Origin of the sequence: Rhizobium album (genome assembly GCF_003122325.1) — a bacterium.
GTDB lineage: Bacteria > Pseudomonadota > Alphaproteobacteria > Rhizobiales > Rhizobiaceae > Metarhizobium > Metarhizobium album.
The window spans coordinates 1-57,671 of sequence record NZ_QFBC01000023.1 but is presented as its reverse complement, the minus strand read 5'-3'; the positions used below and the strand labels follow the sequence as shown (position 1 = coordinate 57,671).

Genomic DNA, 57,671 nt, shown 5'->3' with positions numbered 1-57,671 from the left:
AGCGCACCTTCCTGCCTCTTGCTGCAAAAGACACGAGCGGACAGACATTTAACACCGTCACCGCGGGGATGACGCCCGGCCAGAAGGCTGAAGTGCAATCCGCATGGAATTTAATGCGCACCGCGCAGCAGGTGGCCGCGCATGAGCGCACGACCGAGGCGTTGAAACAGGCAGAAGCCCTGCGCCAGACGAAGAGCCAGGGGCTCTCCCTGAAATGACGGCGCAAGTCTCTGCACGTCGGATGGGAGGTGCGCAACGATCGAATGCTGTCGCTCTCTTGTTGGTGGCGGCATTCATCGTTGGGGGCAGCGTTGCTGCGGCCATCATCGGCGGCTACCGCATCAACCTGACTCCGAGCGAACCCCTCGGCCTCTGGCGTATCGTCGCGCTCGATCGTTCGGCATCGGCGGGCGACCTCGTCTTCATTTGCCCTCCGCAAATGCCTGTCATGCGCGAGGCGCGAGAGCGTGGCTATCTCCGATCGGGAACCTGCCCGAGCGCGGTCGCGCCGCTCATCAAGACGGTCATCGCCGTCGCCGGGCAACAAGTCGAAATCGGCGCTGGCGTAACGATCGACGGGCGCCGGGTCGCATTTTCCGCTCTGGCTGAGCGGGACGGCAAGGGTCGGCCGATGAAGCCTTATCGCGGCGGCATCGTGCCGGAGGAGAGTGTCTTTCTCCACTCACCGTTCCGGGGCTCCTATGACTCCCGCTATTTCGGCCCCCTGCCCGCATCCGGCATTCTCGGCCTGGCACAACAGGTGCTCACCTATGCGCCGTGAGCAGCTCCAGCCAACCGCATTGATTGCTGTTTCAATCGTCGCCGGGACGGTGGGATGGAGTGGCCATGTCCTTCTCCTTCCGCTCGCGTTCGCGTTTCCGGTTCTCTGGGCGCTTGCGCGAACGAGAGCGATGTCCGCGTTTGTCTCGACCGGCTATTTCCTGGCCGCATCCCGGGGATTGCCGCAGGGCGTTGCCAACTTCTATTCCTCGGACCTCTGGCCTGGATTATTGCTCTTGCTCTGTGCGTCCGCCGGCTTCGTCATCGTGCACACCGTCCTCTGGACGAAGAGGAAGGGTGCTCGTCCGTGTCGCTATCTTCTGGCAGCGGGTCTGATGGCCATTCCGCCATTCGGCATCACCGGCTGGGCGCATCCGATCACCGCCGCTGGCGTACTGTTTCCAGGGTGGGGATGGTGGGGGCTGGTTGCCGCGACAGCCGGCCTAATAGGCCTCGTAACCCGCATGTGGCCAGCTGTCGCGATTGTCCTGGCAGGCTTTTGGATCTGCTCCGCCGCAACCTGGGACGACCCGAACCTACCGGAATCCTGGCAAGGGGTCGATCTCGAAATGGGAGCATCGCTGGGCCGCGACGCCAGCATTGAGCGCCACCGTGATTTGATTGTCACGGTGAAGGATCGGGCATCCGGCGGCGCCCGCACCATTGTTCTTCCCGAGAGCGCGCTGGGTTTCTGGACACCAACCGTCGAGCGGCTCTGGGTGCGAGCACTACAGGGAACTGACACCACCGTCATCGCCGGTGCTGCGGACGTCGATGCAGGCGGATACGATAATGTGCTCATCGCCATCTCGGGCGCCGGCGCCCAAATCGTCTACCGCGAGCGGATGCCGGTCCCAGGTTCGATGTGGCAGCCGTGGCGCTCCGTGCTAGGGGCAAGCGGCGGGGCGCGGGCGCACTTCTTCGAAAACCCGGTCGCAGCCGTTGCCGACAGCCGGATCGCGCCGCTGATCTGCTACGAGCAGCTCATCGTCTGGCCCGTTCTCCAATCCATGCTCCACGATCCGGACGTCATCGTCGCCGTCGGCAACGGCTGGTGGACCAAAGGGACATCCATCGTCGCCATCCAGCGCGTCAGCGTTGAAGCCTGGGCGCGCCTGTTCGCCAAATCCCTCGTCCTTTCCTTCAACACCTGAATGCCAAGGAGCCCCTCATGCTCGACGCTGCCCTGATCCAACAATGCGCGGCCCCCTCGCTGAAACCGGCGATCGTCGAGCAGTTCGTGTCCGCCGCGGGCGCGAACGATCCGCTTGCCGTCACGGTCAAATCCGGTGGCCGATTGATACTCATCCCGAAAGCGACGACGCCGGACGAGGCGATGGCGATCGTCCGGCAATATGTCGGCCACGCCGTGGTTCGCGTCGGCCTGACACAGTTTCCGGCGGGTGTCGGCATCAAGGATGCGTCCGAACTGAAGCCCGATCTGGTCGATGCTTGCGAAAACCTCCGCAAGGGGACGGCCATGTTTGCCAAGGTGCTGAGGATTGTTGCCAAGTGGTACGGCAATCCGAAGGGCGACGACGTCTTTCCGCAGATTTTCGAGGACGCCCTCTACACCTGGAAGACCGGTGAGTTCGAGGGCGTGAGCGTCTTCCAGTCGGACGATCCCGGACAAAGCGTCACTATCGACGGTACGTTGCGTGCCAGCCAGGACAAGGCCACCGTCGACGTACCGCCTACGGATACAGACGCTGAAAGCATCGAGAAAGGCGAAAGCGTCGGATCAGCGGAGATGCGGATCGACCTGTCGAGGATTGGGAGCAAATGATGCCAAATGAAGGCCGCTACGCCTCCGGAAGCGAATAGCGCGTGAGAACAGCATCCTCGCCATCGAGGGTCACTTCGATGACTTCGTTGACCATGTCCTGCGTGTCCGCCAGATCCTGTAATATGAGGGCAAACAATTCCCGTTGCAGAACAGGCAGCACCTGCGGGACGATAATCACCAGTCCCGCATGCAGCTCTTCTTTGGCATAGAGCTTCCGGAAGTCGCGGGCGTTGTTCGTCACGAAAGTGAAATCTTCCTCGATGATCCGAGGCATCAGGTCCCAATCGGTCTCGCCGCTCAGTCCCAGCCAATTCACATGGAAACAATCGTGGCCGCGCTCTCGAGCCACGGCCACGAGAGACGTGTGAAGGCATTCATCGATGAGAAACTTCACGAGGTCGAGCCAGACGTCTTGGGGACGTTCTCGTTCCGAAGGACCAGGCGCTTCACGGATTTCACCTTCAGGCCCTGCTCCGAAAGCTTCCGCGGACGTCCTCTGGCGGGATGGGCCGCAACCCAGATCTCGGCAAGTTCCACCATGCGCTCGGTGAGCGAAGGATAGCCCTCAACGATTTCCGCTGTATTTGCGCCTTGGGTCTTCATCGCGGCAATCGTTCGCACGGGAACACGGGTTCGCTTGAAAACCGGCTCGCCACCCACGATCCCTTTCACGCTTTCAATCATTCGTTCGGCTTCTCGAAGCGCCTCGGCCCGCGCGGCCAGTTGCTCCCGTGCCCGCGCGACGTCGATAATGAGATAGTCGTCTGCTCTCACGGTTTCGGCATCGGGGTTCTGGTCGATCGTATCGAACAAGCGTTTGCGGCGCTCGGCAGACAAGATCGATCCGACGCCATACCAGAGCTTCAACCGAAGCAGATCCTCATCGGTGAGCGCTCGACCCCTGCTACCAACGAGATGAGTCTCGATGATGCGCTTGTCGATCGCATTGTGGACCGATTTCACAGCGATCTCGCTGACAGCCGCCGCCTCGGCGGGCGTGTAGGCGTGTGACGTACTGGCCATAATCATTCTCCTTGTGGAGAATATATAATGCGGCCCGCCGCTCGTGTAAAGGCTTGACCCCTGTTGGATCTCAGTGGTCGAGCTGTCCCAACTAGTCGATGCGCATTGGCTTCGAAGCGGAATCCGCCTCCGAACACTAAAATCCAGTCGGGCGCGATTGCAGATCAGTTCGATTTGGTCACAAGCACGGCGGGTTCGACGCCCAGTGCTTCTGAAATCTGGCCAAGAACCGTGAGGGTTGCAGACATCTCTGCGCGTTCGATGGCACCGATATGGCGTGCGCTCAGGCCCGTGCGGTGCGCAAGTTCCTCCTGCGTCAGTTTCTTGCCATGACGTATTCGACGCAAGTTGGCCGCCATGACCTCGTTGAGATCCATGACGTCAGCCGAACCTGAATCGGAACTATTGTTCTAGGAACTATAGTTCCGATTCGACGTGGCCTATGATATTGGGCGGCAAGCGATCTTCGACTGACTCGCAATGTTGATCGTATGATAGGGTGTAACGCGGGCCGCGCAGTGCAGCACCAAAGCATCGTTTCAAGTGGTGAAGGAATGAGTTTCGAGGAAAAGCGGATGAACGATGCAGAGACCTCTGAGACCGAAAGAAGCGAGCGGAATCCGCGGTTCTGTTCGATGCCGAAGGAAGCGTTGGAGGAATTGGCGGTGTCGGCGATACACGAACACCGCAGGCTGCTCGCCGCGGACGAGGCGGTCTACGAGGAGTGGATTCGTGCGAGCGGCGATCCTTCGGTTTCCAGCGACGTGTTAGCAAACCTGCAGGACGAATACATTGCCCGTCAGAAGAAATCCGAAGCGCAGCAGGAAGAGCTGTCGCAGGTCATCGACGCCCTTGGCTACATTCCCGACGTCCCGCCGGACGATCCTAATTAGAGCATAGCAACCCACGATCTTTCGCGATTCCAACAAGCTGCGGCACTGATTCAGCGCCCAATTTGGCGCGTGCTTTATCAAGGTAGTGCTGCACTGTCCTAGAATTGATGCCAGTCACAGCGGCGGTTTCGAGTGTGTTTTTTCCTTTCATCGCCCATGTCAAGCACAACATCTCGCGTGGCGACAGCACCTGCTTTGGATTGATGGCGACTTTGGCGGCAATCATCTTCAATCGATAATGGACCATCATTACCAATTGGACTGCTCTCCTCGAGTCGAAAGCGGCCGGGACGTCCACTTCCCTTTTGGAGGATGCAAAGGTCAGCAACATCGACGCACCGTAACCACCTTCCACAGGGATTGTCATGCCGCAGCGGATCCCGTGGTCGATCGCCTCGTCGCGAAACTTTCTGAGCGGTGAAGAACCGCGGCCCGGCCAATCCTCCGCGGTCCAGAAGAAAACCTCCCGTTTGCGCTTCGCTTCCGTCACCACGGGATCAATGCTGGAATAGTCAGCCGAGAGGTACAGACCCTCCCATGGCTTGGGATAGGAGTTGAATGTCCTGATCTGGGCGCCTTCTTTTTCGAGATAGGCAAACCGTTCGTATCCGCAGGAATGCGTGAACTGCCTGAGGGCTCCCTTGATCATGGCCTCGTCTTGCGCGACTTCCAGCATATCAACGAGCGAGCGAAATTCTCCGTCCACGTACGCTTCTCCTATCCTATGTTCTTGACCCGTAAAGCGGTCCTTTATTTGCCAGCCGAGACGCTGGATGATGGGCATCGTAGTTCGGCAACGAGGGGGCCTGTTGATGGCCAGCTGACGATAGCCACGCAACCGACGGTGATGAGTCGATGCAACGCAATCCCTCTTGCCGTGTACGTTAGCACTACCCATAAAGGGAAAGGTTTCAAGGCTCTCGGCCTCAAAAAGATGACAAATCAAGAAAAGTTTTTGCGGGGCAAGGAACCATTCGCAATGGAAACCGTGCTCTGGCGCGAGCGCTATTTACTGAATGAACGCGATGTAATGCCCGGCCCGTTTGCACACGCAAGGCCCAAATCAAACACCAGCGCTTTTTAAAGCGCAAGATTACTTGGCGTCGATACGTACCCGCTCAGATCTGACGGCTTTGATGATGCGCCAGTTAATTCCCGGTTCGCGTAGCATCTGGATATCATCCATGTCGTCGAAATCCGAAAGCCGGGTGTAAAACGCCTTTCGAAGGCGCGAAATAAACTGCTTCGGCAAAGCGGTGTTTTCGAGAAGGTCCGGGTCGTCATCGGGAAAATCGCCAAAATCCATTTCTGTCATCGCCTATCCTTTTCTGGCGTTGAGTAGGATCATCCGGCACCATTTCTTCAGCCAGCGCAACTCGCAGATTTGCATCCCCTGCGGACTTGGCGTCTCCTTTAGTTTATGCGGTAAGCCGACGGAAAAATTATGTCCTGGTCGACGAGCACATTGAACTTGTAGCCGGGCCGGATCTGGATCGTCGGCTGCACATTCAGGTTCTTCGAGATTGTCTGCTCGGCGACGCGGCCGAAGCTTTCCGCAAAATTCCGCCTGGCTGCATCCGACGCCGTGTCTTGCGTCGCCAGCGTCGAACTCTCCGGCATCGACATGTCGATTCCGGTTCCGATCAGCGCGACGAGTGCTGCCGAACCCCAGGTGCGCCAGAGATGGCGATCGACCTTGTCCTTGAAGCCGCCATAGCCTTCGGCATCCGTTCCGGCCATGCCGCCGATCTGCAGGGTCGATCCATTCGGAAAGATGAGGTCCGTCCAGACGACGAGGACCCGCTCCTGGCCGAACGACACCTTGGAATCGTAGCGGCCAAACAGCTTTGCGCCCTGCGGAATAAGCAGCCGATAGCCGGTCGCGCTGTCATAGACGTTCTGGCTGACCTGGGCGCTGATGCGTCCAGGAAGGTCGGAATTGAGACCGGTGATCAATGTGGCGGGAATAACCGAGCCGCGTTTCAGCTCGTAAGGCGAAAACTGGGGTGCGACCTTGTTCGGCAGATAGCCGAGGTCCTTGATGTCCTGGTTGAAGAAATCCTCCTTCGAGGTCTGGGTATTCGGATCGACGTTCTGGCCCATCAGGCCTGATTTCATGGCAGCGGCGTAGAGGTCCGAGGCATTGTTGGCTGTTGCAGTCGCCGTCTGCCGGCCCATGTCTGCGGAATTGTTGGCAGCCTTCTCGACGTCGGAAATATCCACCTTCAATGGCGAGTCCAAAGCCGTTGCCCGCGCCTGCAGCCGGGCCATGCGCTGGCGCTGCGCCTCGCGGATATATTGCTCATCCTGCTCACGCTTCAGACGGGCTCTCCATTCCTCTTCGGATTCGAGCTTCGGGCGTCGTTGTTCTCTTTCCGTCGGCCGGCGGTCGACAACAGGTGTTTCCTTCTCAACCTTCTGCTCGACGGTCGGCGTCGGTTGGAACACCTCGCGGTCCACCGGCTCGCCGATGATGCCGTCGGTGACGCCGCGCTTGAGTTGGTCTCCGAAGTTCGTTGCCGGCGTATTCGAGGCGCTGTCGATATCGTTGTTGCGATTAAAGGGGAGCCCTCGCCACGACAGGCCGATCACGACCACGCCGACGAACAGTGCGATGATGACGATGGCGATGATGATCGGCAGCCGATTGAGGCGGCGCATGCTTTTCTGATCGTCAGCCTGATTGGAGGCGCCGAGCTGGAGCGATTGGACCATTCTCACCTCCCCTCAGTTGCGCTGCATGATGGAGAGCGGGCTTGCCGGCGTGGCGCCGTCCGCCGTCGCGGTGTACGCCCGGCCGAGGGCAATAGACGGCGTCGAGAGCCGCGCAAGCAACTGACCGTCGACGCCATCGACCGAATAGGCGAGCTCGACTGGTTTGACATCCTTGGCAACCTTGCCGTCGGTGATGACCGTGTAGCCCCATCCTTTCAGCGCCGCCTCGAGCGCCGCCGCGAAATCTGACGTGTCCTTTTCCATTTTGAGCGTCGTCGTGCCTGCCGGACCGATCTGCTCGGCAAGCCGGCTCGCCATGTCGCCGGCGATGGCGCTTGCGGCGGGGCCGGTGACGGCAACCGGGGTTGAACTGGTGGTCAATCCATCCTCGGCTGTCTGGCAGCCTGAAAGCAGGGAGGCGGTGATGATCATGACGAGAAGCTTGCGCATGGTTCAGCCTCCCCGCCGGATGGTGATTTTCTGCTGGCGCCAGCCGACGCCGGAGACGAGGATCGCCTTGTCGACCGCGTAGTCGACGATCATCATGTCGTTCTTCATCCGGTAATTGACGATGCGGTTCTGGCCGCCAGAGACGACGAAGAGCACCGGTGCATCCTGGCTCGAGACTGATTTCGAGAATTGAATGTAGGTTTTCAGGCCATCCGAATAGACACGTTTCGGCTTCCATGACGCTCTTCCGCTTACCGAGTAGGAGAAGTTCAGTTTGTCGGGCGCCGTGCCGGGTATCCCGCCGGACTCTAGCCGGGAATTGATATCGGCGAGCTTGGTCGAGACGTCCTCGGGGTATTCGAACCCGACGCGGGCCATATACTGGCTTGGATGGGACTTGAGCTGGATGTGATAGGTACGCCGCGACGTCGTGACGACCATCGAGGTGACAAGGCCCGGCTCAGACGGTTTGACGATCAGATGGATTGCCTGCCCGCCCGTCGCGCCGGAGGTTGCGGGCTCGACCTTCCAGCGCACGGTATCGCCGACCAGAACATCGCGCACGATCTCGCCGCCCTGGAGCTCGATATCGCAGACCTGTAGCGGTGAGCAGACGACCGACGGCTGAGTCTCGCCGAAGAGGAAAATGACCTTGCCATCAGGACCGGTTGTCACCAGCCCCGGCGTACCGCGCCACTTCCGGGAAATGTTCGTACCCTTCACCTCGTTGTAAGTCATGCTCTGCGCCTGGGCCGCGCTCGCAAAGGCGAGCCCGGCCAGGCAGCCGGCGGCTGCGATCAATCCTGTTCTGTGCATTGAGAAATTCCCTGCCCTTAAAGCTGTGCCGTCCAGTCAAAATCCCGGACATAGAGGCCGATCGGATTGAGGCGGATGGTGGCCTCGTCCTGCGGCGCGGTGAGCGTAACCGTTGCGATCCCGCGGAACCGGCGCGTGCCGGTTTCCTTGCCCTTCCGGTCCCTTTCGTATTCGGTCCAGTCGATCTGATAGGTCTGGTTCGACAGCGCCACGATGTTGTTCACCTCGATGGCGACAGTCGACGATTTCGCCTTCTCGAATGGTGAATTGCCGCGGAACCAGGCGTTGATCTTCTCGGTCGATGGATCAGACGTCCTAAGGAGTGCGTAGGTTCGATCGATATATTGTTTCTGCACCACGGCATCCGGTGTGATCGAACGGAAGCTCGTGACGAAATTACCGAGCGTGGCGCGCACCACCCGAACGTCGGCATATTCGATCTGTTGAGGGTAACCGGCGGTCACTGCGGTCCCCAGTTTGTCGACCTCGACGATGTAAGGAACCAGTCTCACTTGGGTGCTCAGGTACATCGCGTACCCGAAGCCGATTACGGCCATAGTCAGGCCGAGGATACCGACGATCCGCCATGCGGCGGCCGACTGCACATAGGAACCGTATCGCTCGCTCCATTCCTGGCGTGCGGCAAGATATGGGTTTTCGGGGGCGCGGTTCGCTGCCATCGATCGATCACTTTCTGATTTGGGTTAGTCTTTGCGTTCGGGAGGCGGTTTTGGTCCGCTGTGCCCGCTGCGCGCCTGATCGAGCTTGGAATTGGCGAGACCCAGGATAGACCCGGCATAGGCGCCGGGAGAGCCAATGGCCTTCTCCTTGGCAGCCGAGCCCGCCGCTTTTCCTGCCGAGCCGATCCCTGCACCGAAACCTCGAAGCGTGGCGCCGGCGACGGATGACCCCGCGGCCCGCGCGGTTTGAGCCGCCGCAAATCCCGCACCGGCAGCGCCAGCCGCGAGGAACCCTGCTCCTGTCGCAAATGATGCGGCCTGACCACTGTGCCGGATCGCCTCCATCCCGCCCGAGACGGACGCGCCCTGAACGACACCCTGCATGATGTTCGGCACGTAGATAGCGACAATGAAGACGACGACCGCGATACCGGCGATCGCGAGTGCCGTCTGGAATTGGTCCCCGATGTCAGGTTCGTTTGCCAATCCAATCAGCACTTCCGATCCGATACGGGAAATCATGACAAGTGCCATGAGCTTCATGCCGACCGAGAATGCGTAGACCAGATATCGGACCGCAAAGTCCTTCGTATAGGACGAGCCGCCAAGCCCCAACATGATCATACCGGCAAGCAGTCCGATATACATTTCCACCATGACAGACACGAAAATCGCGGCGACGAGCGAGAACGAGATGACTACGACGACCATGGCAAAAGCAGCCGAGATCGCCAGCGCATTGTCCTCGAATAGACCGAACTGAATCTTCTCCGACATCTTCGTTGCAACCGCGAGCCCGGCATTGAAGACGTCGGCTGGCGACGCAGTGCCGCCTCCGGCGCCAATCTGGAATAGGCTGTCGACCACCGCCTTGGCGAAGGTGGGGCCCTGTGCCAACACGAAAGCGAAGAAGCCGACGAACATGATCCGCCGGACAAGCTCGGCGAACCAGCTGTCGAGCGATGCGGCTTGGATGGCGAGCCAGACTGCGGCCAGGCCAATCTCGATCGTTGCCAGGATCCAGAACAGCGACTTTGCCGCATCCATGACGGTCGTTTCCCAACCCTTTGCGGCCGTTGTGATCTGGCTTTGCAACGAGGTCAGCACCGAACCTTCCTGCGCGAGTGCTGGCTGCGCCGCCAGCACGCAGACGGTGGTGAGCAGCATGACCGATCGAAGCCGCTGAAGAGATATCGCTGTCATGCCCCTACCACTCGACTTTCATCTTTTCGCCGCCAGAGGTCGGATACTCCTTCGATGAGCCGAAGAACTTTTCACGGCGCTCCTGCGCAGCCTGCTTTTCGGAGATGAAGAACCAGATGCCGGCGCTTCCGGCTGCCAGTAAGATCGCGATAGCGACGAGGATCAGTTTTGTTCTCACCATTCCACCTTCATCTTTTCGCCGCCGGATGTGGAAGGTGCGGTCCCACTGAAGAATTTCTCGCGCCGAGTCTGGGCAAGATCCTTGTCGGTTTGCTCGGTCTGAAGCCAGGTTCCCATCATTGTCATCTGTTGGGAGACAAGGCCGCGAAGCTTCTGCATCTGAGCGACCTGTTGCGCGGCGATCTCATGACCAACTTGCAATGCCTTCATCTGCCCGTCGGCGGTCTCGGACATCGACCGCAACGAGGACATCGTGCCTTCCTCGCTATCGAATTGCTCGGCCGTTAGGCTCGCCGCCTTCAGGGTGCTGGCGATCGTGTCCCGGTTGGTGTCCGACCACGTCTGGTAGGTCGACGAAAAACTAGTCGCGTCCGGCAGGTTGGTCTTGAGGCTTGAGTAGCTTTGGAAGCGTTGCTGCAGCACGTCATCGGCATTGCCCATCGAAAACGAGATGCTCTGGCCCTGATCGATGATGCTGCGGAGCTGATTGAGATCGCTTTCGACCTGCCCCCACATATGTGACGGAAGCGTTGCGGTGTTCTGCAGCAGGTTCTGGTAGATATTGAGCTGCGTTTCGATCTGTTGCGCGAGCTGGCTGATCTGGGTGAGTTGGTTCTGGATTTGCTCGCCGGATTGGCCAACAAGCGATACGAGCTCGCCATTGTTGAGGACCTGCGTCCATTCTGTCGCCGCCCCGGTGGCCGTGCCGGCGTCCGCGGGCATGACAGCGCCGATCGTCAATACGACCGCCGCCATACCAGCGACCAATCTATTCGAAGTTGAGCAGCGATGCGGCATCGTGAACTCCTCTCGTTTGAAGCCAGTGGATCGGCCAGTCGCGGCCGTGTTCGGAACTGAGCGTGCGGATGCGCTTCAAGTCTTCCTTGCCGGATGCGCCGACGAAGCTCAGCGCCACGGGCCCGAGCGCCATATCGAACAAGCGTCGGCCTTCAGGCGTGACGGCGTAGTATTCGCGCTTGGGGATCGCGTTCGAAACGATCTCGATCTGTCGTTCGTTGAAGCCGATCCGTTCGTAGAACTCGCGGGTCCCAGGCTCCCGGGCAGCACCATTCGGCAAGCAGATTTTGGTCGGGCAAGATTCCTTCAGCACGTCAATGATCCCGGAGCGCTCGGCGTCCGAGATCGATTGCGTGGCAAGCACGACGGCGCAGTTGGCCTTGCGCAGCACCTTCAGCCATTCGCGGATCTTGCTGCGAAACACTGGATGGCCCAGCATCAACCAGGCTTCGTCGAGGACGATCAGGCTCGGTGAGCCATCAAGCCTCTTCTCGATCCGCCTGAACAGATAGGTCAGCACGGGCACGAGATTGCGCTCGCCCATGTTCATAAGGTGCTCGATCTCGAAGGTCTGGAGCGCACCGAGTGAAAGGCCGTCCTGTTCCGCGTCGAGAAGCTGACCCATCGGGCCGTCGACCGTGTAGTGATGAAGCGCGTCCTTGATCTCGCGCATTTGCACGCCACTGACGAAGTCCGACAGCGACCGTCCGGCAGCGCTGGCCATCAATCCGATCTGGCGCGAGATCGCGTTGCGATGATCGGGGGTGATGGCAACGCCTTGCAGGGCGACCAGCATTTCGATCCATTCCGTTGCCCATGCGCGATCTGCATCGCTCGTGAGGTCCGATAGCGGGCAGAAGGCCAGCACCCTTGCCTCGTCTTGAGCGTCGCCACCGATCTCGTAGTGATCGCCGCCGCCGGCGAGCGTCAGGGGAAGGAGCGAGTTCCCCTTGTCGAAGGCGAAGATCTGGGCGCGTTCGTAGCGCCGGAATTGCGCTGCGATCAATGCCAATAGCGTCGACTTGCCCGAGCCGGTCGGCCCGAAGATCAGGGTGTGACCGACGTCATCGACATGGAGATTGAGCCGGAATGGCGTCGAGCCGCTCGCCACCTGCATCAGTGGTGGCGAGTTCGGCGGGTAGAACGGGCAAGGCGCCGCCGGTCTGCCGGACCAGACCGAGTTGAGCGGCATCAAATCCGCGAGATTGCTCGTGTTGATCAGCGGTTCGCGGATGTTGCAGTACCAATTTCCGGGCAGGCTGCCGAGAAAGGCGTCGGTGGCGTTGAGGGTTTCGATCCGCGCGCCGAAACCCTCCGCCTGGATCAGCCGACGAATTGCTTCCGCCTTTTCCTGCAGTGCTTCGCGGTCGTGATCGAAGAGAACAATGACGGGCGTGTAGTAGCCGTAGGCGACAAGCTGCGACGACGCTTGCGCAATGGCGTCCTCGGTCTCGGCCACCATGGTCATGGCATCCTGATCCACCGAACGGCTTTGCGTCTGAAAGAGCTGATCGAAGAACGGCCGTACCTTCTGCTGCCACTTCTTGCGGGTGCGTTCCAGTTTCTGCCGTGCCTCTTCCGCATCGAGAAAGATGAAGCGCGATGACCAGCGATAGGTGAGCGGCATCAGGTCCAGGCTGTTGAGAATCCCCGGCCAGCTCTCCGCTGGCAGGCCGTCGATTGCCACAACTGCGAGAAAGCGATTTTCGACCTTTGGCGTCAGGCCATGTTCGAGCTCGGCCGTCGCAATCCAGTCGAGATACATTGGGGCATCCGGCAACCGGATCGGATGGTTTTCGCCGGTGACGCAGAAGCGAACGAATTGCAGCAGCTCGTCATAGCGCGCGAGCCGCTCCCCTCCCCTCTCACCGACCTCGCGTGTTTCCATGCGCCGGATCGACAGAGTGTTGGCAAAATACTGCTCGATCTCGCGAATGGCGTTCTTGAAGATGAAGAGGACCGTGTCGGCATAGGTCTTCTTGCGGCTGTCCTCGTCCGAATAGATGTATTTGCTGAGCGCTGTCTTCTTGGACTCGAGCGGCCGATAGGTCAGGACGAGCGCGTGCTTACTTTCGAAATGCCCCTGCTCGCGCGCGAAATGCGCCCGCCGTTCGGCGTCGATAGCGCGGGTGACCGCATCGGGAAAGTGGCAGCGATCATCCGACGGATAGTCGAATGTCGGGATGCGAACGGCTTCGACCTGGATCATCCATCCGCTTCCGAGCCGCGACAGGATCGTATTGATCTGCCGCGAGAGCTCGTTGCGCTCAAGGTCGGTGGCGCTTTCGGAGTCCGGCCCGGCAAAATACCAGCCGGCCATCAGGCTCCCGTCTTTCAATAGAAGAACGCCATTGTCGACGAGGCCGGCATAGGGGACGAGATCCGCAAAGGAAGGGCCGGTGGCCCGGAAACGTTTGAGAGCAACCATGCCTGCCCCTCAATACCGGCGCCAGGGCGAGGAAGTCGCCTTGTAGTAATGTTTGTAGGAGATATGGCGGATATAGACCTGCCGCATCAGGGGATCCGCCTTTGCCATCATTCTCAGGAGCCCGACGATGACGATCCAGACGGCAACACCGAAGAGCGCGGAATAGATCGTGAGAACGACGAAGATGAGGATGACTGCAGCAAGACCGGTGATCAGCACCAGTTCCCGGTCCGCGCCCATAAGGAGGTTCGGACGCGATAGCGCTCGATGGATGCGGTTGCGTCGAAGCCCGGATAGGGACTCAGCCATGAGCCCCCTCCCCTTCTCCGCTTTGATGGATGGAGGTGGTCTGCTCGTTGGGTAGTCCGATCGAGGAACCGGTTGCGCCGAAAAGACCGACGATATTGGTCGCGCCAAGCAGGATGCCGGCGACGAGCACGATATACATCAGCCGCCGCGCGAAATCGTTCAGCTCACCACCGAATATCAGCATGCCGCCGGCGATCGCGACTGCCGCAAGTGCGATGGCGCCGGCGACCGGCCCCGTGATCGACTCCTGAATTTGCTGCAGCGGTCCTTCCCAGGGAAGACTCCCGCCGGAACTGGCGAGCGCCGGCGCGACCGAGGCAAAGAAGATGGGCGCCACAAGGAGCGTAACGGCGACGAGTGCGTTTCTACGCGACATGGCGCGCCTCCTGTTCTTCCGTAAGCTGGTCGGATTCGATTTCGTATTGGCCGCCCGCAAAGCGCTCGACCTGGATGACGTCGCGCACGCGCCGCCCGCGCGGCGTCCGCTCGATCGAGACGACGAGATCGACCGCTTCTCCGATTACCTCGTGCATCGGCTGTTGGCTGGCTTCGGCGGTCAGTTGCTCGAGGCGGCGAAGCGCAGACATGGCCGTGTTGGAGTGGATAGTGGCGACGCCACCCGGATGGCCGGTGTTCCAAGCCTTGAGCAATGTAAGGGCAGCGCCGTCGCGGACCTCGCCGACGACAATCCGGTCCGGCCGCAGCCGCATCGTGCTCTTCAACAGGCGCGCCATGTCGACGGTATCGCTGGTGTGGAGAAGAACGGCGTTATCGGCCGCGCACTGAATCTCGGCGGTATCTTCCAGGATGACGAGGCGGTCTTCCGGCGCAGACTTGACGATTTCATCGATGACGGCATTTGCGAGCGTCGTCTTGCCCGACCCGGTGCCCCCGGAGATGATGATGTTGAGCCGGGACGAAACCGCGCTGCGTATGGTCGAGGCCTGGTGTTCGGTCATCACGCCGGAGCGCACATAGTCATCGAGTGGGATCAGACGCGAGGCACGACGGCGTATCGTGAAGGCCGCTTTGGCGACGACTGGAGGCAACAATCCTTCGAAACGGTGTCCGCCGATCGGCAACTCCCCGGAGATGATCGGCTGTGCAGTGTCGACCTCGGATTGGAGCGCATGCGCCACCGTTCCGATCACCATTTCCGCGGCTGCGGAGGACATTTCGCCCGCCGGCGCCACGCCGTGGCCGAGCCGTTCGATGAAAAGCTTTCCGTCCGGATTGAGCATGATTTCGACGACCGTTGAGTCGTCCAGGGCGACGCACAGCTGGTCGCCTAGCGCTTCCTGGAGTTTGCGGACAAGTCGAGGATGAGAGCGAAGCTGGTTCACGGCGTTTCTTCCTTACGCTGCTTGGCTGACGGTGCTGAGTTCGGAACGGTAGTTGGTTGGCCGGAGCCGCAGGAATGTCTCGGTATTCGCGGGCAGGATCCCGGCTACCGCCACGGTCACGCCGATCTTCTTTGGTTCTGCCAAGCGCTGCAGAGGCCAGCCGACACGCGCGAGGATCCGTTCGAAGCGCAGGTCAGTGACGGTGACGATTTCGGTGGTGCCGTTCACCAGGCACCACTCGATGATGCCCGCCAACATGGTCAGCGTTGCCTCGTGCACCGAGCCGTGTCCCCTGCCCTCCCCGAGCATCGTGTCGACGCAGAAGCGGGAACTCTCGATCATCGCGGAGTGCGCGTTCAGGCGGCCATTCGGAAGCAGCGAGTCAAAGACGTCGGCCACCATTGTCGGGCCAATGGCCGAAAGCAGCCTTGCGCATCCTGCCACTTGGCCGCTGTCGGAAATCGCGAGGATGTAGGTCGGCATAAGAGCGTCAAAGGCGTCCGCCTCTTGACCGTCGACAACGTTGACTTCCCAGCCCAGGCGCTCGGAGAAAACGCGTGCTCGTAGCTGATGGTGGCGGTGGAGAAGCTGAGCTTCGTGGACATTTCGCGGTGTGGAAATCGCGAGAACCTGCATGAATTTCTCCGTCGTCGTTGATCGGCGGGAAATCAGCACAGATGAGAATCGGACGGTAGTTGTAGGATCCTACAAATCCGAGTCGGCGTGAGTCGCAGCGTTCAGGAGCTTCGAGGTCGGCCGAGCCCCGGTTAGCAACAACTTTGGTATGTAGGATTCGCCCTAGAACGGACGCTGAACAACATAGGCCTATGGATGCAACTAACTAACCGGATTCGTTGAAAGGTTTGGCCAGAACGTAGGGCTCTCCCTTATAGCGATTCGCTCTTCGTTAAGTGTTTGTTAACCTTAAATCTCTTGCCAAGCACGCTGGAATCGGTTGTTCTAAACACGCTTAATTGCTGTGTTTACGAAAATTACCGTGTGTACGAGAGGATGTCGTGGAGAATCCCGTCCAGCTTCAGAAGGCTATCCATAAACTGATCGCCGCCCACGCGCGAGATCTCTCGGGTGCGTTACACGAGCATCGTGTGAAGCTTTATCCGCCTGAAGCTCGGAAAACACTGCGGTCGTTTTCCTCGACTGAGGCGGCGAAGCTAATTGGCGTAAACGACGGCTATCTCCGTCATCTCTCGCTCGAAGGCAAAGGACCGCAGCCACAAATAGGCAATAACAACCGCCGTTCTTACTCCGTTGAAACCATCCAGGCTCTTCGCGAGTATCTTGACGAAAACGGAAAGGGCGACCGGCGCTATTCCCCACGGCGAACGGGACGGGAGCATCTGCAGGTCATAACAGCTGTCAATTTTAAAGGCGGATCCGGGAAGACGACGACCGCAGCCCACCTCGCACAATACCTTGCGCTCAACGGCTACCGGGTTCTGGCCATCGACCTCGACCCCCAGGCCAGTATGTCGGCTCTTCATGGCTTCCAGCCAGAGTTCGATGTCGGAGATAACGAAACGCTCTATGGAGCCGTCAGATATGATAGCGAGCGTCGATCGCTGAAGGAGGTCATCAAAAAGACCTATTTCACCAACCTCGACCTCGTGCCTGGCAATCTGGAGCTCATGGAATTTGAGCACGATACCGCTAAAGTTCTCGGGTCCAACGATCGGAAAAACATCTTCTTCACCCGCATGGACGATGCTATCTCGTCTGTGGCCGACGACTATGACGTCGTTGTGGTGGATTGCCCGCCGCAGCTAGGCTTCCTCACGATTTCGGCCCTATGCGCTGCGACTGCCGTTCTTGTGACGGTCCACCCACAGATGCTGGACGTCATGTCGATGTGCCAGTTCCTGCTCATGACCTCCGAACTTCTAAGCGTCGTCGCAGATGCTGGCGGCAGCATGAACTATGACTGGATGCGTTATCTCGTGACCCGCTATGAGCCCGGCGATGGCCCGCAGAACCAGATGGTTTCGTTCATGCGGACTATGTTTGGCGATCACGTTCTCAATCACCCCATGCTCAAGAGCACGGCGATCTCCGACGCGGGCATCACGAAGCAAACCCTCTACGAGGTCAGCCGCGATCAGTTCACGAGGGCGACGTACGATCGGGCGATGGAATCGCTCGATAGTGTGAACAAAGAAATCCAGCAGTTGATCCAAACATCGTGGGGCCGAAAGTGATGTCGACGGTAACCCCCGTTTGCTGCCGCATTGTTGAAAAGTTGCCAGCCGGAAACTTTGGCCTCAAAGGCCTGAATAAGCTTGCGGGTTTCGTTTTTTCAACCGCGAAAAAGGGAGCAGAAAATGGCTAGAAAACACCTTCTCTCCGACCTTGCCGGCCCGAAATCCCATGCCGGGAGTGCTGAGGATGTCTCGGCTCAGGAAAGCATGACACCACAATACGCCCCGCGCGGTGCTATTGGTGCCGTTTCGCGCTCGATCGAGCTGTTGAAGTCTCAATCGCTGATCGAACTTGATCCGGATCGTATCGACGCGCCGGCCGTCACGGATCGCCTCGATGAGGATGGAGAACAGTTCGAGGAGTTTGCCCGAAACATCCGGGAGAATGGGCAACAGGTCCCTATCCTCGTTCGACCCCATCCAACAATCGAAGGGCGCTACCAAATCGCCTATGGACGCCGGCGTCTTCGCGCGGTCAAGGCGGCAGGGCTCCAGATCAAAGCGGCCGTCAGGACACTGACCGACGATGAGCTCGTATTGGCTCAGGGGCAGGAGAATAGTGCCCGCCAAGATCTGTCGTTCATCGAACGTGCGCTCTATGCAGCGGAACTCGAGGCGAACGGGTTCCAGCGGTCGGTCATCATGGGCGCCCTCGCGGTCGATAAGAGCAATCTATCCCGCTTGATCCAGGCAGCTACGCAGCTGCCAGCCGATGTCATTCGCGGCATCGGCGCTGCCCCTAAGACGGGACGGGATCGTTGGGGTGAACTGGCGACGCGGTTAGGCTCGGACGGCGCGGTCGATAAGGCGCGAGAGGTCTTGTCCGACGGTGCGGTGAAAGCCCTCCCCTCGGACGAGCGCTTTGCTCGTGTTTTCGAGGCCGCGGCGCCAAAGAAGGTGAAGAAGAACAAGGTTCAGGCGGAGGTTTGGCAAGCCGAGGATGGCGTCAAGGCCGCGCGTTTTCGCCAGGACAAGCGCACACTGACATTGATGATCGACAACAAGGCGGCCCCGGAATTCGGGGACTACCTGATGTCGGTGCTCCCTGAAATCTACGCGTCGTTCAAGAAAACGAAGCAGTAGGTCGGGCGAAACGAGGAAAGGATCAATAGAGCAAAGAAAAAGCCCTCCGAAACGGTGTTCCAGAAGGCCTCTCTCAGTTTGGTCGCTTAGAGAATCGCACTTCCCGGAATCACAGTCAAGAGTCAACGCCACACTGGCGTAGCCTTTTCTTTGCCTTGTGAAAGGTGAAGGACATGGAAACGGGATATATCACGACGCCCTTCGGGCGGCGGCCGATGACGCTCGCTCTGATAAAGCGTCAGGTGAAGACCGAGCAGGCCGTAACAATCCGCTCGGTAGATAAGTGGCGTGTGTTTCGTGACATAGGTGACGCCCGCTCGCGCCTTGGTCTGCAAGATCGAGCTTTGGCCGTCTTGAATGCTCTATTGTCATTCTTCCCTGCTGCAGAACTCGACGGCGAGAAGAACTTGATTGTTTTTCCGTCGAACGCCCAGCTTTCGGCGCGAGCAAATGGAATTGCTGGAACTACTTTGCGCAAATGCCTTGGCGCCCTTGTAGAGGCCGGTGTCATCATCAGGAAGGATAGCCCCAACGGGAAGCGCTATGCTCGAAAGGGCGACGAGGGCAACATCGAGGATGCATATGGATTCAGTCTCGCGCCGCTGCTTGCGCGCGCAAGCGAGTTCGCGGCTCTCGCCCAGGACGTAGCCGCCGAACAGCGCCGCTTCCGTGTCATGAAGGACCGCCTCACGATCGTCCGACGCGACGTCCGTAAGCTGATCACGGTAGGGATGGAAGAAAACCTGCCAGGTGATTGGGCCGCGGCAGAAGCATGTTTCGTCGAGATCGTGGGGAGATTCGCACGCCGCCCGACACTGCGGGACTTGATGACAAGCCTCGACGAGATGAGCCTACTGCACGAGGAAGTCACCAGAATGTTGGAAACGCAGGAAGAAATCACAAAAAGCGATGGCAATGACATCGCATACGGATGCCACATACAGAATTCAAATACCGAATCTCATAATGAATTTGAACCTCGCTTCGAAAAGAAGCAGGGCGAGAAGCCTGAGCCAAACAAACTAGCAGGGCGGAAAGACGAACCCGAAGTGTTCCCGCTATCGATGGTGCTGCGCGCTTGCCCGGAGATTGTGCCCTATGGGCCGGGTGGATCAATCGTAAGCTGGCGTGACATGATGTCGGCCGCCGTGACGGTTCGGTCCATGCTTGGTGTTAGCCCGTCGGCTTACGAGGAAGCATGCGAAGTCATGGGGCAGATGGGGTCGGCAATCGCAATTGCCTGCATTTTGGAGCGAACGGGCCATATCAACTCGGCCGGCGGATATCTCCGTGATTTGACAGCAAAGGCCCGGCGCGGCGAGTTTTCACTCGCACCTATGCTTTTCGCCGCCCTACGAGCCAGCGGTATGCCGTCACGCGTTTCGGCGTGACGGATCTTCGCGATTATGTGACTAACCGGCTGAAATATATGGTTAAAGTGAATTTTTTCGCAGAAGTTTCCGGCTGGCAACTTTTGAAGCGTGCTAATCTATTTGCCTTTCGGCCTCGTGTGAACTTGCGCGCCCTCGAGCAGCTTTCCGGTCGAAATATCGATCCGTTGGAAAAGGTGGTCGCGCCATTCGATGGTGCTATTCGAAATTGGCGCGTGGACGGGAAGGCCGTTCAAAAAAGCTTTGCTATCGCGCAAGATGCCAAACGTCTTCGCCACCCCCCTCGGGTAGAAGCCGGCCAACTGTGCGGCGCCGCCGGAAAGGCTGTCAGTGCCGCTTGAGATGGCGTCGCAGAACGACGAGAATATCTCCCTGCTATATGTGGCAGCCCAGAGACGTTCATGTGTCTTGGCTGCCGGCACACCCGAGCCAATACGCTCGATAATGCCAGTGCTAGTCGGTATCTCCAGAACGCGGTCGGTCCAAGCCTTTCCGGCTGCCGCATATTCGAGGCACCAGGCATGGACTGTTGCCCTGGGCTCGCCATCCCATCGGCTGAGGTGCAATATGTGGAAATCTCTGTCATCAGTATGATGGCGATGAGCATAGGAGTCCTTGAGAGATCTTTTGATGATCTCGTGGCGCTCCCAAGGAGTTGCGTCCGAATTGAACATGGTGTTCGCGTCGAACGCTTCGATGAGTTGGCTAAGCGCAAGCGCCGGGAAAACGACGTCGCCCGCGTAGCCTAGAATGTCGGGATAGGTCTTGCTTGCGAAAATCTTCCGGCCTGCGTCCCAGCGCTTCACACCTTGGCTGTCCCAGGTAATTCTGCTGTCGCTTGCCATATATGCTGCGGCAAACTTGTTATCGAAAGCGATCCAGGCGATCAGTGTGGTCACACGAAAACCATTCGGTTGTGCGGAGCAGCGACAATTGAATGCAGCAGTGCCCTGCATCGGGAAGGGGACCCAGCCGTGCCAGCCCGGCAAGCCGGGCCGGCACAGGTCACTACGACCGTCACGCCCCGCAGATGGTGGAGCGCCTGGGAGTTGCCTCGAGGTCGCCTTGGCTATAGCAGAGCGAACAGTTTCGGGAAAGTAAGCTGTTCCCCAGTCTCAACCGAAATCCTTATTGAGTTTTTAGGCGGAGACACCACGGTGCCCAAAGTCCGGCATGCTATGTGCATCGTCCATTGCTTGAGCATCCGCCGAACGCTGGGACCCAACCGAAAAGCTGCGCCGCGGCGATACGAGACCTTACCGCGAGGATCGATGCGTTGGAGCGTAGAATCTCCCTGGCCAGATGACCTTCCTGCCGTCAGGCTATAGCAGCTGCGCCGCTCGACCACTTCGACGTGTTTCGCTGTTGTAATAGCTTGACGCCTGCTGGACCGATCGATGCCGTGACTGTTCCATGGCTTCGGGAAGTGGAATACCTCTGTTTGCGGCCTCGGTCAGATAGCCTGACCGCAGCCCATGCGCGGAAAACTCCCCGGGCTCCAATCCGGCCATCTCCGCCCGCTGCTTGACGATCGCATTGACCGCTCCCGGCTCCAGCGCCCGCTTCGACACATTGCCCCAGCGATCGACCTTGCGAAACACGCTGCCACTTTCGATCTTCGCCGCGTCGATCCAGGCATTGAGCGCCTCGACAGGCCGACCGTTGAGATAGACGACTTCGTTCTGGTCGGCGCCAGATGTTTTGGTGCGGCCAAGATGAATGGCGCGAGAGGGGAGGGGAGGGCTGCCGTCGGTCTCGATCGGTGACTCGACGGTAATCTGTTCCACACGCAGTCCGGCAATCTCACTGCGCCGGCGGCCGCCCGAGGCAAAAGCGACCATCAGGATCGCCCGGTCTCGAATATCGCGCAGGCTGCGGGTGCTGCAGGTCGCCAGCATTTGAGCCAACACGTCGCCGGTCACCGCTTTGGCGCTCTTCCGCTTTCGTGGCCGCGGCGTGGCCCGGACGGCGAGGCGAATAGCGGACTTGAGGGCCGGGGAGGCGAAGGCGCCGGCGAGTCCTCGCCATTTCGTCAGCGTCGACCAGGATGCCAGCCGTCGGCGCACGGTGTCCGGCGCATGCGGCCCGGCGGTGCGCAAAAATCCCTGATCGCGGAGGTTTTGCGAAACGGCTTCCGGCATGCCGTGATCGGGATCGACGGCGCGCTTTTGCGGATCCCACAGGTGGTGGGCAACGAATTTCAAAAGCATCGCTTCTGGCGCAGGCCAGGGCAGCGACTTTCCGGTGGCGGCGAGAGACCAGGCCTGCAGGTAAGCAAGATCTGACGTCAGGGCGCGAAGCGTGTTTTCGCCCATGCCCTCGTTGACCAGATGCTTCAGGGTTTGGATATCCTGGTCGGTCAGCAGCTCGGCCAGTTCGTCACGCCGCTCCATCGGAAGGACGGCGGCAATCGTGTCGAGTTCTTCGGCGCGACGGTCGACCGGTGACTTTTGGCTTGAAGATGGCAAGCGTGGCTCCAAAAGGGTGCTTCGAGGCGGCGCTACGGCCGTCCATCGGCACGACTTTTTCTGATTTGCGGGCAGAAATCAATAAGCCTCGATAAGGGATACTTATCGGAGGTTAAAGCCTCTACTGGCAGTCATACCATGTGACGAACGTCAACATTCAGATAGAGTTCTTTTAACAAATCATTTACCATGATTTCAATGCGTTACGATCTGGCCAAGTTACCCATCCAGACCCTGCTGCGGCCGATATCGGACGCAGGCATCGCATTGGCGCGTCTCGACGAGCGCATCGCCCGTTCGCCGGTCGGAGAGGGGTGGGTAGAGAGGATGCATTTCGCCGACGCCTGTGCCTCACTCTGGATCGACGGCGAACTGGTGCATCTCGAGGACCTTGTTCTGCACGACGCTACGCGTGACATTCGCACTCCCACCCACGAGCTCACCATCGCCCGCGACGTGCTCCGGACCCGCCGTCGGATCGCCGCTCAGCCGCCCGGGTGGGCGCTGTCGGCCGAGGGTATTCGGACGTTGCGGAAAGCCGGGGAGATCACGTCGACCGGCGCGCGCGAGACCGAGACTGCCGGCGTCATCAGACCAGCGACCCTGATTGGTCGCGAGGGGGAGGGGGACGATAACGGCGACGCCAAAGATATCCCCGGTGTCGATTATACAGCCATCGATGCGCTGCTGGCCCGATCCGAGGCAGCAATCGAGCAAGCTAGGAGGCCCGGCCGTGCTCCGGCCGATCCGCTGATCTATGATCTCGACTGGGACGAGGACGAGAGGCTCGAGGAATGGTGCAGCGTTTTGCGCCAGGCCCAAAACCTGCCGGCAATGCTGCAGGCGATTGTCGCCCTTGATGCCTGGAACGAGATAGCAGTCCTTCAGCATGCGCCCTGGCTCGGGCGGCTGCTAGCCGCCTCGCTTCTGCGCGCCGGTGGTGTCACCACCGGCGGACATCTCGCGTCGATCAATCTGGGACTAAAAGCCATCCCCGTCGATCGGCGCCGGCATCGTGATCGGGAGACGCGGTTGCTGGTCATTGCGAGGGCGTTGACGATTGCCGCCGAGACGGGGCTGAAGGAGCATGACCGATTGGTGCTGGCGCGGCAGATGATGATGCGCAAATTGGAGGGGCGGCGGACGTCGTCCAGGCTGCCGGAGCTCGTCGAGCTCGTCATGGCGCGGCCGCTGATCTCGGCTGGCATGGTGGCGAAGACGCTTGGGGTGACGCCGCAAGGAGCGCGGCGGATCGTGCAGGAACTGGGGTTGAGGGAGATGACGGGCAGGGGAAGGTTTCGGGCGTGGGGCGTAATCTGAGAACATCAAGACGATGTTGAGTATGATGGCAGGCGGTCTGGAGTGCCCCAAGCGCTGACCTGGCGGCACGGCAACTTCTTATGCCGCAACCGCGTCCACCAGGTACGTGAGTAGGTCGGGATCGACCGTTGTAGGTTCGCCGGCCGCCCTGCGAAGTTCGACTGCGAGTAGCCTGTCTTTCTCGAACGAAGGACTTAGTTCTAGCTTTAAATAGTCGAACAACGTCCGCTCATGAACCGCGATAATCACCTTTGTTCCATGAGCGCGCGAAATTGTTCGCAACAGCGCGGCAAACTGCGCAACGTGAACTTCGTCCATATTCTGAACCGGATCATCAAGTACAAGCCACGGAATTCTCGTACCAACGGAAAAATGGAGTGCGAGAAACAGCGTCAATGCCGCCGTGTTCAAATTTCCGGCGCTCAACATCGATCCCGGCGTTCCACCCTTCTTGCCATTCCGATGCACGGTTTCGAGTTTGGCGAAATCCTTAGAATCCGAGCCGGGTATCTTGAAGGCGGGAACAAATGGCTCGGTAGGGGCAAGACGAACAAAAAGATCCCGCCAGAGCGTGTTCAGCGACTCGTTGAAAACGCGTCTGACGATCATGGTTCTAGCTTCTTGCGCGGTATCGGCGATGGTCTTCGCTTGTCCTTTCAACGTCTCAAGTTCGGCCACCGCTCCCGCCAAGACCGCGCGCGTCGCTCGGGCCTTTTCAAGGTTTTCTGCGATCTTTTTTCGACGCTCGTCAATCGAGGTAATCGCAAGAGCCGACTGTATGGCGGTTCCGCGGTGAGTTTGAAGAGAAGTTGCCCGTTCGACATCATCCTCAGCCTGGGCAATTAGCGCCGAGGCTATAACGTCAAAGGGTTCTCGGGCGAGATCGGTCCGTGCCATTTCCCCGGCCATGCGAATTGCAGCGTTCAGAAGCTCGGATGCCCCACGATCCCTTTCGCGAAAACTTGCCAGTCGGTCCTTGAGTTTAGCCTCGCCGGCGAGAAGAGCAGTCCCGTCTATTGCCGCTTGCCACAGCCTGGCCAATGTGACCTTGCCTTCAGCGACGTCGGCCTGGGCGTTTATCGAATTCAATCGTAACTCGTCGGAAATCCGTGTGGCGGTCTGAGAAGCGAGTTCGCGCCGAAGCTGGGCAAGGCGGCTTATCGATGCGGTCTTTTCCGACGCGAGGGCGGTTAAGCGGCTTGCATCGTCAGTTAGCTTCGCGATGCTTTTTTGTACACGAAGCGACAGACGTTCATCCGGTGACACCTGCGAAAAATCCCGCCCACACACAGGGCAATCGTCAGTATGAATATGAGGTAGAAGCGTTGCAAGGGCACTCGCGAACTGACCGGCGTCCTGCGCAAGTTTTGAAATCTCAGCGTCGACGAGTAGCCCGCGCGCTTCTTCCTTCGCGATGCTGTCGTTGAGTTCCAATTCCTTCTTCTTTGCCGCTTCGTCGTTTTCCAGCAGCGTCTCAATACGGGTTATTTCGTTTGCGATCCGCCTCTCAGCTTGCTCAGCGGCGGTCATCGGGTCGGTCGAGGACCAGGAGGGCAAGTCCGGAAAATGGACGCGTAGAGAGGCGACCAGCTCCTCCAATTCGGCGCCCGTCGTCGTTCGCCACTGGTTGGCAGCTTCTCGCGCCACTTGTTCGTCCGCTTCCACTTGGGTGCGCTCTTCAGATCCTGAATCGCTTGGCAGCTTCGACCAGGCACTTGTGAGCGACCGGAGATCGTTCAGACGACGGGTTGCTTCCACGGCAACGCCTTCGGTGCCCAAGTTGCCAAGCAGAGCGTTGAGGCTTTCGAGGTCAAACCCATTTGAGGGGTCATTGGGTAACAGTGCATTCAATGCGGCTAGAACCTTTCCAAGCTCTTCGGCGCGAGTTTTATCTTGGTTCGCAAGTTCGGCCCTAAGCAGCACTATTTCCTGATCTGTTCGCTCGATCCGACTTTCAAAAGCTCGATATTCCGGCACAAGATTTTTTGTCCGAGCTTTATGTCCTGCGTCGTGAAGACCGTCGATTAGTGCATCGAGCTGGCTCAGCCCGAGCAGGTCTTTCACAAATTGAGTAAGGGCGCTCTCGCCGTCCTCGACTTTCGATTTCTGATAGATGTCGAGGAGGCGCCCGAGCATTGATTGCGCAAGATAGCAGCGCTCGCTGAAAAATTTGCCATCGCCGCCGTCAAGGTACGGTGTGCCGGCAATGCGGCCGTTCTCGATCACAAAGCTGCCACGATCATCCACGGGACCTAGAGGTCCTTCTATAACGACCTTGGCGCGTTGAGCCCCTTCGTGAACCACATGCCGTGCAAAATTCGCATCGTCTTCTCTCATCGCCTTGACGTTGCCAGTTAGAGCGAGCTCGAGGGCCGATAGGACACTGGTCTTCCCGGTTCCGTTGGGACCATGGATCAGGATGATAGGTGCATCGAGTGGAACTCGAATTGTTCCTGAGATGCTTCGGAAGTCAGTGATGGACAGGCGATGGACATCGTCGAGGCTGTTCATTGATCGCCCTCACCGGATTTAAGTTTTTTTTCGGCTGTTTCGAATGGCGTCGTTAGCCGCCGCTTCAACTCCAACTTGACAGCGGCGGCTCCGCGTGGAGACGCGTCAATAACCGACTTTCTTAGCTGAGGATCAGTAGACGCGGGCAGGAGCTGGATCATTTCCCCGAGCGGATCGGCGGCTATTCCTGTCTGCGGAGCTATTGGCAATGGCAACAGTACGGAAAGCCAATCGCGGAGCAGCTCGTCGTCCTTCGTACCAGTCGGAGTGCCGACCGGTAGAACGCGGCAGACCTTCGAGATTGACTCGAGGGCGCTTTCGGCTGGCCGCGGACCGGTGAGGATTGCGGTAACCGGTCGTCGGGAACCAACCACATCCAGAGCCCGCCCGAGACCGCCAATTTTTTGACGTGTGCGCTGAATATCCTCAGCAATCGTATCGATAACGATTACCAGGTCCGGATTCTTGTCCTGCCCGATCAGAACAGCGGAGAATTCGAAAGGGACGTTTCCGATCTTCAGCGGAGCGGACACCCGCCGAAATGCTTTGGAGCTTTCGAGGATCGCGACGATCTGCTCAACGGGTGCCTGCGTAATGGGTGTCATAGCGTCGCCTCTTCCTTGAGCCTCGCCAATACCTCGCCGCTACTCGTGGCATTGACTATAATCTCTTTGAAGCTGAACTCGCGATAGCTGTTGTCCGCGTCACCCCGCCCAAACCGTGACGACGGGTTCGTCTGTCGCCGAGCGACGGGGGCGGAACAAACGGCAACGATGGTGTCGCTATCGGCTTCGTTTATGACGCCTTCGCCGATAAGCTTCGACAGCGTTTCATTGTTCGAGATGACGAACATTTTCTGTTGGTTCCCGGTCGCGCCGGAAATTGAGAAGCTGCCCATGTTCGCATCGCCGGTGACGGGTGTGATCCGCCATCCGTCCACATCTGTCGCAAGCCCAGCGATCCCGAGGAATACTCCCAGTTCCGGCATGCTCGACATCTGGACATAGGGATCGTTGGCCATTTGCCCAATAGGCAATACCCCAACCGGGCCATAGATCCCTTTCGCAAGACCGCCGATCTCCCCGCGAAAAATCGAAAGGCTTCGTGTGATTCCGCCGACAAACGCGTCCATGAACGCTCGCTTGTCGTCGCTGGTGTCTCCAGCCTGGGCCGCAACGAGATTTCGCGCCGCGATTACTCCTTCAATGATCTTCGTCCGTTCTTCCGCGGACATGTTCGGCGCATCTACGAGCTCAATCAACTTGGCAAATTTCTGACCCAGCACACTTAGAACCAAGGCCGTCAGGAGTGGTTTTCCGTAAGCAGGAATTTTTGCTGCTTTTTCGATTTCGAGCTGGCGATCGTCATAATCGTCCTGATAGACGCTCTTAAGCATCGTCCCCTGTTCGGCGCCGAGCTCATCGCCTGCAAACACATAAGCGGGTGGATGCGAAGGCCAGGCGCGCTTCAGCATAGCGCGGCCGACCGAAAATATGTCCTTAATGTTAGAATCCTGGGCCGAAAGGCCAATCATCAGAGTACGGTGCGTGACGCTAAGTCCTTCCAGCTGATTTTTCATAAGGGCGAACTTTGGATCATTCGGCCAGTCCGTAATTTGCTGGTCCCGACCTACAATGTACTCTCGGTACTGCGCTTCATGGCGCTTGGCCTGGACGGCGCAGCCGTGAAATTTGTGAAGTAGAGCTCGTCCGCCCGCGCCTGCGATATCTTCCGCTCTCACCAGCACGTTAACCAGCGTTTCATTGCCATCGGACAGGGTTGCCACCGCTTTTTCTACCAGGCCGTCCCAGTTGGCCGATGCGACTTTCGGAAACACGCCCTCCAGAACCAATACCGCAACGGCTGTATGTTCACAGTCCGGCTCGAGCTGATCATCGGCGTAAGTTCCCCGGACGTCGATGATATCCCAAACAAGGTGGTCCGATGGCTGTCCCTGTATTCGTGTGTCGAGGAGTAGTGCGTATTTGCCGACGAGGCGCTCGACAATGATGTCTATATTCGCCCAAGTCGCCGGATCTGCCTCCTGATCAACCGCAGCTTTCTCGCCATGGGTCAAAGCGAGGCCTAGCGCTTTGTCCAGTGCCCGTTTGTATGTTCCGTCGCCGATTTCAGCTCTTGCATTGACTGACAGGTAGTCGAGCACGCGTCTCGCGACCACGCGTAGGTCAGCCACTCTTTCCCTCGAAATCCCCGACCCCAACCAAAGGGCATATTCGGCTTTCGCAACGCCGGCCGCGACTTCCAGAAACTCTTCGTCGAATAGTTTCAAGGTCTCCAACACGGAGATATTTGTCGCTGTAATCTTCTTTGGAATTTCCAAGATTTGCGCCCCCACGCGAAGCACTATAAGCTCAATTCATGCTAAAATTGCAAGCAAAGGATGTTGCCGTGTAGGGCCTTTTTTCGTGCCTTGCCTCTCGTCTCACTGGATGCTTTCAGCGGTTTTGGTTGGTGGCTGAGAAACGGGTGCCATGAATTCGGTCAAATGTTGCGCCCATCGGTTACGTCGGTCTGGAGAGCATCGCCGATTCCCTCCGCACTAATGCTCGAGCTGGCGTGCGTATGAATCCTGGATGGGTCAAGATCTTCCGAAACATATACGTGATGGCGTGTTGCTTTGTTGAATCCGCTCAAACGCGACGCGGCATTACTGCTGCATCAATCCGGCGATGCATGAGCGAGACCATCGAGAGCAGGTCCTCGGCATCATCCTTCGACATTTGCCAGTGAACTCTCGGCGCATGCGCCGTGGTATTGCGAAACATGCTGAAAGTGCCCTTCAAGAGGTTGGAGAAGCCTCGCTGCTCACTCTTTTCGTTTTCGCTCACCAGCGCATTTATCGCCAGCATGGGGCAGGCGCCGCTGAAGGCGCGATCGATAAGGCTTGCCCCGTCATCGGTCAGGCCGGTTCGCTGCCGTATCTTATCCGCGACGCTTTTCACGGCCTCGAGGACCGCATGGAAATAGTTGTCCGCGAGCAGCTCCTCGCGACAGAAGCGGAGTACATCCGGATGGACGCCTCGGGTAGTCAGATCGTCCCGAAGCTCCTGCGCTCGGCGCGTAGCTTGAGACAACGTCTCGACGGCAGCGGCCGACACCAACGCGCCGGAGGCTTCAACTGCCAAGCCGGCGAATGCCAGGGCGCGATTGAGGTTTTGACGCATGGGTTCAAAACGCCCCTGCTCACGGGCAAAGCGTTCAGGCTTCATCGCTTTGCGTATGAAAGCAATGATATGCGTGCGGTCCTTGCGGGAATTCTGGTCGTGAACGAAGGCATTGTAGAGCCTGTGGCGCTTGGTCATCTGGGGATCGGTATCAGTGATCTTGACGGTTGCCAGAAGATGGCCGATTTCGGAACCGGTCAGTCCATCGCCGGTGTCTCCCAATGCATCGGCGATCGCTTGCAACTGCGATTGCGTGAAGGTCGCCATTGTCACCCTGCACTTTTCCAAATTGCGTGCTGCCGGCGGAGGTCCGACTCGATCGCGGTCAGTTGCGCTTGATAGTCGAAGCCTTTCAGCGACCTTTCGGCAACTTCGGCGGCTAGGATCACCAGCCGCCATGCTGCGTAATCGTGGAAAGGGTTCAAGCCGATCATGTTGCCAAGCGAAAGGTCGCTGGGTTCTGCGCTGGCAAGCAGTCTCGCGAATTTGGCAATAGCAGTGTTCATCTCCCATTCGGAGGTGAACAGCATCAGGGCGCACAACGCCAGGAGAGGGATAGGGGCGCCCTGAAAACGATAGTAATCAGGACTGGTTTTTCCGAAGCTAATTCCACTATTTTTCGCGACAAATGCGCACAACGTGAGGGTGTCTTCATAGTAGGGTTGTAGCGCTGCAGTGTTAAAAACCTCCTGACCAAAGTGCTTTGCCGCCATCAGGCCCGCCCTCTTCCATTCCGCATCTTGATGGACAACGGTTTTCGCCAATTCTACAAGGGCCAAGTTCTCCTCCGTGAACTGGAACTTTGCAGCCGCCTGCCAGTCAAATGCAGGCATCTCTGCTTGCGCCGGGTGAAACGTCCAGCGCCGGTAGCTTGGATGACGTTGCAGCGAACGCGCCCAAGCAAGTGCCTCCGGCGTCGCCCGGACCTTGAAGCGGCTCTCAGATTTCATGTCGAAGAACCACTGTCGCATCGCACGGATGGTGGCTTGGTTAAACAGGCCTGTTTCAATGCCTTTGCACACGAGCAGGCGGACCGCTCTCGTTTCGGCGCTCTTCTCAGAACCGAAATTCAGGAGACTGTCTGTTTGTCGTGCCTCGCCGGTGTCGTTGCCGTAAAACTCACAGAATGGGTGATGACCATCGCCGCCCTGATGATCAACGAAACGAAAATGCGCTTGGCGAAGGACGGCCTGGCTGCCGCGAGCCTTGCTGGGCCGCACGACTTGCGCCCCGGTTTTTCCGCAGGATGAACAGCGGATGTCTGTCCGAATCCAGCCTGCCCATTGCGATAGATCCGCGACCGTTGCCTGATCGTCCCCGGGTCGATCGCCGCTCAGAAGCCATCCAAGCTGCTCCACGTCCAGCTCGCGTGAGTAATGTGCCGAAAATGCTGTCGTTGGCATCTTGTCTCCAGGAAAAAACGGCCGCAGTCCATTTCAGAAATACGAGACTCTTGGCCGGTTCGACCGAATTCCATACATTGAACACCGAGCTATCGGGACATGTTCGGAATATACGACACCGATTCTCTGCTAGATTCTTCGCGCGACCGCACAGCTTCGACAAAGTATCCACAGCTTTAGGTGCAATCCGATCTAAAAACTTGTTTGCAAGTGCATTCAAGTTGCAAAGCCCGATCTTTGGCGCTTGACCGAGACCGATGGGTCATTCTGAACTTCCGTGCATGACCTATGACTTCGCGAATCTACATCATGCTGATTTCGAAGAACTTGCCCGCGCTCTCGCAGGGCGCGCGCTCGGCGTGCGCTTCGAGGCTTTTCCCGCTGGCCCGGATGACGGCATCGATGGACGACACACAACCGCAGACGGCGACATCGTACTTCAGGCCAAGCACTATGGTCGGTCGTCGTTTTCGGCCCTGAAGTCGACGATGAAGCGCGAACGGGCGTCAATCGACACTCTCAAACCCAACCGATACCTGCTGGTCACCTCAACGCCGCTGACACCCGCCAACAAACGTGCCCTTCAGGAAATAATCGGTCCTTCTCTGTTGTCGCCGGGAGACATCTTCGGCCCTGACGATCTAAATTCGCTTCTGCGAGCATACCCGGATATCGAGAAGGCACATCCCAAGCTTTGGATGGGCTCGACCGCTGTGATGGAGAGCGTTCTAACCTCCGTGATAGAAAAGTCGGGCTTGCGTTCCGAGCAGCCCCCGGAATCGCTTTCAACGCTCTTACCGGCGCCAAAGCAGGCGGAAGGGGAGGCGGCCTCACCTGAGGAGATCCCGCGGGACACAATCTTCATAATCAAGTCATCTCCCCGAGACGACGAGTTCACCATATGGCTCGCACCGAAACTTCAAGCAGAGGGCTACCGCGTATTCGCTGATATTCTAACATTGCAGCCCGGCGATCGCTGGCGCCGGCAAATCAATATCGCGCTGCAACATCGGGCGGTAAAAGTCCTCGTTTGCTGTTGCAACGAAACTTTGGAAGACGAGAATGTCCAGGAGGATATTGCGATTGCTGCGGAGGTGGCCGAATTCGTTGATGATGCGCGGTTCCTGATCCCTCTTCGCTTGGAGCCCTACCGCAAGATTAAAGGCATCGGCGACGCCCTGGCCGTCGACTTTGTACGCGGCTGGGCTGAAGGTTTGCTGTCGTTGCTCGACACCCTAAAACGTCAAAAGGTGCCGCGCGACCCGGGCCGCGTCACTATTGACCCGAACTGGCAGGTCTTTCGACGTCGCGGATCAGTTGCCCTGGTGGACGAACCCGAGCGCCTGACATCCAATTGGCTCCGGATTACGGAGATTCCTGGTGCAATTCTCTATTATGAGGCATCTGGGGCGGTCGATAGGTCTCGGCTGCAAAAGGCGCTTGATGCTTTCGCATTTCCGGCAGCGTTGATGGGCCAGGGTTTTGTAACCTTCGCGCAGCCTGACGAGATTGAAGACGCATTTGCGTTGGCAGGCAAGTTCACTGTGAAAGAGGAGATCGAGCTCACGAGCTTCATCGAATCCGGGCATCAGAAGTTAAAGGTCGAGAAACAGGTTGCCGCCAATCTGATCCACACAATGTTCAAGAAGGCATGGATCGCGCACTGCAGAAAGCTTGGCTTCATCGAGTACCAATATTCCAATGCCGCGGGGTTCCATGTGTCGCCTGATCAAGCGCAGATAGGTCAACGCATACCTTGGGGACAACAGGGTGAGCGGCGTTCCTCGATGCTGCGCAATGTTGCAAAGGGACATGTCTGGCAGTTCGGCGTCACGGCTATTCCGGCGTTCTGGCCCTTCTTTCACTTCAAGCTGAAGTCCCGAGTCCTGTTTGCCAAGGACAACAAGACGCCAGCCGGTGTCGCGATCGAAGACGCCAAGAAGCAGCATCGTCTTCGGAGGACGATCTGTAAGGGGTGGCGAAACAAGCAGTGGTACGGCCGAATGCTCGCCTTTCTCGAAATCTTGTCGGGTGACTCCGCCTTCATTCGATTGCCGTTGTCTCCAACAGCGTCCCTCGTCCTTGAGGCAAGCCCGCTCCTGTTCACCAGCCCGGTAAGCACGGCTTTGCCCGATATCCTTGACGCCGACGCTGAAGAGACGGATCTGTCAACGCTTGGCCGGCCCGAGGCCGATGAGGTTGACGATGAAGCTGCCTGAGAAATCACTTGTCGTCGAACATTTCAATGAGCCGCAGCTTGAGTTTGCAGGAATGCAGACCAGTCCGCATCCGAAGGACGGTCTGTTCCTTTACGGGCCACATGCGAAGGCGCGAAAGCCCCGTGAGATAAATCTCGGCGTAGTCGGCACGCCCGACGGCATCTCACATTTCCGAGACTGGGGATTCAGGCTGCATCGCCAGGTTTCCGTTCCCCCACCGGGAAAAGGCGAAAAAGCCGACCGTTTGCACCTTGCAAACTTTCCTGGCCTCGAAGAGATCTTTGGAATTTCGTTTGATCCGGACGGGTGCAGCGCCCTCTCGATACCGCTTCCTGACATTGAGCACGCGACACGGCTACAGAATTTGAATGAAGCCGTCGACAAGGTCGCACGCCTCTATATTGACCGCGTCAAAAAGCATCTCAAAAATGAGGAGCGATCCATCGACGTCTGGGTTCTCGTTCTTCCCGAGATCGTATATGATCGCTGCCGCCCAGGTTCAAAGCGATCAGGGCTCGTCCTCGAGAAAGGGGACTTCAGCAGAAAGCAGAAGGGGAAGGCGACCCTGCCTTTGTTGGCCTCGGTCATTGATCTTCAAGGCGAGGAGATCTTCGACGATGTTCCCGACTTTCACCGCCGGATCAAGGCAGAATTTCTCAAGATCGCGCCAACACAGCTACTGCGCGAGACAACCCTGGCTCCCGAGAAATTTCTGAACACCGCCGGCTATCCTGTTCGAAAAACCCAGGATGCGGCGACAGTCGCATGGAATATCGGGACGGGGCTTTATTACAAAACGCAGCCCAAGCCGCCATGGCGTCTCGCACAAGTTCGGCCCGGTGTCTGTTACATTGGCATGGTCTACAAGAATTTGCCAAGCGACCCAGATGGACACGCCTGTTGTGCCGCGCAGATGTTCCTCAGTGAGGGCGATGGCGTCGTCTTTCGCGGCGCCAATGGCCCGTGGAAGACAGGTGATTATGAGTATCACCTAAAGCGCGACGCAGCAAAAAACCTGCTAAATCTCGTCCTCAGCTCTTACATCGAGGCCCACAAGTCGCCGCCTCGCGAGCTATTCATCCACGGCCAGACCTATTTTAACGACGAAGAGTGGAGCGCGTTTGTCGAGGCCGCTCCAACTGAAACGAATATCGTTGGCGTCAGAATCCGAACGACCGGCGGCGAGACCAAGTTGTTCCGCGACGGTGACTATCCAGTCATCCGCGGTACGGCACTCCTGCTCGATGACAAGACGGCCTATCTTTGGACTACCGGCTATGTTGCCGAGCTCGACACTTACATCGGGCCTGAGACACCGAACCCGCTTCACATCACGGTAATGCGATCAAAAGCAACAAGGCCTGATATCCGCACCGTTCTCTCCGATATCATGGGATTGACGAAGATCAACTACAATTGCTGCAATTTTAACGACGGCTTACCGGTCACGGTCCGGTTCGCGAAGATGGTGGGCGACGTACTCACCATGGGATCTGCAAAAGGTGAAGAAAAGCAGCCTTTCAAATTCTATGTCTGAGGTCGAAGATGGCAGCAGCACCTGAAGATGATGAGAAACCGGTGGTCGATCAACTGCCGGATCGGATCTATAAATATAGGTCGTTCAGCAATCGCACGATCGAGATGCTTGTCGAAGATCAACTCTATTACGCTGATCCCAGCACGTTCAACGATCCTCTCGATACTCGCCCGACGCTCAAGGCAGACGTCGATGCTGTCGCGTTGCAAGAGATGCTCAGGACCTTTGTCGAGCGTCGAACGACGGCAGAGTTAGAGGCTGCGGCAAAGACGATCCGCTATCGGGGCCGAAAAACGGTGGAGCATATTCTGAGGCTCGGCCGACAACAGGCAGAGAAGATGTTGCAGGAAGTCGCTTACAACGCGACCAATCCCGATTACGAAATGGAGGATCCCGACGTCTTCCTTCTTACGAGTTATGTGGAGCGAGAGCTCCTTCGGCAATACAACAAGGGCATCGTTTCTCTGAGCGAGAGATGGCAATCTCCGGTGATGTGGAGCCATTATGGTGATCAGCATCGTGGTTTATGCATCGGTTATTCGGTCCCGGGCGACGTTGGTAATAGCCTTCGCAAAGTAAATTACGGCGGCTCGCGCCTTGTCCAGGCGAGCGCAGTTGCCGCGATGCTTCGCGACGACGCGGGCGCTCAACGCCTGGTGGATGATCTGGTTCTGTTGCAGAAGGCTCCGGATTGGAACTACGAGTGCGAATGGCGTCTTATCGGACGCCGCGGCTCGCAGAATTCGCCGCTGGAAATGGAGGATATAACCTTCGGGATGCGATGCGATCTCGCCGTCAAATATGCGATTGTGAGGGCGCTTGAGGGCAGGCAGCGACCTATAGCGTTCTATGAAATGCATGAGGTTGAAGGGACATTTGATCTGAGGCGGCGAGTTTTGGACGTCGCCGAGCTTGGTGTCAGTCTTCCGAGGCGGGCACGCCATTACCTTGAAGTGTTTGATCAGATCCAGGACATTGAGCCGCCACCTTATAATGCGACAGGTGCCTAGTAACGACGCACACAAGAGGCTTACACTCCAATTTGACAGGGTCTCCGGTTCGGTTCCCCTCAACTGCAGCCGAACAGATAGGTGCAGGACAGCTTGCATAAAGCCGGCGCAAAAGCCTTCACTTAGTCAGTCGAACCGAAGCGCGGCGCTTCCTCGCTTCTTCGTGCATATTTACCGGCGTAGCGGCAAGAACACGATTGATCAACGAGGTTAGAAAGCGCGCGGGGGAGAGATCATCAGGGGTTCTCTCCTCCAGGATTGATACCTTGGGCAAGGCCTTAACTATGCTCTCGATCGTGCTTTCCGGAAGTTCTACAGCCTCATCCTCGGTCGCATCACTTATCGGCTGTGGCCCCGGCTCCAGTATGCCGGGGCTGGGCTCTTCCTTGTCGGCCTCTACCGGTGCCTGATCGCTGGAATAGTCCATCAGCACCAGACAGGTAGCGTGATACGCATCGTCCTCCCGGCCCAGCTTGGACAGAAGGTCGAACAGCCACTCTGCGGTCTTAGGTTCTTTTTCCAGGATGTCTGAGCGGAGCCCGAACAAGAAACCCAAAGCCGCAAGCGGATGGCGCAGGCGAAGGTTCTTGGCGTCGCCGTACGATTCTTCTATGCGGTTAGGCGCATTCTTTCCGTACGACGAGTCCATTCGCTTCGTCGATATCAGCAATTCCGGGCCCGTTACCCAGTCGGTGATGATGACATCAACTTGCTTCAGATAGTTTTTGCCCAGAATTGACGCCGAGGACGACGTGACGCTCGGAATCGACGTGTTCGATGTCAGATGCGATTGAGCCTTGGCTCGAATTGACGAGGGGAGTGATTTGACAAAGGCGGCCACAGGGGCGGGAAGAACGCGCGGGTTTGAAGGTCTGGGCCACACTTGGTCTGTACCAAATCCAGCCCTGCGAAGCTCGTAGCTGAGCCAAACATCCAGGGCCAGGGCCGGCACACCTGTTTGCGTCCCCACTTTCAGGTGGAGAGGGACACCGAGCAGCAGCGCCAGGGTTTCATAGTCTGGACGGAACTGCGGCTGGCCGTCCGGTCCCAGAGCCCAAGGGTTGGTGTGTTCTCCGCCGGGGGCGGCGGCCTCAACGATGTAATCGAAGATTTCCCACGCTTCAGTTTTCGAACTCGGTTTAGCGGCCACTTGCTGACCTCACAGTGCGGCGGTTCGCCAGTTCTGCACGTGCATTTCGGACAGCTGCCAACTGAGCCGCGGTGATGTCAGTGTCTGCAAAAAGTACTCGGTCAACTATTTGCACGGCATCAAGCAGCCCTCCCTTTTCAAGAAGTTTTGCAACGCTTCGCTTGACCTCACGAAGCCTTTCGGCACGAGAGGCGACCAAAGTTGGCGAAGGCATCGCCCATATGTCCGCCTCCCTCGGCTCGATCTTGAGGATCCCGCCTCCATAAGCGCGGCCAACCATTTCGGCGTGCAGCAACGTAACGGAGTTTAAGCTGGCCAGCGGAAGCAGTTGTTTGCCAAGGAGCTTATATTTCTCATCGAGATAGACGCCGTGGATAGAGTTGAGGTGATGGGCTTTGGCGGCATTCTCGGTGATGCGGGGTGTATCCGCATTCATGCAGGTAAGAAAAAGGTCAGCCGGAGCAATTAGGGGCACGCGGTACCACGTTTTGCGAACCCGACACTTATAGGCAGTGTCCACCCCCGTCCGATGCCCATCTGCAATGTACGCAGCAGCTGCCGGCGACGGCGGGTCGCTTGGATAGAAGAGGTGGATGGCACTTCCGCCTTGCCCGAGCTTTTCGAGGTCTGCATTCGAAAGTGAAAGACCTCTCAAATGAGAGCTGCCGGGCGGGGAGACACTAAGAAGCTCTTCAGGACCCAGCTTAAGCTCAGCAACGCGCTCAGGAGAAAGGGTAAAGTATCTGTTGTTGCCGGTCACCATTCCGAGCGTGGTATCGCCCCAGGTCTCCAGATTCGCAAAGAGGCCTTCTTCCATTAGAGTCCGCAGCTGATGGACGACAGCGGCATCGATGAGACTGCTCGTCCATTTGGCAGCGGGATCCGCAGGCGTCCAGCTCTGGCCAGGACCGAGATTGGCAAGTGTCTCGGCGTTCTTCGTCTGACGAATAGTTCCGTGGGAGGTAGGACCCTCAAGATATCCGTCGGCAAGAAGAAGCACCACATCTGCTTCGGCTTCAGGAAAAACTTGTTCGTCAAACAGCACAAGTTGGACATCCCTGAACCGACTGAACAGGAACTTGCGCACCGGGGCGGCATAGTTCACCGAAAGCAATTCAGCGGGGAGAACGAAACCTAAGCGACCGCCAGGCTGAAGGAAGGAAGTCGAGTGCACAGTGAAGGCTGCCCAACTCGACGCGAGCCCGGTGAGGGACACCCCTTCACGAATGGCGACCTCGCGAGCACGGGCTCGCGCCTCTCCGGTGAAATCCTGATACCTGATGAAGGGTGGATTCCCGATCACCGCATTGAAAGATCGGTTGGGGTTAACGGCGAAGAAGTCCGAAAGCTGAATGTTGGCAGTGCCCCCGACATCAGCGACCCGCTGGCGCGCCACGTTTGCGCTATGGGCATGTATTTCTACGCCATGGACGAGGGGCAAAGACTTGCTATGGGGGGCGAGTTCGCGGAGGCGCTCGACCGCAGATACTAGGAACGCAGCATCGCCAGCAGCCGGTTCGAGCACCCGATCGCCGGGTGCGCGAAGCGCCCAACTGGCAATGAAACGCGTGATCGCCGCAGGTGTGAAGAAGGCTCCCCTCTCTTTGCGGAGAATGGGCGTATCAGTAGGATCGCGGTGAGATACAAGCTTCACGTCTGGCTCCCGACTCGGACCACTTTTGGGCCGCTTTGCGTCGGTAACCTATCCTACAGTGATTAATGTCTGTCTACTCTTTGTTCTCCTTTCTGAACGGCTGATCCACCACGAAAGGTAGTTGCCGTACGGCGGCGGCAAGATTGGATGGGCATCCTACAACGGTAGCATCCACGCCCCACTCCGGATTTTCGGGAATTGCGGGGCATGGGAGTGAGCCTGCCTTCGTCTCCCCCAGCGAAGGCGAACTGATCTTCTGAAGAAGGCGACCAACCTTCTCGATCGATCCAATCGAGGAGGTTGGCCCGAAACGATCACGCGTCGCTATTCGAAGGGATGGGGTACTGCGCATACGCGTCGAGCAACATCTGCAGGTATTCGGTGGTGCTTGAGGTCTGCTCACCCAAGGCTGGCCAATGAAAAGGTATCTTCGACCACATGGTCTCCAATTCAATTTCGATACCGAGCTGTGCTGCAACCTTGATCGCCTGAGTTGGCTCCTTATGATCCGGCCACAAATCCTCTTCCAGCGAGATCCAAACGTCGTTGTCTTCATCGACGGTGATTTCGGCCAAGAGCGCCCCCAGTCGTTCGCTTATGTTCGTCGCGTCATCTAAGAGTGCGCTTCTCATGAGAAGAATGATGTTACGTTCGTTCAACTCAAGTTTTGGACGGTCGTCGACCACGTGGAATTCAGGTTTGCGAGTGTCCGATTTCGCTTTAGCGCCGATCGGCGGGAGCGACTTGCCTTCATCTTCGCACCAGAACGCAGTGTCGAAAATGTCGACTGGGGAAGCGCCGCATGCGGGGCAATGCCACAGATTTTGTGCGATCTGATCGCCCGTGATCTTCCCATTGCAGTGCAAGCAAAACCAGGTGTCGGAGTCGCGATCCCACAGTGGATGGCGAGATCGACCCTTTCCATCGGGCTTCGTCGATCTCCTTGGCCAGTCGGTCGAGATTTTGCCGCGGACTTGCGCCATCCGATGATTGGCCAGGCTCAGTGCTTCTTCGAGGAAGTCCGGATCGAACACAGGGGACTGGTCGTCTACTTCGGCACTCGTTCGCACCGTGGCGCGCGCACTCGGATCCTCCGGAACCGTGATGCTCCAGCCCTCTCCTGCGATGATGACGTCATCTAGGGCCACTTGCAGGCGATAGGCGTGGCCCCTTATCCGGCCTTGTTCTGCTTGTTCGAGATACTCCCAGCGACGCGCACTGGCATCGGCACTTCCCGTCGTGAAATCGGCAGGTGAAACGTGGTTCGCGACCACCGCTTCGATGCTCGCCACCTGCTCGGAGCTTGGGATCCACCCACTCTTGATGGCGGTGACCAGTTGTGTCCAGTTCGCAAAGCCGAGGTGAATGGCAATGAAGTTAAGCGCTTCATGTTGCGCTACCCTAGTGGCTCGGGCGTGACGTTTTGCAAGAAGCTTTAGGTGGTTAGTTTCTGCTGCTTCGGTCATATTCAGTTCCTGAATTGATCCGACCATGTGCCCGCTAATGGCCAGACCGTGCCTGTTGGCACAGTGTGACAATTCAGAGATGAAACGCTGACATAGCTTTGCGTGGCGGGCACACCGGCCTGCGTGTAAGGCCACCTCATGTATGACAAGCGGCCCGCCTTCGGTCAAGTGAAGACCGTGGCTGACCAGCCAGTGAGACACCTTTCTAACGCCGTCAGCGTTTACTTGGACCAATCGAAGGCCCTAAGGCCTTTCGCATTTCAGTGCCAAGAACGTGTCGGTAACTGGAATGACAGAATGACCGTTTGGCTTCGTGACTTCTGGGTGCCGGTGCATCTCGCATTGGCAATCGAACGCGCGGGCGAATTAAAGCTGCCCTTCGGCAATCTCGCGAAACGTGTGCAATCGCCTGAGGTACTCGCGAGCCGTTAAGGGAACCTCAAGTCTGCCTAGCGCATAGTCGAGCTCCATTAACGCGTTGAGCCATGACACTCGAAATTTCTCCCCTCGACATATTGCGGAGCGACCGTTGGCGTTCCGTACTGATGACAACCTATTCGATGAGCCTGTCGTTCCTGGAAGCCGTGCCTCTTCAGGCGCTCGGCGAAAATCGGCGCGACGTTACGATCCTGGCTGATATCGAGGGCTATCGTGCCTCGTTGTCGGAAACTGGCGCGTCGAGCGCTGGGGTTGGTTACGACGTCATTCCAATCTCCGTCCTCGGTAGCGGAGTATTTCATCCAAAGATCACAATGCTTGCATCGCACAAGGGCGAACTGCGGGCTCTCGTAGGATCGGGTAACCTCACCATGGGCGGCTGGGGGTTCAACACGGAAGTCGCCGAATACCTGAACCCCAAAACCGACCCGGAAGCGTTCACGGATCTGGCAGACTTTCTTCTTTCCCTTGGTGACGCCTTTGGGCAAGGCCGACTTCGATCCGACCCTTCCGCGTTGCCGCCGCTCCATGAATTTGCCGATATCTGCCTCGCCGCCGGCGATCACAAGAGCGGTGGGCCGACCCGTGTGCTTCATTCGGTCAACCGGGCGCTCGCACCCCAATTCGTCGAAATGGCAAAGGAACTCGGTGGCGCAAGAACGCTCACTGTCCTGTCGCCGTATTTCGGTGGCCCGAAAGCAGTTGTCGATCTCGCGCACAACCTCGGTTGCAAGACGGTCAACGTGTTCGTTCCGCCGAAAGTGCCGTTCTGGTTTGATTTCGATACAGCCAAAACCTTGGGAATGGTGGCGCAGCCCGTTACCAGCGAGTCGTTCTCGGGCGAGAAGCTGTTGCACGCCAAGGCCTTCGAAATCGAATGTGCCAGGGGGCGGCTTACGATTGCCGGCAGCGCCAACGCGACGATCAACGGCCTGGGGCTTGGCAGTGTCGAGGTGGTTGTCGCACGGGTATCGAACGGTGCGTCATGGCTCGGCTGGAGCCCTGCGGGATATCCGAAGGGCCTTGTCGGGGAAGGTGGCCAGGAGCCGCACCATACCGGGTCTCCATGCCTGATCGCGCGTCTGGATGGCGGTGGGATTAATGGCCGCGTCCTCGACGTCACCGCTCCGGAAGGAACCTGGAACGCCTCCCTTTATGCGCCTGGCCGATTCGAGGCCGTCGGCGCGGTAGAGCTGGCGGCTGATGGAAGATTTATGATCGAGCGAGCGAGGGTGGAAGCGGCCGTCTCTTCAGTACAGTTGGTACTGGTCCGAGGCGAAGAGACCGTGCGCGGTTGGCTGGTAATGACCGACATAATTGCTGCGGTTCGCGAGCGCGGCGCTATCGCGGAAGCCATGGCGCGTGCCGCTGGCGGCGCCGAAAACCCGCGTGACAACGATATCATTGCAGGCTTCTTCACCAAGCATCCAGGAGCCTTCTTGGGCGGCCACGAACCGATGGCGTCCGGGAGCGGTTCTCCCAAGGCTGACAAGGAAGAGACCACACAGTTGGTCCCGGCTGGAGAGTTCGGGCTTGGCGATGCCCTTAGGCCTGAAAACAACCGCGCTACGTCAGGCCTGGGCCAGTCGGCGTTCCAGAAGCTCATCGCGCGGTTCCGTCAAAGGATCACGGATGCCCCCCGGCGGGGGCAGGGGCACGGGCACGAAAACGATGCGGGGGAGGGCGCCGATGACGGACGCGAGGGAAGTGTCTGGTCAAATGCGGACCTATTAGCCGGGGCGATCGGCTCCTTCATGCGCAAGATCGACGAGACACTTGATGGACCAACCAAACGGGAGGACATCCTCTCTGTCCTCGATTTCATTCTCTATGGCGCTGACAATGTCGAGGAACCTGAACAGTTCCTGAAGAGCCAGTTGCCCGCCTGGCGAAATCTGGCGAGACGCGCTGGACCAGCACGCAGCGGCTTGGATACGCTCGACCGCTGTTATGCCGTTGCAACGGTGGGTCCTAGTGTTCACGATGTGAACAAGAGCGCCGAGATACACAAGGCGTTGGAGATCTGGTTTCGTGGCGGATTGACCGAGGATCACCGTCAACTTCTCGAAAAGCCACCGACCGGCCATCGTGAAAGTCAGCTTGCCCCTGAGGTCGGCGCCATTGAGTGGAAGCGGGCCATCACCGGGATTCTTTCCGCGAAGACATCTTGGCAGCGCAATAGAGCCTTGCTTGCTGCGCTCGACGGGAAGAGTTCGATGCCCGATCTTTCGTCTGCCGCTAGTCCTGAGGAGGTCGCTGCCTTCGGCAGGATCTGCAAGGGCCTCCGGCGCCGAGACACGGTAGTTGTTCGCAGCGACTGGACGCATTGCCCATCCTGCCACATGAAGCTTGCAGCGGTTGAAGCGGGCCGCTTACGCAAGGGTGGGATTGCCAGCTGCCAAGGGCTGAGGTGCATCGCGATCATCGTTGACATCAAGCCGGAGGAAACCTGAGTGAACCAGCTGCTCCAGGATGTTGACCTCGATTTCGCGACGGCGCCGGGAGCGCGGCTGGTTACCAAGCTTGCCCTGAAGGACGGGGGCGTGGATCCGCTGGGTCTGCGTCAGATTAATCTCGACTTGATGGATCGGGCGATCCCGGGGATCAACAACACGACGGTCTTCATCCGTCCATACGCGTTCATGGCCTGGGCTTGGTGGAAGACCAACGATTTAATGTCGAACGGCGGCAAGAAAGATGTCGATTCCTCGGCGGCAAAGGACTTCGTTATGCGCCTCGAGGTAATTTACGCTTGGTCGCATATGCTGGCTGGCGGACGCGACCTGCCTGGGATGGCGGTATTGAGGAGTTGCATGCCGATGGAGGGCGGGGGGGCATTCACGTTCAAGGGCGCGAATTGGGAAAGCGTGAAGAAGAAGCGCCAAGCCTCCACGTCTATCATGGACGCGATTCAATACGGTCCCTCGATCAAGGCGCTCGGATTCCTCGAGCAGACGTCGGTAACCGGCGTTTTCCGACCGACCGAACAGGTCATGCCTGCTGTCCGCGTGATTGATGCAATCGTGTCCGGGTCTGCAGTGCGCTACATGGTGGATCCCAGTGTTGACTCCTTCCTCCCAGAGGAGGTGCTGCCGCTCAACGACGAACTACCGCCGTCGGAGCCGTCGAGCCAGGAACGCGCGGTCTTCCGCAGCCTGTTCGAACCGGGCCGAGAAACAGGCAGGACAGATTTCACCAGGCGAAACGACACGCTAGCGCTCGTGCTTGAGGCCATTGAAGCTACACCGGAGGGTTTGACGGTGCCAGAGCTGCGTACCGTCCTGGCATCAGGTGTGCTACCCGGCGGACGCGCGCTTGTCCGCGCCGGTTCGAACGATACCGGACTTCAGGCGACGTGGCTGCTGATGTCCTCCCTGCAGGTACGCCAGTTGCAGCGACTTGCGCTGGAAAGCATGCTTGTGTGGATTGAGGTAATGATCAAGGCAAACGGCGGATCGGCATCGACGGATGCCCTTGTTGCCATGGCACTCCGCCAAGCCGAGGTTTTTGATAAGGACTTGGCCGGCCCGACCGTCGGCAACCTGCTCATCGCGCTGTCGCAGCGTTGCGAGACCCACGGCTGGCCCGCCGCAGCCGCCAAGGGGGACACGGATCTGGTCGCATTGAGTGACAAGCTGACGATCGCGCAGCGTGGCGCCCCGGGCAGCTACGAGACCATTCCAGGCCTGGCCCTGACTGCTCTTGGCTACGTACAGGCCATGTATGCGGCGCTGAAGCGAGAAGGCGCCGACGATGGCAGGCTCGGCGAATTGGGAGGGCGATCGGATCGCTTCCCGATATCGCTGCAGTATCGGCGGCTCCTGTCCCTGGCCGAAGCGACAATCGAAACCCTCTGGCGCGAATTGATCGAGACCTGGGTGATTGGCCAGCATGTCAGATGGTCGGTGGCGAGAAACGGTGATGGCACGCAACGCCTGCGGCTTGCGCTCGGCGACGGCGGGTGGCTCAGGGTCCACAAGAGGTTGAGCGGTCCATTCGGGCCTACGCCCGATCGACTGCTCTCTGCCCTTTCGCTCGCCGCTCAAGCGGGCATGATCGTCCGTGATGACGCAGATGTGGAGCCACGATTCCTAGTAGGCAGATCCTGAGTGGAAGCAGCTTGCGCAGAAGGCAACCAATTTGCCTAACCGCCCTCGCCCCGCTGGCCTTCGTCGCTCCTCCCCGCGGGTGAGGGCTGAACCACGCCGAGAAGCAGCGGCAGCTTGCTGTTCTTGAAGTCCCAGCTCGCAAGCGGCGCGAACCAGTCTGGCGCCGCAACCCCATCGAGCTGAATGACTTGGTCACCCTCGACCGTTTGGTCTGCGAAGAAGCTGCTAAAGATCCGGCTCGCCGTGCCGATGCCTTCCCAACCTTGGTCGGGACAGGTCGGCTCACGCGGGCTCGCGATGAATTCGACACCGCCGAACTCGTTCCCGTCCATGAACGGGATCGGCCCCTCAACCTCCCACTCGCCGTAAAACAGCAGCACCTGGGCGAGCTTGCGGTCTTTCGCGTTAGTCAGCTCGGCATCACGGCTGAAGAACTGCGCCGAACCGACCACAAAACTGGCGAGACCCTCGTCGTCGATTGAACGTGGAAGGTGGGTCGCCGCACTCAGCACGAGGCGAAGCGGCGGCTTCGTCATGATCAATTTCTCGCCAAGGCGCCCAAATTCGTTTGCGAGCATCGCCTCCTGCATCGTAACTCGAAGACCACCATTCTCGGTTCGGAAGTGCTCAGGCGACACGACGGTCCAGAGTCGCCAGAGCGACCAGTAGATTGCGAGTTTCAGAGGCGTGCCAACCGCGTCTGCATAGGACTGGAGCGAAGCCAGATACTTCGCCGACATCTCGTATTCCTGTTTAGAGGGGGCCTCGCTGCGGTGGTTTTTTACCTCGATCAACCACTGGGGTCCGTCATCGAGCACGATGCGGAAATCCGGAGCACGCAGCGTCTCGGCCGCATGGACACGGCCCACATCCTCGCTCTTGAACAGCGTGAAGCGGCCGAGGCTCAGCACCGTCGCCTCGAACATTCGCTCGATCCGCGATCCGTGAACCAAGACAGGATCGGCGATTGCCTCGCGCAGTCGCGGCCCAGCATCTGCCATGAAACGATCGACGAGTGTGGGGTCGTTGAGCGGGATACCGTTCTTCCGGGCAAAGATGGCCACCGACGCCAGAAGGTCGAATGCCTTCTGCCGCTTCGGCGGCCCGCGCTGTTCGTCGCTCATAATCCACCTGCCGCGAAGGGATCGATGTCGGGCGGGTTCATGGACAGGCGGAAACCGACAAGCGCGTCATTGTCCGGGTTCTCTGCCTGCGGGATCATCCTAATTGTTTCGGCAATGTCGCGGCGGGACATCGAGCCGGTGATCGTGCGGCCATTGCTCATCTCGTATTCCATTGAGCCGCAATCACGGTTCATACGCGCAAATCCTGGCGCAAAGGCGATCGGCGGCTTCTTGCTCCCCGGCTTGCTTACTTCGTGCTTGGCGAGGGCGACGCGGACGAATTCCAGCAAGGTGAAGCCGATTTCCGTGCGCCGTAGGTCCAGGCGCATCCGTTCGACCAGTTCCGGCTGCTGGCGAGCATCGCGAAGCTGCTCTGCCCTAAGCTCCCTGTCATAGTGACGATAACCGACATTGCGCGCGAGGTGCGCCGCCTTCATTTCAAGGCCGCCGCTCTCGGCAAGCTTTATCTCCTCGCTGCATCGCTGGCGCCAGGTCCGCTGTAGCTCATAGGCAGCATAGATCCACATCGGCGTCAGGGCGCCAAGCAACGCCATCTGCTCACGCGGCGGATGGTCATCGGCTTGGTGGCGCATCACCTCGTCTTCCAGCGCGTTCAGCACATTGTCGACCAGCCCGAGTTGGTGGGCCTGCAGAACTAGAATCGTGTTCTCGGAGAAGCCTGCGAGGCTCTTCAATGCCTCAACGAGGTCGTCTGGCCCGATCTCCGAAACCGGTCGGAAGCGTGGTTCTTCGTGATAATGATCATAGTCCTCTACGATATGGTCGTCGCTCAAGCATTGCCCTCCGCTTCCCACGTCAATCGGCAGAGCGGATCGGTCACGGCCATCGGCAATGGGTCCGGCCGATCCCAGAACCGTATCCTCGCACTTGATCTAGCGCACGAAATCGTACCAACTGACTTCCGCGTCTCGCTCGGCGTTGCAGGTCCGGCCAAGAGATCAATATGGTCGGACACCGACTGCGACGAGAGACCTGGCGCGACATAGTAAGGCAGGAACTGCAACAAAAGAAGTTCAGGATCGCGGCAATCGCTGACTCCAATATTTCAATAGCTTACCCATTTTTCACGGCTTGGGTCGCGGGTTCGTATCCCTTCAAGGCGGACAGACCAACACATTTGGTCCAACGCACGACCTGTTTAACAGACCACACAGGAGACGTGGGCAGGGGACATCTCAATCCTTAAGCCTATCAAAGCGCATTGAAAGTTCGCTCGATTTCCTCGCGGCTGTCGCCCCGCGCAAGGCAAAGCGCTAGCAGGATCCGCGCTTTCTGAGGGCTTATGTCACCACCTGCAACAATTCCAAGCTCTCTATGATGTGCGCTGTCTACCACCAGCCCTGACACGGTTCTGGAAGATTGAACAACCACAATGCCTGCTTCGACAAGAGTGGCGAGCGCTCGCGTCTCTGCTGGTGTCGTCATTCCTGGTCCGAAGCCCGCGGAGATAATTCCTCGTGCGCCCACTGCCGCGAATGCCTGAGCTGCACTTCCGTCGGCCCCAACGTAGCTATAGGTGATATCGACGCGCGGAAGTGTACGAAGAAGTGCGTGTGGAAATACCGGATACTTGGGTTCTTCGCGCCGCACGACCCTCACGTCTGGTCCATCCACGAAGCCAAGCGGGCCCATCCAAGGCGACTGGAAGGCACCGAGACGTAGTGTATGCGTCTTTGTTACCGTTCGAGGCGAGTGGATCTCGTCGTTCACAACGACAAACACTCCCGGACCAATATCGCCAGTCGACGCAACTCGGACTGCTGCTGCGAGATTGGCGTTTGCATCGGTCGATATACCAGTCAGTGGCCTCATCGAGCCCGTCAGGATAACGGGTATTGACGGTGCCAATACGAGCGACAAAACCCAGGCTGATTCTTCTAGGCTGGCCGTGCCATGTCCGATCACGATGCCTGCCAAGTCCGGCTCATTGCAAAGCGACTCGCAGGTTTCTGCCAGGTCCGCCCAATCATCGTAAGTCAAAGCAGTGCTATCGATCTGCCGGAAATTGACTGGAATTATTTCGGCTATCTTTCCTTGAAGGCCCATCCGATCAATGAGCGTCTGAGCGTCAACACGCACGTTGCTCGCGTTGTAGTCCAAGAGGTCGAGCTGATCCGTGCCAAGTGAGGCGATGGTTCCGCCGGTTCCGATGAAGGCAATTTTGGGTAGCATTCTTGTTCCGATCTGGAGAGGCCTATTTGAGCGTGCGAACTTCGGTCCTGCCTCGGGAATTACACCAGACGACCGTTAGAGAAAATATCGAAAAATGGACGAATTGCATACGTTGCTGGCTCTATTCCGCTACGCAGCGCCGTTCCAAGACGAAACCTCAAATCGATAACCTGCAGGAATAGAGTGGCTCAATCTTATTGTTGGACGGAGCTGCCAAGCGCTTCCATATTGGCGGCGTTGGTTCATGATGTCAGTCCTCCCAGGCATCCTCCAAAACCATCGGAAAACAATAAGGGGAACATCAATGTTCAGATCGCGTACCTGCCTGCAAATGATCGTAGCACTTGCTATAACTGTTTCGTCCAATCCAAGCCTTGCTCAAAGTTTCGATACATCTTCCATTAAAACGGACGGCGCGCTTGCCGCCCGGCTCCCGGAAAAAATCAAGTCGTCCGGTGTGCTTACAATCGGGTCCGACACAGCCTACGCGCCATGGGAGTTCCTGAGCGAAAAGGATGGTCAGACGCCAGAAGGCATCGACGTCGATATCGCCAATGCGATCGGTAAAAAGCTCGGCGTGAAAATCGATTTTCAGACCTCCGCATTCGAAGCCATCTTGCCAGCACTCGGCACCAAGTTCGATATCGGCGTGTCAGCTTTCTCTGTCACCAATGAACGTATGAAGGCCGTCAATTTTGTAAGCTATGCTGACACCGGTAGCATGTGGGCTGTAAAGGTGGGCAATCCCACGAAATTCGATCAGAACGATTTGTGTGGCCGCAAGATTGCGATCCAGTCCGGAAGCTATCACGAAAAGGCAGTCATTTCGGAAAATGACCTTTGCAAGTCGGCCGGAAAGGCCGAAATCGAGATCCTTCCGTTTTCGAAGCAGCCTGAAGCTCTCACGCGTGTGGCAGCCGGTGGTGCTGATGCGACAGTGTCAGGCGAGGCGGGTATCGGCTACGCTGCCAAACAATCAAAGGGCGCTTTCGAGTTGTTGAAGCCCACCGCTGGCGCCTTGAGCAAGCATGGTCCAAACGGCATCGCGGTCGCCAAATCCGACATGGCCCTCACGGAGTTAATTGCCGACACCATCAATTCCCTGATCGCTGATGGTACCTACAAGGCCTTGTTGGACACCTGGGGCGTTGGGTCGGTGATCGTCGAAAAGGCGTTGGTCAATCCAGAAGTCAAGATCTGAACCATGACCCTTGCTCGTGAAGATCTGGGGGCCGGCGTCAGGCCGGTCGCCCATGAAAAACCTGAAATCACGCGCAACGTCGTGGTTCCTCAAAGACATCCCGGTCGCTGGCTGGCGGTCGTTATTCTGGCCATCATAGTATTTCAGGTTGGCCAGGCCGTTTCGGTCAATCCCAACTTCCATTGGGATGTCTACCTTACCTATCTGTTTTCGCCGCAGGTCATACGCGGCGTCGGATGGACGCTTCTGCTGACGGTTGTCGCGATGGCGGTCGCCATTTCGGTCGCGGGTCTGCTGGTGATCATGCGCGACAGTGACAATCCCGTGCTCCGTGGCCTTGCGTATTCCTGGGTCTGGTTTTTTCGGGGAACACCGATCTACACCCAGCTGCTGTTCTGGGGTCTGTTTGCGGTGTTGTTCCCAAATCTCAGTCTGGCGATCCCGTTCGGACCGGAGATCATCAGCGTGGAAACGAAATACATCGTTACGCCTGCCATGGCCGCAATTCTCGGTCTCGGTTTCAACGAATCGGCCTATTTGACGGAAATTTTCCGGGCCGGGTTCAACTCGATCGATCGTGGGCAGGCCGAGGCGGCGCAGGCACTTGGAATGCGGCCGGCGAAAATCTGGTGGCGCATTCTCATGCCGCAAGCGATGCGGGTAATTATTCCACCGACTGGCAACGAGACCATCGGAATGCTGAAAATGACATCTCTGGTTTTGGCGATACCGTTCACCTTGGATCTTACGTTCGCAACCAATGCCATATCGAACAGGCTCTATCTGCCGGTCCCGCTCTTGCTGGTTGCTGGCACCTGGTATCTCGCCATTACCAGCGTTCTCATGGTGGGCCAGTATTTCCTTGAGCGCCATTTCGGTAAGGGCGTTTCCGTTCATCCAGCACGGGTGGAGTAAGTCGTGAGCGCCAATATTTCTGAGTTCTGCGTGGAAATGCAAAACATCCACAAATTTTACGGTCCTGTGCATGCGCTTAAAGGCGTGGGTCTGAAAGTGAAAAAAGGTGAAGTGTGCGTCGCCATCGGTCCATCCGGGTCGGGTAAGTCCACGATGCTACGCTGCATCAATCAGCTTGAGAGCATCTCGGCCGGTCGGGTTTTCCTGAAAGGCGAACTTCAGGGTTTTACAGAACGAGATGGCCGGTTCCACACCTTATCAGCGCGACGGATTGCTGCGCAGCGGCGGCTGACCGGCATGGTTTTCCAGCGTTTCCAGTTGTTCCCGCACATGACGGCGCTGGAGAACGTCATGGAAGGGCCGTCGCACGTCAAAGGATGGTCAAAGGAGCGGTCTCGTAAAAAAGCGCATGATCTTCTTAAGCGTGTCGGTCTTGACGGATTTGGAAGCCGTTATCCGGCGCAACTCTCTGGTGGCCAGCAGCAGCGTGTCGCGATCGCGCGGGCGCTTGCCATGGAGCCGGAGGTGATGCTGTTCGACGAGCCCACATCCGCGCTTGATCCCGAACTCGTCGGTGAGGTTCTGGATGTCATCAAAGACCTCGCAAAAAGCGGGATCACGATGGTCGTCGTGACACACGAGATCGGCTTTGCCAGAGAGGTGGGAAATCATCTCGTCTTTATGGATCAAGGGCAGATTGTCGAGGAGGGGTACCCACGCGAAATGCTGGCAAACCCGCAGAACCCGCGCACGGCGGCGTTTCTCTCCAAGGTCTTGTGATCCATCATGGCTAAGACCATCGAGAAAGCATCAGATCGCACCGCGCAGATCTCGAATGAAGTCTTCGAGAATTCTGGATGGAAGGCGATTTGGCGGGGTGATCAGAAGCGTGCGAAAATGCAGCGCAGGTTCGAAAGGCCTCAAGGTCAATCCTTGCCCTTCGTATGGTTCAGCCGTCAGGGGGTTCACCAGTCCAATCCCGACGCCCGCAGCCACCATGGCGCAGATCGTCGTAGAATAGGGCGTCTCCATCACTGGGCGAATAGTCACCCCAGCACGGTGAAAGGCGATCTCTGCCTCACGTCTGGTTGTATCTTCGGGAGCGAGAGCAATAAAGGGTTGCCCCACCAGATCGGCCGGACGAATGACTTTCAGAGCTTCAAGAGGGTGACCATTCGGCAAGGCGACAGCCACGCGAAATTCGGCAAAATCCTCGATTTCGACGCCAGTGCGATCAATTTCGTCTGCAACGATACCAACGTCGAACTGGCCGGACGCAACAAGATCGCGCACGTTCGAAGACATGCGTGCCTGAAATGTGACGGCGACGTTCGGGTTGCTTTTCATGAATGCCTGCAGTGCTCGCGGCAAGACGTTGGTCGAAAGCGCGGACAAACAAGCGATCCTGATCTCGCCAGAGCCATAATCACGTATGCGCGCCGCCGCACCACGCAGATGGGTCAACCCCAGAAACGCTTGCTCGACCTCGCGGAAGAAAAGCTGGCCTTCCTGAGTTGGATGCAGGCGTCCCTTGATCCGTTGGAAGAGATCGAAGCCAAGGGATCGCTCCAGTTCCTGGATCATCTTGCTGACCGCAGGTTGGGAGACATGGAGAACTTCTGCGGCGCGAGCAGTCGTGCCGTTTGTCATGACCACCCGGAATATCTCGACCTGCCTCAGATTCATCCCAAACCCCGTTTCACGGCCATAACTCCAGAGAATAGAAATAGCGCAAAGTCCAATATTTGTAATTGGTTTTCTTGCGTTTTGGAGTCTTCAGAAAGTCTTACTCATGAATGATCTTACACAATGTGTTCTTACGCCCGAGGTGCCGACGAAGGGGTTTGATCCACTCGGCGTGGGGGTGCACCGTGCTTCCACGATCGTATTCAAGGACGCAACTGCCTACGCTTCACGCGGAGAGCGTGGGCATGAAGGATATTCCTACGGGCTGTACGGCACACCAACAACGCGCACACTTGAAGCCAAATTGACAAGCCTGGAAAACGGCTTCTGGAGTTTTCTCACGCCTTCGGGACAATCCGCAAATGCTCTGGCAGTTATGCCTTTTCTCGCGGCGGGAGATCACATTCTGATCGCTGACACAGCCTATCCGCCCATGCGGGATCTGGCCGAAACGGATCTGCGACGCCTTGGTGTCGACATCGAGTTTTTCGATCCGCAATCGCCTGAAGACGTGGCAGCTAAAATGCGGACATCGACGAAGATCGTCTGGTGCGAAAGTCCGGGTTCGACCACGATGGAAATCCTCGACCTTCCCAAGATTGCGTCGATTGCCCATGGATATGGCGCTCTGGTTGGCGTTGATAACACCTGGGCGACCCCGCTCAATTTCAAGCCACTCGAGCATGGCGCTGACATTGTGACGGAGGCGCTGACGAAATTCGTGTCGGGTCACTCCGACGTCTTGATGGGATCAATCACCATCAAGGATGAAGCGCTGCTGAAGCCCATCCGCTCACTGATTGGAAGAATGGGGATCGGCGTTTCGCCCGATGATGCCTCTTTGGTGTTGCGCGGTTTCGAAACTCTTGGTGTGCGACTGCGGCACTCGGAACGAGTAGGTCTTGATTTCGCGCGTAAGATCGAACGTCATCCCTTGGTGCAGCAAGTTCTTCATCCTGCCCTTGAAACATTTCCGGGACACGCGCTCTGGAAACGAGACTTTCTCGGTTCCAGTGGCGTGTTCAGCATCGTTTTCACGCAAGAAGCCTCTTCTCACATTTCTGGGGCGCTCGATACATTGAAGGTTTTCGCCATCGGCGCGTCCTGGGGTGGAACGCGTAGCCTTGCCGCTCCCATGTCTATTGAGGGCTTTCGCAGCGCGACAGCCTGGTCCGGCCCAGGTGTCATTCTCCGGCTCAGTATAGGCCTTGAGGATGAGGAAGAGCTGTGGGCCGACGTCGAGCGGCTGCTCGCGGACCTCGATACTCGCAGCCAGACATCAGCACAGGATGCATCCCTTGGAGCAGTCCACAAAGGCTGAAGCGAATTTTCACAGATATGGGAAGGACAAAGCGTGCCAAATACAGACGATGTGTTGCGCGATATCGACGGCAATTTTGACAACACGCTACGCAAGCTGCTTGAACTTGTCTCAATACCTTCAATCTCCGGAGATCCGTCGGGTGATGAGGGTATAGCTCGTGCCGCCGAATGGCTTAAGCGGGAACTGTCCTCCATTGGTTTGACGGCGGATGTCGTGCAGACGAAAGGCCATCCTGTTGTTTTGGCGCAGTCCATCGGTAATCGCAACGAGAAGCGTCCACGGCTGCTGTTCTACGGACATTACGACGTGCAGCCGATTGGTGATCTAAACCAATGGAAACATCCTCCTTTCGAGCCGCGCATCATCGAAGAGGACGGTCTTCATTGTTTTTATGGGCGCGGCACATCCGACAGCAAGAGCCAGCTCTGGACCTTCATCGAGGCTTTACGGGCATGGAAACACACCTTCGGTGAATTTCCCGCAGACGTTATTGTAATGCTCGAGGGTGAGGAGGAATGCGGGTCGCAAAGCCTGCCCGAATTCATTCATACGCACCGAGACGAACTGGCCTGCGACGTCGCCTTCATTTGTGATGCGGAGATGTGGTCGGCAACACAGCCAGCCATCACAACGCAGCTCAAAGGACTGGTGCATGAGCGTGTGACGATATCGGCTCCAAACCCTGATCTTCACTCGGGGCATTACGGTGCAGTTGCAGCCAATCCCATCAGGATAATGGCAGCCATTCTGGCTGGACTGCACGACGATCATGGGCGCGTTGCCATTGACGGCTTCTATGACGGAGTAAAAGATATTCCGGACGCGGTTCGGCTGCAATGGCGTGCGCTGTCGCAGGAGGCGGGCCTGTTGGGAGATGTGGATCTCACGGGTGGTCTCATGGAGAGAGGTTACTCATCTCTCGAAGCCATGTGGGGCCGTCCAACAGTGGATATCAACGGTATCACCGGAGGCAATCAGGGGCCTGGTGAGCGTTCCGTCTTGCCCGGATCCGCAACTGCGCGCCTGTCATTCAGGCTTGTCGCAGGACAGTCGCCGGAAACGATCCGCCAGCGCTTTCGCAACCATATCGAAAGCAGACTACCGGAAGGGTGCCTTGTAGAGTTTGAAGGTCACGGTGGTAGTTCCGCTGTCGTGTTGTCGCGGGAAAGTCCCTATCTGAAGGCAGCAGCGCGTGGGTTGGAGAAAGAATGGAAGACGCCTGCTATTCTGCGAGGAACGGGAGGGGCCATTCCACTGGTGGAACAATTGAGCGAGGCCCTTGAGACGGAATGTGTGGTGATCGGTTTTATCCTGCCGAGTGATGCCATCCATGCACCTGACGAGCGCTACGATAGCGAACGTCTTCGCCAGGGTGCCCGAAGCTGGATTCGGATTTTCGAGGAGATACAGTTGCAGAGCGATGGCAAGGCGTAAGACACAGATGACATCAGCCCAGCCAGAACCAACAGGAACGCCATCCCTGCCGTCTCGCCTTGAGAAAGATGCACTCGGCACTCGGCTGATGCCGGATAATATCGTCTACGGAATTCAGACCGCGCGTGCCGTCGATAACTTCTCGATTTCGGGCCGCACCATTGCCGACATCGAGGGATTTGTGCCGGCAATCCTTGTGATCAAGCAGGCGGCAGCACGCGCCAATCAACGTGCGGGTAAGTTGGAGCCGCGGCTGGCCGACGCCATAGAAGCTGCCGTGATGAGTTGTCTGGCCGACATGCGCGGCCAAGATTTTCCCGTCGATATCTACCATGGCGGCGGCGGCACTGCGGCCAACATGAATGTGAATGAGGTTGTTGCAAATCGGGCCAGTGAAGTCCTGACCGGCAAGTTAGGCCCGGACCCTGTGCATCCCAATACGCATGTCAACATGAGCCAATCGACGAACGACGTCATACCGTCGGCCATGAAAATGGCGATTGGCGGAGAGCTGCATGCGCTACGGCATATGCTGGACGAACTCGTAAACGCTATATCGCAAAAACAACTGGAATTTGCAGGTGCAGTCAAACTTGCCCGCACCTGTCTACAAGACGCGCTGCCGACAACATTTTCGCAGCAGTTTTCCGGCTATCGTGCGGCATTCCAACGCCAGGCAGAAGAGCTGCTGGTTCTCGAAAATGCATGTTTGGGGTTACCGCTCAGCGCGACGGCCGTTGGCACGGGGTTTGGGACCTCCAAGCAATATCGGGAGTTCGTGTTCGAAGAGCTACGGGCACTCTCCGGTAAACGCTATCACCTGGAAGCCAACCTGTTCGATGCCCTTCAGAATGCGGACTTCTGGATACACGTTTCTTCAGGATTGAAGGCGATTGCGGTGACCCTGTCCAAGTTTGCAGCCGATTTACGGCTCATGTCGTCGGGCCCTCGCGCTGGTTTTGGCGAAATCACCTTGCCATCGGTGCAGCCCGGTTCGTCCATCATGCCCGGCAAGGTCAACCCGGTGATGCCTGAGATGATCATGCAGGTCGCCTTCCGGGTGATCGGCAATGATGCCACCATAACCCGCGCAGCAGAGGGTGAACTCGATCTCAACGTCTGGGAATCCATCATTCTCGAGAGCTTGAGCGAGTCCGTTCGACTGATGCGACGAAGCATACCGCTTTTCGTCTCCGGTTGCGTGGCTGGCATCGAGATCAACCCCGCGCGTGGCGCGGCAGACGCGTCCTCATCCCTTGCGCTCTCGACGGCGCTCGCTGAAATATTCGGATATTCTGCAGCATCCGCCGTTGCAAAACACGCTGAAACCCACGGCATGCCTATCTCAGAAGCGGCCGTCGAATGCGGGCTGATGAATGCGCGAGACGCAGGCCGTCTATTCGGCGACGTGTCCATCTACGCTGAGCTCGAAAAGAGCGAGAGCATTCTCGATGCGCTCCGTGGATCGCGACCGGCACCATGATGCGAAGCCTCATTCACCACGGAAAGCGCAATGTCTGAGATGGATGCGCGGCCTATGAAAACCTTATCCTTGCCATGTCTGCGGTTATGGATTGGGAATACAGCCTCTGGACTGGCCACGTGGGCGTTGCCGTTCGTGCTTGGCCTCGTTGCGATGGAAGGCACCATGAGCTCGACGGAATTGGGCCTCTCGCTCGCCGCCCGCACAGTCGGTTTTTTAATTGCCGTTCCTCTTGCTGGCATTTGGACCGACAGACATGGTCCGCGGCGTATCGTTTTGGTGTCGGGTTTCGTCGGTGCTGTTAGTATTCCCATTATCGTTTCGGGTCTTTCCGGTTTCGGGTCAGCAGCTTCGATCTTGCTTTTGGTGGGGGCAGTCGTCGTTGGTTTGGGCCAAGGTGCCTGTCGGCCTGCCTATCAAGCGATGATTCCCGAAATCGTAACAGTCGACCATCTGCAAGCGGCAAATGCGGCTATGAGCATATCTGTCCGGGTAACGAGTTTGGTCGGCCCGGCGGCAGTCAGCTTTATCACCCTGGCGTTCGGGACAGGTGCTGCCTTCATCACAATCGCTGTTCTCTGGCTCGTCAGCGCTGTGGTTCCGCCACGCGGTAGGGTTTCATCCAGAGTCAGCGCTTTGAGACGTAACATTCTCTCCGAGTTTCTCGTCGCTGTTGAAGAAGCCAAAAGGCATCCGTGGTTCGTAGCGGGGCTCGCGACACTCACGATCGTCATCGCGACAGGCTATTCAGTGACTGCCGTTCTCGTTCCAGCGATCAGTCAGCAGGTCTCTGGCGGCGCGATGCTGATGACCGAAACGGCAACAGCATTCATGATCGGCGCTCTCTTTGGTGCTGTGCTGGCCACGCGATGGCAACCTGTCAACAGGGGGTGGACGGCACTCGCCGGGCTTTCGCTATACGGACTCGTTCCGCTGAGTCTTCTTGCCGCGGACTGGACGATTTTTCCGATTTTAGCATTCTTTTTGGCCGGAGTCGGTATCGAGATTTTCAACGTGCCATGGTTCACTTCGGTTCAGACGGAAATTCCGCCAGATCGGCTAGCCCGGGTCTCGTCTCTGGATTTTCTCTTTTCCTACGGTCTGGCGCCTGCGGGCCTGGCACTCATGACCCCGCTTGCAGATACATTCGGACGGGACGCCGTCCTCGTTTCCAGCGGCATTATTTGTCTCACCGTCCCTGGTGTAGCGATGCTAATTCCGACATCACGGCATTTTTCAGTCACAAAGTAACGGCGCCTCCCGATCGAAGGTGCCGCTCTCTTCATGAACGCGGGCCGCTACAGAGAGAGTTTCCGAGCCGCCATTTTTGGCGGCAGTTCTCGCATCGTCCATCAACGACACGATCATGAACGGGAACGGTCCCGAATGTCGGCAGGATATCGCGGACGTTCCAAAGGGTGGTTGCCTTCTTGCCCTTGAGAGGGCCTGCAGGTCCGAGTTCCAGCGATCCGGTGCAGACGACCGTGACATACTTGGCTCTCCCTGCCATCTCCCTCGATGACACGAGCCGGGTGGCATCTCGCCCGGCTCGTTGCCCTAAGTAGATGTTAGAAGTTCAAAATGATTTTACCCCGCGCCCTGCCAGAAGCTTGGCGCTCAAAGTGTCAATCGGCCCTTTAATTGCGGGACTTAGTCAAGCCTGTTTTGCCCGTGCCGGGGTCATGGTCCTTTTCGAGGTCATGGCCTCATGATGATGTTCGGGTCGGATGCCTCAACGTGCGGAGCGCGG

At 58.0% G+C, this 57,671-nt stretch carries 53 protein-coding genes (1 of these 53 running past the window's edge); 22 read left to right on the top strand and 31 right to left on the bottom strand.

What is annotated here, in order from left to right:
- The 4 genes in view from traA to DEM27_RS30305 are tightly spaced (at most 17 nt apart) and all read left to right on the top strand, a layout consistent with a single transcriptional unit that may run on beyond the window.
- Positions 1-218: the 3' portion of a Ti-type conjugative transfer relaxase TraA gene (gene traA / locus DEM27_RS30320; protein ID WP_109461985.1), read on the top strand. 3,094 nt of this gene lie to the left of the window's left edge; only the last 218 of its 3,312 coding nucleotides appear in the window; its start codon lies off the left edge, out of view; it ends in the stop codon at positions 216-218.
- Positions 215-781: a conjugative transfer signal peptidase TraF gene (gene traF / locus DEM27_RS30315; protein ID WP_245446229.1), complete on the top strand. Its 567-nt coding sequence runs from the start codon at positions 215-217 to the stop codon at positions 779-781. The genes traA and traF overlap by 4 nt, the downstream gene beginning before the upstream one ends.
- Positions 771-1,934 carry a conjugal transfer protein TraB gene (locus DEM27_RS30310; RefSeq protein ID WP_109461983.1) on the top strand — a complete coding sequence of 388 codons (1,164 nt, stop codon included), beginning with the start codon at positions 771-773 and terminating at the stop codon, positions 1,932-1,934. The genes traF and DEM27_RS30310 overlap by 11 nt, the downstream gene beginning before the upstream one ends.
- A gap of 17 nt (positions 1,935-1,951) precedes the next feature.
- Positions 1,952-2,566, top strand: a complete 615-nt coding sequence (locus DEM27_RS30305; RefSeq protein ID WP_109461982.1) for a TraH family protein — start codon at positions 1,952-1,954, stop codon at positions 2,564-2,566.
- Positions 2,567-2,582: 16 nt separating this feature from the next.
- Here the strand turns inward: DEM27_RS30305 and DEM27_RS30300 are convergent, their stop codons facing one another.
- The 3 genes from DEM27_RS30300 to DEM27_RS30290 all read right to left on the bottom strand — a co-directional run bounded on the left by DEM27_RS30300 (position 2,583) and on the right by DEM27_RS30290 (position 3,966).
- Complete coding sequence (locus DEM27_RS30300) at positions 2,583-2,960, bottom strand: DUF5615 family PIN-like protein (protein ID WP_097544834.1); 378 nt, start codon at positions 2,958-2,960, stop codon at positions 2,583-2,585.
- On the bottom strand, positions 2,957-3,589 hold the full coding sequence (locus tag DEM27_RS30295; RefSeq protein ID WP_097544835.1) for a DUF433 domain-containing protein: 633 nt from the start codon (positions 3,587-3,589) through the stop codon (positions 2,957-2,959). Before DEM27_RS30295 ends, DEM27_RS30300 begins: the two co-directional genes overlap by 4 nt.
- A gap of 164 nt (positions 3,590-3,753) precedes the next feature.
- Entirely contained in the window at positions 3,754-3,966 is a 213-nt protein-coding gene (locus DEM27_RS30290; RefSeq protein WP_097544836.1) for a helix-turn-helix domain-containing protein, read from the bottom strand.
- A gap of 198 nt (positions 3,967-4,164) precedes the next feature.
- On the opposite strand from DEM27_RS30290, the gene DEM27_RS30285 reads away from it, so the two are divergent.
- Positions 4,165-4,482 carry a transcriptional repressor TraM gene (locus DEM27_RS30285; protein WP_109461981.1) on the top strand — a complete coding sequence of 106 codons (318 nt, stop codon included), beginning with the start codon at positions 4,165-4,167 and terminating at the stop codon, positions 4,480-4,482.
- Here DEM27_RS30285 and DEM27_RS30280 read toward each other — a convergent pair.
- The 14 genes from DEM27_RS30280 to traI form a co-directional block, all read right to left on the bottom strand.
- Positions 4,475-5,188, bottom strand: a complete 714-nt coding sequence (locus DEM27_RS30280) for an autoinducer binding domain-containing protein (protein WP_165823692.1) — start codon at positions 5,186-5,188, stop codon at positions 4,475-4,477. The genes DEM27_RS30285 and DEM27_RS30280 overlap by 8 nt on opposite strands.
- Positions 5,189-5,575: 387 nt before the next feature.
- Positions 5,576-5,797 (bottom strand): hypothetical protein, encoded by a 222-nt coding sequence (locus DEM27_RS30275; RefSeq protein ID WP_109461979.1) that lies wholly within the window; start codon positions 5,795-5,797, stop codon positions 5,576-5,578.
- Between the two features lie 98 nt (positions 5,798-5,895).
- Positions 5,896-7,197: an IncP-type conjugal transfer protein TrbI gene (gene trbI, locus DEM27_RS30270; protein ID WP_109461978.1), complete on the bottom strand. Its 1,302-nt coding sequence runs from the start codon at positions 7,195-7,197 to the stop codon at positions 5,896-5,898.
- A 12-nt stretch (positions 7,198-7,209) separates the two neighbouring features.
- Entirely contained in the window at positions 7,210-7,647 is a 438-nt protein-coding gene (gene trbH / locus DEM27_RS30265; RefSeq protein WP_097544841.1) for a conjugal transfer protein TrbH, read from the bottom strand.
- A 3-nt stretch (positions 7,648-7,650) separates the two neighbouring features.
- The gene (gene trbG, locus DEM27_RS30260; protein ID WP_109461977.1) at positions 7,651-8,463 is read right to left on the bottom strand and encodes a P-type conjugative transfer protein TrbG; all 813 of its coding nucleotides are present in this window, start codon (positions 8,461-8,463) and stop codon (positions 7,651-7,653) included.
- Positions 8,464-8,480: 17 nt separating this feature from the next.
- Positions 8,481-9,143 (bottom strand): conjugal transfer protein TrbF, encoded by a 663-nt coding sequence (locus DEM27_RS30255; RefSeq protein ID WP_064334712.1) that lies wholly within the window; start codon positions 9,141-9,143, stop codon positions 8,481-8,483.
- A 24-nt stretch (positions 9,144-9,167) separates the two neighbouring features.
- Entirely contained in the window at positions 9,168-10,310 is a 1,143-nt protein-coding gene (trbL, locus tag DEM27_RS30250; RefSeq protein WP_420028870.1) for a P-type conjugative transfer protein TrbL, read from the bottom strand.
- Between the two features lie 40 nt (positions 10,311-10,350).
- Complete coding sequence (trbK, locus tag DEM27_RS30245) at positions 10,351-10,527, bottom strand: entry exclusion protein TrbK (RefSeq protein ID WP_109461975.1); 177 nt, start codon at positions 10,525-10,527, stop codon at positions 10,351-10,353.
- Positions 10,521-11,324, bottom strand: coding sequence for a P-type conjugative transfer protein TrbJ (trbJ, locus tag DEM27_RS30240; RefSeq protein ID WP_097544845.1), 804 nt, complete (start codon positions 11,322-11,324; stop codon positions 10,521-10,523). Before trbJ ends, trbK begins: the two co-directional genes overlap by 7 nt.
- On the bottom strand, positions 11,296-13,752 hold the full coding sequence (locus DEM27_RS30235; protein ID WP_109461974.1) for a conjugal transfer protein TrbE: 2,457 nt from the start codon (positions 13,750-13,752) through the stop codon (positions 11,296-11,298). Before DEM27_RS30235 ends, trbJ begins: the two co-directional genes overlap by 29 nt.
- 9 nt (positions 13,753-13,761) lie before the next feature.
- Positions 13,762-14,061 carry a conjugal transfer protein TrbD gene (locus DEM27_RS30230; protein WP_064334707.1) on the bottom strand — a complete coding sequence of 100 codons (300 nt, stop codon included), beginning with the start codon at positions 14,059-14,061 and terminating at the stop codon, positions 13,762-13,764.
- Complete coding sequence (locus tag DEM27_RS30225; RefSeq protein ID WP_109461973.1) at positions 14,054-14,437, bottom strand: TrbC/VirB2 family protein; 384 nt, start codon at positions 14,435-14,437, stop codon at positions 14,054-14,056. The genes DEM27_RS30230 and DEM27_RS30225 overlap by 8 nt, the downstream gene beginning before the upstream one ends.
- On the bottom strand, positions 14,427-15,404 hold the full coding sequence (gene trbB / locus DEM27_RS30220) for a P-type conjugative transfer ATPase TrbB (RefSeq protein ID WP_109461972.1): 978 nt from the start codon (positions 15,402-15,404) through the stop codon (positions 14,427-14,429). Before trbB ends, DEM27_RS30225 begins: the two co-directional genes overlap by 11 nt.
- A 12-nt stretch (positions 15,405-15,416) precedes the next feature.
- Positions 15,417-16,040, bottom strand: a complete 624-nt coding sequence (gene traI, locus DEM27_RS30215) for an acyl-homoserine-lactone synthase (RefSeq protein ID WP_109461971.1) — start codon at positions 16,038-16,040, stop codon at positions 15,417-15,419.
- Positions 16,041-16,420: 380 nt separating this feature from the next.
- Here traI and repA point away from each other — a divergent pair, with 380 nt between their 5' ends.
- The 3 genes from repA (at position 16,421) to repC (ending at position 20,091) form a co-directional block, all read left to right on the top strand.
- Positions 16,421-17,617: a plasmid partitioning protein RepA gene (gene repA / locus DEM27_RS30210; RefSeq protein WP_097544850.1), complete on the top strand. Its 1,197-nt coding sequence runs from the start codon at positions 16,421-16,423 to the stop codon at positions 17,615-17,617.
- Positions 17,618-17,740: 123 nt separating this feature from the next.
- Positions 17,741-18,700 carry a plasmid partitioning protein RepB gene (gene repB / locus DEM27_RS30205; RefSeq protein WP_109461970.1) on the top strand — a complete coding sequence of 320 codons (960 nt, stop codon included), beginning with the start codon at positions 17,741-17,743 and terminating at the stop codon, positions 18,698-18,700.
- A 173-nt stretch (positions 18,701-18,873) separates the two neighbouring features.
- The gene (gene repC / locus DEM27_RS30200) at positions 18,874-20,091 is read left to right on the top strand and encodes a plasmid replication protein RepC (RefSeq protein ID WP_109461969.1); all 1,218 of its coding nucleotides are present in this window, start codon (positions 18,874-18,876) and stop codon (positions 20,089-20,091) included.
- A gap of 98 nt (positions 20,092-20,189) precedes the next feature.
- Here repC and DEM27_RS30195 read toward each other — a convergent pair whose 3' ends face one another.
- Together DEM27_RS30195 and DEM27_RS30190 are read right to left on the bottom strand one after the other, a co-directional pair.
- Positions 20,190-20,990, bottom strand: a complete 801-nt coding sequence (locus DEM27_RS30195; protein WP_109461968.1) for a hypothetical protein — start codon at positions 20,988-20,990, stop codon at positions 20,190-20,192.
- 423 nt (positions 20,991-21,413) lie between these two features.
- The gene (locus tag DEM27_RS30190; RefSeq protein WP_420028869.1) at positions 21,414-22,559 is read right to left on the bottom strand and encodes a site-specific integrase; all 1,146 of its coding nucleotides are present in this window, start codon (positions 22,557-22,559) and stop codon (positions 21,414-21,416) included.
- A gap of 189 nt (positions 22,560-22,748) precedes the next feature.
- On the opposite strand from DEM27_RS30190, the gene DEM27_RS30185 reads away from it, so the two are divergent.
- Positions 22,749-23,879, top strand: coding sequence for an RHE_PE00001 family protein (locus tag DEM27_RS30185; protein ID WP_165823688.1), 1,131 nt, complete (start codon positions 22,749-22,751; stop codon positions 23,877-23,879).
- Positions 23,880-23,957: 78 nt separating this feature from the next.
- Here DEM27_RS30185 and DEM27_RS30180 read toward each other — a convergent pair whose 3' ends face one another.
- The 5 genes from DEM27_RS30180 to DEM27_RS30160 all read right to left on the bottom strand — a co-directional run bounded on the left by DEM27_RS30180 (position 23,958) and on the right by DEM27_RS30160 (position 30,978).
- Positions 23,958-26,390 (bottom strand): AAA family ATPase, encoded by a 2,433-nt coding sequence (locus tag DEM27_RS30180; RefSeq protein WP_109461967.1) that lies wholly within the window; start codon positions 26,388-26,390, stop codon positions 23,958-23,960.
- Entirely contained in the window at positions 26,387-26,995 is a 609-nt protein-coding gene (locus tag DEM27_RS30175; protein ID WP_109461966.1) for a hypothetical protein, read from the bottom strand. The genes DEM27_RS30180 and DEM27_RS30175 overlap by 4 nt, the downstream gene beginning before the upstream one ends.
- On the bottom strand, positions 26,992-28,731 hold the full coding sequence (locus tag DEM27_RS30170; RefSeq protein WP_165823687.1) for an SIR2 family protein: 1,740 nt from the start codon (positions 28,729-28,731) through the stop codon (positions 26,992-26,994). Before DEM27_RS30170 ends, DEM27_RS30175 begins: the two co-directional genes overlap by 4 nt.
- Positions 28,732-29,041: 310 nt before the next feature.
- Positions 29,042-29,842, bottom strand: a complete 801-nt coding sequence (locus DEM27_RS30165) for a TIGR02391 family protein (RefSeq protein ID WP_109461964.1) — start codon at positions 29,840-29,842, stop codon at positions 29,042-29,044.
- A 2-nt stretch (positions 29,843-29,844) separates the two neighbouring features.
- Positions 29,845-30,978, bottom strand: a complete 1,134-nt coding sequence (locus DEM27_RS30160; RefSeq protein ID WP_109461963.1) for a hypothetical protein — start codon at positions 30,976-30,978, stop codon at positions 29,845-29,847.
- Between the two features lie 281 nt (positions 30,979-31,259).
- Here DEM27_RS30160 and DEM27_RS30155 point away from each other — a divergent pair, with 281 nt between their 5' ends.
- The 3 genes from DEM27_RS30155 to DEM27_RS30145 are packed head-to-tail and all read left to right on the top strand — an operon-like array spanning position 31,260 to position 35,744.
- Positions 31,260-33,197, top strand: coding sequence for a TIR domain-containing protein (locus DEM27_RS30155; protein ID WP_109461962.1), 1,938 nt, complete (start codon positions 31,260-31,262; stop codon positions 33,195-33,197).
- On the top strand, positions 33,184-34,734 hold the full coding sequence (locus DEM27_RS30150; RefSeq protein ID WP_109461961.1) for an argonaute/piwi family protein: 1,551 nt from the start codon (positions 33,184-33,186) through the stop codon (positions 34,732-34,734). Before DEM27_RS30155 ends, DEM27_RS30150 begins: the two co-directional genes overlap by 14 nt.
- Positions 34,735-34,742: 8 nt before the next feature.
- Positions 34,743-35,744: a DUF2971 domain-containing protein gene (locus DEM27_RS30145; protein ID WP_109461960.1), complete on the top strand. Its 1,002-nt coding sequence runs from the start codon at positions 34,743-34,745 to the stop codon at positions 35,742-35,744.
- A gap of 118 nt (positions 35,745-35,862) precedes the next feature.
- Here DEM27_RS30145 and DEM27_RS30140 read toward each other — a convergent pair whose 3' ends face one another.
- From DEM27_RS30140 to DEM27_RS34805, 3 genes are all read right to left on the bottom strand, one after another.
- Complete coding sequence (locus DEM27_RS30140; RefSeq protein ID WP_109461959.1) at positions 35,863-36,894, bottom strand: hypothetical protein; 1,032 nt, start codon at positions 36,892-36,894, stop codon at positions 35,863-35,865.
- Entirely contained in the window at positions 36,884-38,548 is a 1,665-nt protein-coding gene (locus DEM27_RS30135; protein WP_109461958.1) for an HsdM family class I SAM-dependent methyltransferase, read from the bottom strand. The genes DEM27_RS30140 and DEM27_RS30135 overlap by 11 nt, the downstream gene beginning before the upstream one ends.
- Before the next feature lie 314 nt (positions 38,549-38,862).
- On the bottom strand, positions 38,863-40,014 hold the full coding sequence (locus DEM27_RS34805; RefSeq protein WP_245446228.1) for a P-loop NTPase family protein: 1,152 nt from the start codon (positions 40,012-40,014) through the stop codon (positions 38,863-38,865).
- Positions 40,015-40,311: 297 nt separating this feature from the next.
- Here DEM27_RS34805 and DEM27_RS35015 point away from each other — a divergent pair, with 297 nt between their 5' ends.
- The 3 genes from DEM27_RS35015 to DEM27_RS30115 are packed head-to-tail and all read left to right on the top strand — an operon-like array spanning position 40,312 to position 44,561.
- A complete protein-coding gene (locus DEM27_RS35015; protein WP_280954543.1) occupies positions 40,312-40,446 on the top strand; it encodes a hypothetical protein in 135 nt (44 codons plus the stop codon).
- A 53-nt stretch (positions 40,447-40,499) separates the two neighbouring features.
- Positions 40,500-42,905: a phospholipase D-like domain-containing protein gene (locus DEM27_RS30120; protein WP_128755598.1), complete on the top strand. Its 2,406-nt coding sequence runs from the start codon at positions 40,500-40,502 to the stop codon at positions 42,903-42,905.
- A complete protein-coding gene (locus tag DEM27_RS30115; protein WP_109461955.1) occupies positions 42,906-44,561 on the top strand; it encodes a hypothetical protein in 1,656 nt (551 codons plus the stop codon).
- 35 nt (positions 44,562-44,596) lie between these two features.
- Here the strand turns inward: DEM27_RS30115 and DEM27_RS30110 are convergent, their stop codons facing one another.
- From DEM27_RS30110 to DEM27_RS30100, 3 genes are all read right to left on the bottom strand, one after another.
- Positions 44,597-45,685, bottom strand: a complete 1,089-nt coding sequence (locus DEM27_RS30110) for a hypothetical protein (protein ID WP_109461954.1) — start codon at positions 45,683-45,685, stop codon at positions 44,597-44,599.
- Entirely contained in the window at positions 45,682-46,479 is a 798-nt protein-coding gene (locus DEM27_RS30105) for a hypothetical protein (protein ID WP_205908981.1), read from the bottom strand. The genes DEM27_RS30110 and DEM27_RS30105 overlap by 4 nt, the downstream gene beginning before the upstream one ends.
- A 418-nt stretch (positions 46,480-46,897) precedes the next feature.
- Positions 46,898-47,878 (bottom strand): asparaginase, encoded by a 981-nt coding sequence (locus DEM27_RS30100; RefSeq protein WP_109461953.1) that lies wholly within the window; start codon positions 47,876-47,878, stop codon positions 46,898-46,900.
- Between the two features lie 304 nt (positions 47,879-48,182).
- Between DEM27_RS30100 and DEM27_RS30095 the strand changes: the two genes are divergently transcribed.
- The 3 genes from DEM27_RS30095 to DEM27_RS30085 are packed head-to-tail and all read left to right on the top strand — an operon-like array spanning position 48,183 to position 50,774.
- Positions 48,183-49,079 carry an ABC transporter substrate-binding protein gene (locus tag DEM27_RS30095; protein ID WP_165823686.1) on the top strand — a complete coding sequence of 299 codons (897 nt, stop codon included), beginning with the start codon at positions 48,183-48,185 and terminating at the stop codon, positions 49,077-49,079.
- Between the two features lie 3 nt (positions 49,080-49,082).
- Complete coding sequence (locus tag DEM27_RS30090) at positions 49,083-49,994, top strand: amino acid ABC transporter permease (protein WP_109461951.1); 912 nt, start codon at positions 49,083-49,085, stop codon at positions 49,992-49,994.
- 36 nt (positions 49,995-50,030) lie between these two features.
- Entirely contained in the window at positions 50,031-50,774 is a 744-nt protein-coding gene (locus DEM27_RS30085; RefSeq protein ID WP_109461995.1) for an amino acid ABC transporter ATP-binding protein, read from the top strand.
- Between the two features lie 30 nt (positions 50,775-50,804).
- Here the strand turns inward: DEM27_RS30085 and DEM27_RS30080 are convergent, their stop codons facing one another.
- Positions 50,805-51,680 carry a LysR substrate-binding domain-containing protein gene (locus DEM27_RS30080; protein WP_109461950.1) on the bottom strand — a complete coding sequence of 292 codons (876 nt, stop codon included), beginning with the start codon at positions 51,678-51,680 and terminating at the stop codon, positions 50,805-50,807.
- Positions 51,681-51,786: 106 nt separating this feature from the next.
- Between DEM27_RS30080 and DEM27_RS30075 the strand changes: the two genes are divergently transcribed.
- The 4 genes from DEM27_RS30075 (at position 51,787) to DEM27_RS30060 (ending at position 57,172) form a co-directional block, all read left to right on the top strand.
- Positions 51,787-53,001, top strand: coding sequence for a trans-sulfuration enzyme family protein (locus DEM27_RS30075; protein WP_109461949.1), 1,215 nt, complete (start codon positions 51,787-51,789; stop codon positions 52,999-53,001).
- Positions 53,002-53,034: 33 nt separating this feature from the next.
- The gene (locus DEM27_RS30070) at positions 53,035-54,438 is read left to right on the top strand and encodes a M20/M25/M40 family metallo-hydrolase (protein WP_109461948.1); all 1,404 of its coding nucleotides are present in this window, start codon (positions 53,035-53,037) and stop codon (positions 54,436-54,438) included.
- 88 nt (positions 54,439-54,526) lie between these two features.
- Positions 54,527-55,921, top strand: a complete 1,395-nt coding sequence (locus tag DEM27_RS30065) for a lyase family protein (RefSeq protein WP_245446227.1) — start codon at positions 54,527-54,529, stop codon at positions 55,919-55,921.
- Positions 55,922-55,951: 30 nt separating this feature from the next.
- Positions 55,952-57,172, top strand: coding sequence for an MFS transporter (locus DEM27_RS30060; protein WP_205908980.1), 1,221 nt, complete (start codon positions 55,952-55,954; stop codon positions 57,170-57,172).
- The last annotated feature ends 499 nt before the right edge of the window (positions 57,173-57,671 follow it).

Coding starts and splice junctions, on each gene's coding strand:
- traF (WP_245446229.1), top strand. CDS start 215: ATGACGGCGCAAGTCTCTGCACGTCGGATGGGAGGTGCGCAACGATCG.
- DEM27_RS30310 (WP_109461983.1), top strand. CDS start 771: ATGCGCCGTGAGCAGCTCCAGCCAACCGCATTGATTGCTGTTTCAATC.
- DEM27_RS30305 (WP_109461982.1), top strand. CDS start 1,952: ATGCTCGACGCTGCCCTGATCCAACAATGCGCGGCCCCCTCGCTGAAA.
- DEM27_RS30295 (WP_097544835.1), bottom strand. CDS start 3,589: ATGGCCAGTACGTCACACGCCTACACGCCCGCCGAGGCGGCGGCTGTC.
- DEM27_RS30290 (WP_097544836.1), bottom strand. CDS start 3,966: ATGGATCTCAACGAGGTCATGGCGGCCAACTTGCGTCGAATACGTCAT.
- DEM27_RS30285 (WP_109461981.1), top strand. CDS start 4,165: ATGAACGATGCAGAGACCTCTGAGACCGAAAGAAGCGAGCGGAATCCG.
- DEM27_RS30275 (WP_109461979.1), bottom strand. CDS start 5,797: ATGACAGAAATGGATTTTGGCGATTTTCCCGATGACGACCCGGACCTT.
- trbI (WP_109461978.1), bottom strand. CDS start 7,197: ATGGTCCAATCGCTCCAGCTCGGCGCCTCCAATCAGGCTGACGATCAG.
- trbH (WP_097544841.1), bottom strand. CDS start 7,647: ATGCGCAAGCTTCTCGTCATGATCATCACCGCCTCCCTGCTTTCAGGC.
- trbG (WP_109461977.1), bottom strand. CDS start 8,463: ATGCACAGAACAGGATTGATCGCAGCCGCCGGCTGCCTGGCCGGGCTC.
- DEM27_RS30255 (WP_064334712.1), bottom strand. CDS start 9,143: ATGGCAGCGAACCGCGCCCCCGAAAACCCATATCTTGCCGCACGCCAG.
- trbL (WP_420028870.1), bottom strand. CDS start 10,310: ATGCTGCTCACCACCGTCTGCGTGCTGGCGGCGCAGCCAGCACTCGCG.
- trbK (WP_109461975.1), bottom strand. CDS start 10,527: ATGGTGAGAACAAAACTGATCCTCGTCGCTATCGCGATCTTACTGGCA.
- trbJ (WP_097544845.1), bottom strand. CDS start 11,324: ATGCCGCATCGCTGCTCAACTTCGAATAGATTGGTCGCTGGTATGGCG.
- DEM27_RS30235 (WP_109461974.1), bottom strand. CDS start 13,752: ATGGTTGCTCTCAAACGTTTCCGGGCCACCGGCCCTTCCTTTGCGGAT.
- DEM27_RS30230 (WP_064334707.1), bottom strand. CDS start 14,061: ATGGCTGAGTCCCTATCCGGGCTTCGACGCAACCGCATCCATCGAGCG.
- DEM27_RS30225 (WP_109461973.1), bottom strand. CDS start 14,437: ATGTCGCGTAGAAACGCACTCGTCGCCGTTACGCTCCTTGTGGCGCCC.
- traI (WP_109461971.1), bottom strand. CDS start 16,040: ATGCAGGTTCTCGCGATTTCCACACCGCGAAATGTCCACGAAGCTCAG.
- repB (WP_109461970.1), top strand. CDS start 17,741: ATGGCTAGAAAACACCTTCTCTCCGACCTTGCCGGCCCGAAATCCCAT.
- repC (WP_109461969.1), top strand. CDS start 18,874: ATGGAAACGGGATATATCACGACGCCCTTCGGGCGGCGGCCGATGACG.
- DEM27_RS30185 (WP_165823688.1), top strand. CDS start 22,749: ATGATTTCAATGCGTTACGATCTGGCCAAGTTACCCATCCAGACCCTG.
- DEM27_RS30180 (WP_109461967.1), bottom strand. CDS start 26,390: ATGAACAGCCTCGACGATGTCCATCGCCTGTCCATCACTGACTTCCGA.
- DEM27_RS30175 (WP_109461966.1), bottom strand. CDS start 26,995: ATGACACCCATTACGCAGGCACCCGTTGAGCAGATCGTCGCGATCCTC.
- DEM27_RS30165 (WP_109461964.1), bottom strand. CDS start 29,842: ATGGCGACCTTCACGCAATCGCAGTTGCAAGCGATCGCCGATGCATTG.
- DEM27_RS30160 (WP_109461963.1), bottom strand. CDS start 30,978: ATGCCAACGACAGCATTTTCGGCACATTACTCACGCGAGCTGGACGTG.
- DEM27_RS30155 (WP_109461962.1), top strand. CDS start 31,260: ATGACCTATGACTTCGCGAATCTACATCATGCTGATTTCGAAGAACTT.
- DEM27_RS30150 (WP_109461961.1), top strand. CDS start 33,184: ATGAAGCTGCCTGAGAAATCACTTGTCGTCGAACATTTCAATGAGCCG.
- DEM27_RS30145 (WP_109461960.1), top strand. CDS start 34,743: ATGGCAGCAGCACCTGAAGATGATGAGAAACCGGTGGTCGATCAACTG.
- DEM27_RS34805 (WP_245446228.1), bottom strand. CDS start 40,014: ATGACCGAAGCAGCAGAAACTAACCACCTAAAGCTTCTTGCAAAACGT.
- DEM27_RS35015 (WP_280954543.1), top strand. CDS start 40,312: ATGACCGTTTGGCTTCGTGACTTCTGGGTGCCGGTGCATCTCGCATTG.
- DEM27_RS30120 (WP_128755598.1), top strand. CDS start 40,500: ATGACACTCGAAATTTCTCCCCTCGACATATTGCGGAGCGACCGTTGG.
- DEM27_RS30110 (WP_109461954.1), bottom strand. CDS start 45,685: ATGAGCGACGAACAGCGCGGGCCGCCGAAGCGGCAGAAGGCATTCGAC.
- DEM27_RS30100 (WP_109461953.1), bottom strand. CDS start 47,878: ATGCTACCCAAAATTGCCTTCATCGGAACCGGCGGAACCATCGCCTCA.
- DEM27_RS30095 (WP_165823686.1), top strand. CDS start 48,183: ATGTTCAGATCGCGTACCTGCCTGCAAATGATCGTAGCACTTGCTATA.
- DEM27_RS30090 (WP_109461951.1), top strand. CDS start 49,083: ATGACCCTTGCTCGTGAAGATCTGGGGGCCGGCGTCAGGCCGGTCGCC.
- DEM27_RS30085 (WP_109461995.1), top strand. CDS start 50,031: ATGCAAAACATCCACAAATTTTACGGTCCTGTGCATGCGCTTAAAGGC.
- DEM27_RS30080 (WP_109461950.1), bottom strand. CDS start 51,680: ATGAATCTGAGGCAGGTCGAGATATTCCGGGTGGTCATGACAAACGGC.
- DEM27_RS30075 (WP_109461949.1), top strand. CDS start 51,787: ATGAATGATCTTACACAATGTGTTCTTACGCCCGAGGTGCCGACGAAG.
- DEM27_RS30065 (WP_245446227.1), top strand. CDS start 54,527: ATGCCGGATAATATCGTCTACGGAATTCAGACCGCGCGTGCCGTCGAT.
- DEM27_RS30060 (WP_205908980.1), top strand. CDS start 55,952: ATGTCTGAGATGGATGCGCGGCCTATGAAAACCTTATCCTTGCCATGT.